Genomic DNA, 57,671 nt, shown 5'->3' with positions numbered 1-57,671 from the left:
GGCTGCCTTCGCGCTCGAAGAACTCGGCCATGTTCTACCCGTGGATCCGCGTGGCGGACCCCGTGGGCGTGGGCCGCAACCCCACGCGGCTGGTGCCGCCGTCCGGCCACGTGGCGGGCCTCTTCGCGCGCACGGACACCACGCGCGGCGTGTGGAAGGCGCCCGCCGGCATCGAGGCGTCGCTCGCGGACGCGCTGGGCCTCCAGTACCCCGTCATCGACGCGGAGCAGGACCTGCTCAACCCGGTGAGCCTCAACTGCCTGCGCCAGTTCCCCGGCGTGGGGCTGGTGTCGTGGGGCTCGCGCACGCTGTCGCCGGACCCGGAGTGGCGCTACATCCCGGTGCGCCGCACCGCGCTCTTCCTCAAGGAGTCCCTGCGGCGCGGCCTGATGTGGGCGGTGTTCGAGCCCAATGATGAAGAGCTCTGGGGCCGCATCCGCGTCGCCATCGAGTCCTTCATGCTGGGGCTGTTCCGGCAGGGCGCCTTCCAGGGCAGCACGCCGGAGGAGGCCTTCAGCGTCGTCTGCGACCGGAGCACCAACCCGCAGGAGAACGTGGACGCGGGCATCGTCACCGCGCAGGTGGCCTTCGCGCCGCTGAAGCCCGCGGAGTTCGTGGTCATCGAAATCAGCCAGAAGAGCCTGCTGGCGGCCTGATGCCCACGCCCGTCCCCGCCAACGCCCGCAACCCGCTGCGGACCTTCCAGTTCCGGCTCCGGATGAGCACGTCCGCGGCCGGGGACTACGTGGCGGGGGTGCGCTCCGTGTCCGGCCTGTCCGTCAGCGTGGGCGCGTACGAGACCTGGGAGGGCGGCAACAACCTGCACCGCTACGCCCAGCCCCACAAGGTGAGCTGGGAGCCGCTCGTGCTGGAGCAGGGGCTGGCGCTGGACGACACGCTGGAGCGCTGGGCGCGCGCGGTGCTGGAGTTCGCGCGCACCGGAAAGGCGCCCGGCGAGCCGGTGAAGCGCGACCTCTTCATCGACGTGTGGGACCCCCATGCGCACCCCACGGCCGTCCCCCCGCCCGGAGGCATGGAGGCGCGCGTCCGCGGCTTCCACGTGCACAACGCGTGGGTGAGCAAGTTCCACGCCCTGCCCAAGCTGGACGCCATGGCGGGCGAGGTGGCGCTCCTGAGCCTGGAGCTCACCCACGAGGGCTGGGAGCCGGTGCCCCGGCCCGTGCTGTCCACGCCCGCGACGAGCCTCCCGACGCCCTGACGTCCCCATTCGAGGAGTGAAGCCATGCCCCGATTCGTCGAATCCACGAAGCGCGACCCGTACCGCAACTTCAACTTCCGCGTGCTCTTCAACAACATCGAGGTGGCCGCGTGCCGGAAGATCTCCGGCATCACCGGCACCGTGGAGGTGGTGAAGTTCCGCTCCGGCAACAGCCCGTCCTCCGTGGACGAGCTGTCCCCGGGCCGCGTGCACTACGAGCCCCTCACGCTGGAGGCGGGCCTCACCCAGGACACGACGTTCCGGGACTGGGCCACGCAGCTCATCCGCCATGAGGCCACGCCCGGCTTCCGCGCGGCGGAGCCGGACTTCCGGCGCACCGTGGAGATCCTCGTCTTCGACCTGGACTTCAACCGCGCGGTGAAGAAGTTCGTGCTGCGCAACGCGTGGGTCTCGAAGTTCGCCGCGATGTCGGAGCTGGCCGCGGAGGCGAACGAGATCCTCATCGAGACCCTGGAGGTCCAGCACGAGGGCTTCACGCTGGAGCCGGTGGTCTGACGTGCTCCTCGAACCTCCCATCCCGGTGCTGCTGCCGCACGGCCTCTTCGACGAGGACGGCCGCTGTCACCGCCAGGGCGAGCTGCGCCCGCTCACCGGCCGCGAGGAGTGGGCGCTGGCCCGGGCCGGCGAGCATCCCGGCCCGCGCGCGGTGAGCGGGTGGCTGGCGGCGTGCCTGGGGCGGCTGGGGGACTTCCCGCGCGTGGACGCGGAGCTGGCGGCCTGCCTCACGCGGGGAGACCGGCACCACCTGGCGCTGCACCTGCGGGCCCGGCTGTACGGCGACCGCGTGACGCTGGTGGCGCGCTGCCCGGTGCCCGGATGCGGGGCGCTGGCGGACGTGGACGTGCGGCTCTCCGCGCTCTCACCGGAGCGGGTGGACGCGGCGCCGGAGGTGCTCGCCGTGGCGCTGCCGGAGGGGCGGGCGGAGGTGCGCGAGCCCACGGGCGAGGACGACGCGCTGCTCGCGGAAGCCCAGGGCACCCGCGCGGAGCGGTCCGCGCTCCTGTGGTCGCGGCTGGTGGAGGTGGAGGGGCAGGCGCTGACGCCCTCCGCGTGGCTGGCGCTGCCCGCGCGCTCCCGGCACGCGGTGGCGCTGGCGCTGGCGGACGGCACGTCCGCGCCGGACCTGGGCCTGCTGGCGCGCTGTCCGAGGTGCGCCGCGTGGTTGGAGCTGGAGCTGGATCCGTTCGCGCTGCTGGCGCGCGAGCTGCGGGGTGGGGCGGCGCGGCTGGAGACGGAGGTGCACGTCCTGGCCTTCCACTACCACTGGTCGGAGGCGGACATCCTGGCCCTGCCGCGGGCCCGGCGGTGGCGCTACCTGGAGCTGCTTCGCAACGAGCTGGAAGGCCGTCCGCTGGTGGATGGCTGGAGCTGACGAGAGGACGGGACACGCCATGGCCCCACCCCCGGTGCAAGGACAGGTCGGACTCACCCGCCGCGAGCTGGAGCGGGAGCTCGCGTGGATGCTGCGCAGCGTGCCGGACAACCCCAAGGAGTTCGTGAAGCTGTTCACCCAGACGGTGGTGGCGCTGATGGACAAGAACAATGAAGCCATTGCCCGGAGCCTCGCCCAGCGCGAGCCGCCCGGCGCCCGGGGCAACGGATGACGCGCAACCTGGACCCGACGCTCATCGCGTTCGACCAGCAGCTCCAGAAGGGCATGCTGGTGACGCTGCCGACGTCGTCGGATGACAAGAAGACGGACCCGGGCGTGCGCGCGTTGCGCTTCCAGTACAACCCGGAGACGGTGACGCGCACGCGCGCGGGCCAGTGGGAGACGAAGCCCGGCAAGACGCCCGAGCAGACCAAGGTCCTCACCGACGGTCAGCGCGGCGGCGGCCTGCACGCCAAGAGCGAGACGATTGCCCTGAAGCTCGTCTTCGACGTGACGGAGGCGCTGCTGCGGGACACCCAGGGGGAGGGCACCCAGGGCGTGCTGCCGGAGCTGGCCATGCTGGAGGACATGGCGCTGGGCAAGGACCAGACGGGCGAGGAGGAGAAGAAGCCCGCGACGAAGCTCGTCTCGCTCAACCCCACGGAGCTGCTCCTGATGCTGGGGCCGCGCACCTTCCCGGTGGTCATCACCGGGATGACCATCGTGGAGCAGCGCTTCGACCCGGCGTTGTTCCCGCTGCGCGCGGAGGTGGACCTGCGCATGCGCATCCTGGAGGTAGGGGAGAACGCGGCGAACAACAAGGTGGCCCAGGCGTTCGCGAACCTGCGCGACCAGCGCCTGCGGATGGAGGACCTGGCGGCGGTGAAGGGCGCGGACGCGAGCACCCTCATCGCGCAGGCCCTGGCGCCGCAGGTGAAGCTCAACGGGGCGAGCTGACGAGACGGCCATGAGCGACCCCTCCTCGCGACACAAGGACCTGCCGACGTACGCGGTGCCGCTGGGCCCGGAGGGCGCCACGGTGTCGCTGTACGTGCCCCGCGTGGCGCCGCGCGTGCCCACGTCCCTGTTGCACAAGGTGGTGGCGGGGGACCGGCTGGACCTGCTCGCGCAGCGCTACTTCAGCGACCCGTTCCAGGCGTGGCGCATCGTGGACGCCAACCCCACCTTCGAGCCCGAGGCACTCCTGGAGCCGGGCACGGTGCTCTTCATCCCGGAGAAGCCCTGATGGCGGAGCAGCGCGCGGCGTTCCTCCAGCTATGGATTGACGGGCAGCCCATGACGGACGCCCGAGGCCGGGTGTCACGCCTGGAGGTGGACGAGCGCACCGACGACGCGTCGTCCTTCCACCTGTCCCTGGACATGGCGCCCACGGACTCGGGGGACTGGGACGCGCTGGCGGACGGGCGGTTCGCGCTGCTCAAGCGCGTCACCATCAGCTTCGGCCTGGGCGCTCCGGACAGCGAGGCGCCGGACGTGCAGGAGGTGGTGTTCGACGGGTACATCACCGCGGTGGAGCCGTACTTCGGCCCCTCGCGCGTGCCGGACTCGTCGCTGGAGGTGTACGGGCTGGACGCGTCGTGCCTGATGCACCTGGAGGAGCGCACGCGCTCGTTCAGCGGGCTGTCCGACGCGGGCATCGTGCGGCAGTTGTACGGGGAATATGGCTTCGCGCTGGACGTGCAGGAGACCGCGCCCGTGCGCGACCCGGCGCGGGCGGTGGTGCTCCAGCGCGGCACGGACGCGGCGCTCATCCGGTGGCTCGCGCGGCGCAACGGCTATGAGGCCTTCGTGGAGCGCAGGCAGGGGCCGGTGGGCGCGGGCGCCAACGCCGCGCCGGAGTGCGTGGGCCACTTCCACCTGCCCCGGCCAAACGGCCCGAGGCAGCCGGACCTGTCGCTGCTTCCGCGCTCCACGCCGTCCGTCGTCGAGCTCAAGGCGCGCTGGGAGAGCCACCGCCCCACGGAGCTGCACGGTGAGCACATCGACGAGCGCACGCGGCGGATCCGCTCCGCCACGGTGACGGCGCCCCGCTTCCCGCGCATGGGGCCCATGAGCCGCGCGGACATCCTCAAGGCGCGCATAGCGGCGGTGCTGCCGAAGCGGCCCCAGACGAAGGCGGTGGGCCTGCAGTACGTGGACGTACCGCACGACGTGCCGGAGGTGGAGAACCTGGCGTGGTCGGACTACCGCGAGGCGGACTGGCTGGCGGAGGCGAACGGCACGGTGCAGGGCCTGCGCTACGAGCGCATTCTCCGGGCCCGGCGTCCGGTGGGGTTGGTGGGAGCGGGCAAGCTGATGGACGGCACCTGGTACGTGCGCGGCGCGCGGCACCGCTGGGTGTGGGCGGAGGCGCTGGCCCGCTACGAGGTGGACGTGGACCTGGCGCGCGACGCGCTCAACGGGGTGGCGTGATGGGACGCGGCCTCCACTTCCCCTTCCAGTTGGGCGACCTGGGCACGCCGCGCACGGTGGGGCCCGCGCAGGTCATCCGCCAGCAACTGGAGCAGTTGCTCTTCACGCTGCCCGGGGAGCGGGTGAACCGGCCGCGCTTCGGGTGCGGCGTGCAGCGGCTGGTGTTCGGTGCCGCGAGCCCGGAGGCCGCCGCCACGGCCGAGTACATCATCCGCCTCAACGTGCAGGAGTTCATGCGCGACCAGGTGCGCCTGGACGCGGTGAAGGTGAGCGCCGAGGACGCGACGCTCTACGTGGACATCCTCTACACGCTGCTGGCCACGGGTGAGGAGTACGCGGAGTTGTTCCGGCGGGAGCTGGAGGCGCCGCCGTGAGCGCGCGGGTCCTGACATTGCCGCTGGAGGCGTCGCTCGCGCAGGCCCAGGCCGCGTTGCAGGGCACGCCGCCAGGCGAGGTGGAGTGGGTGCTGCCCGTGGGCGAGGGCGTGCTCACCACGGACCTCGTCATCGGCACGCCCGCGCACGCGCTGCGGCTCACCGGCGGGCCGGGCGTGACGTTGAAGCTCGACGGCGGGACGCTCGAGGTCACGGGGCTCGTCACCGGACTGTCGGGCGTGACGGTGGTGGCGGTGGACGCCGGGCTGGTCCTCCTGGGCGCGCGGGTGGAGGTGTCGGACGTCACGGTGAGCGCCACGGCGTCGGGGGACTGCGCGGCGCTGAGCGTGGAGACGCCGGACGGCGCGGTGGTCATCGACTCGCTCACGGTGACGCAGGCGAAGGGCGACGCGGCGACAGGGCTCCGGCTGCTGGCGACGGAGGCCCGGGTGACGGGCCTGTCCGTGGACGCCGTGAGCGCCACGGTCGGGGAGGCCTTCGGCGTGCGCGCGGTCTGCCAACGCTCGCAGTGGGCGGACGTGTCGGTGCGGGAGGTCGTGGCCGTGGGGGAGGGCGTGGGGCTGGAGCTGGCGGGCTTCACCCGCGCGGACCTGTCCGGGCTCACGGTGTCGAAGGTGTCCGGCGGCAGCGCGACCGGGGCCCGGGTGCTGGTGGCGCGGATGGGTGAGGGCCTGTCCGCGGTGGACGTGTCCGTGAGCGACGTGACGGCCCTGGGGACGGAGTGGAGCCTGGGGGTCGTGGTGGCTTCGACGGGCGCGCTGCGGGTGCGTGGCTTCACCGTGCAGCGGGTGCGGGGGGCTTCCCCCATGGGCCTGCTCGCGCTGGGCGGGCAGAGCATGGAGCTGAGCCTCGGCCAGGTGGAGGACGTCACCGGCGGCACGCGCGCCACGGGCATGCGGGTGCTGGGCGGGCCCTCATTGGAGCCGGTGGCGGTTCGCGACGTGGAGGTGAGCCGAGTGTCGGCCGCGCCCGTGCCGGCGTCCGCGCAGCCCGCCGCGGCGTGGTCGGACTGGCTCACCGCCGCGCTGGAGGCCCTGTCGGCTTCGGTCGTGGGGCCGCTGACGCTGCCTGGGTTTCCCACCGACGCGGACGTCGTGGGCCTGCACGTGGCCGCGCCGCTGGGCGGCCTGGAGCCGGTGCTGGACCTGGGCACGCCGGGGGAGATCGCCGTCGAGGACTGCTCCCTCCTCGTCATCACCGGCACCGCGTTGCAACTGGAGGGAGGGCTGCGCACCGCGCTGGTGCGGCGCACCGAGGCCTGGACGTCGGTGCACGCGGGGTGGCTCCAGGCGGAGCAACTGCTGCTCGCGCAGCTCACCTGGCACCGGCATGCGCACGGTCCGCGGCTGGGGCCCGGGGAGGTTCGCGCGTACGACTCGCTCTTCACGGCCATCGTGGGCGCGCCCCTTCTGCTGGACCCGGACGCGGAGCTGTCCGCGGCGCTCGCGCTGTTCGCGCAGGGCGCGGCCCCGCCGTTCCTGGAGGTGGGGCCGCTGCCGTACCGGACGCCGGGGACTCCGGACGTTCCTCCGGTGTTGCTCACCGGCGGCCTGCCGCCTCCGGAGACGGTGGACCTGCGGCTGGTGCCGGATGCGGCCATCTCGCGCGCGGCCGTGCCGGTCCCGGGGGAGGGGCCTCGCGACCCGGCGCCGTTCGTGGGCGCGTGGGCCCCGGACGTGGTGCCGGGCTGTGACGTGAGGGATCCGCAGCCGCGCCCCTGGCTCGCGGCCCCGGAGCGGCCGGCGCCTGGGGCCCTGGTGGACTACCAGGCTCGCGATGCGCAGTCGCTGCTGGCGGTGATGCTGGAGCGGGCCCGCACGGTGATGGCGCCGTGGGAGGACCGGGGGCCCGCGGACTTCACGACCATGTTGCTGGAGGCCGTGGCCGCGCAACTGGACTCGCTGGCGTACCAGCAGGAGCGCGCCGTGGTGGAGGGCTTCCTGGAGGACGCGCGGCTGCGCCGCTCCGTGGAGGACCACGCGCGGGGCCTGGACTGCGTGCCGGACCCGGGGCTCTCCGCCACGGTGATGCTGCGGTTCCGGTTGGATCCGGACGCGCTCGCGGCGCTGGTGAAGGCGCGGCTGGAGGAGCTGGACCTGCCGGCGCTTCCGCCCGGCACCACCGCGCTGGAGTTCCTCACGGGCGGCGGCGTGCTGGAGCTCCCCGCCGAGACGCTGGTGGCGAATGTCTCCACGGACGAGCACTCGCTGGTGTTCGTCACCGAGTCGCCCCTGTCGTACTTCCCCCGGCTGGAGGCCGTGACGCTCGCGGAGTCCGTGCAGCCGGGGGACACGGGCGCCACGCTCGCGGGCCTGTACCCGGAGCTGGAGCCCGGCCGGTGGCTGATCCTCTACCAGGGACGCGGCGAGGGCGGGCACGTCGTGCGAGTGACGTCCGTGGCGCTCGCCACCGATACGACCTTCGTCGGGTGGGATCCCCGCAGGTTCGCGCCGGAGGCGTTCCTGGCACCGGGAGACCCCGCGCCCGGGCCTCGCGCGACGGTGCTGGGCAACGTGGTGCCCGCGCATCACGGGCTGCCGGTGACGCCGCTTCCGGAGGGCTTCGAGGCGGACTCGGCGGAGCCCTTCGCGCGCGGCCTCGCGCAGCGGCGCGCGTTGCTGTCCCCGGTCGTGGACGGCAGCGAGGCGCGGGAGTTCGCCCTGCCGTTCCACCCGGTCAGCGTCCAGGCCTCCGGGTATCCGCTGCCGGGGGAGACGCCGCGGCGCGGGACGCCCCAGCTCCAGGTGAGCGTGGAGGATGACCCCTGGACGCTGGTGGACGACCTGTCGGTCCACGGGCCGGGGGACGAGGTGTTCGTGCTGCGCGCGACCCCCACGGGGGGCGCCAGCCTGCGCTGGGGCGATGGCGTCAACGGCGCCGCGCTGCCGCCTCGGGAGACGACGCTGGGACTGTCGCTGCGCGTCGGGCTGGGGACGGTGGCCAACGTGGGGGAGGGCGTGCTCACGCGGTTGCTCCAGGTGCCGTTGGATCCCCAGCGCTCCGCGTCCGCGGGCGAGCTGCTGGCCCAGTCGATGGACGACGTGCGCGCGTTGGTGCGCGTGGACAATCCCCTGCCGGCGGTGGAGGGGCGTGACGCGGAGTCGCTCGACTCCATCCGCTATCGCGCACCGGCGGGCGTGTCGCAGCCGCTGTCCGCCGTCACGGTCGATGACTACGTGCGGATGCTCCAGCAACTGCCGGAGGTGGCGGGGGCCTCGGCCCGTGTCGTGGACAGGGACCTGCGCACGGTCATCCGCGTGACGGTGTTGCTGCGCGACGAGGACACGCTCGACCGCGACGAGCTGCTTCGCCGGTGGGCCGGAGTGCGGCGGCGCCTGGAGGAGATCCGCCTGCTGGGCGTGGACGTGGAGGCGCTGCCGCCCCGATGGGTGCCGCTCGACCTGGACCTGGAGGTGGACGCCGCGCCGCATGCGCAGGCCGACCAGGTGCGCGACGCGGTGGTGGGGGCCATCGCCGGGGACGGCGGCCTGTTGGATCCGGACCGCTCCGGCCTGAACGGCGACGTGCAGCTCGCGGACCTGTACCAGGCGGTGCTGCGCGTGCCGGGAGTGACGGCGGCGCGGGTGAGGCGCTTCCGCCGGCTGGAGCCCCACTCGCAGGAGCGGCTGGAGGCGGGCGTCATCCCCATTGGACCGGACGAGGTGGCCACCGCCCGGGGTGGGTACTGGCCGGGTTCGGAAGGGGTCCTCACCGTGCGGGTCTGCGGAGGGGTGCGATGAGCCGCGTTCCCTCCACGCATCAGGCGCTGACGCATGAGCAGCTCCGCACCCGGCTGGGCGAGTCGGCGCGCATCGTCTTCACCCGGCTGGACGAGGCGCCCACGTGGAATCCGCTCGCGTACGCGGCGCCATCCTCGGTGGACCTGGGGCGGGGGCTGCTGGACAGCGTGGCGCTCGCGCTGCACGTGCTGTGGACGTATCAGCAGGCGTGGGCGGAGGAGGGTTTCCTCGCCACCGCGCGGCTGGAGGACTCCGTCTCCAAGCTGCTGGGGCACATCGGCTATCGGCCCAGCCCGGGCACCGCGGCGGTGGGGCTCCAGCACTTCCGCTGCAAGGCGAACGTGCGCGGCACGCTGCCGGCGGGAACGGCGGTGAACTCGGCGGCGGAGGGGGAGGAGACCGCCGCCGTGTTCGAGACGCTCGCGCCGCTGCGCCTGTCGCCGGAGCTCAACGAGCTGCGCGCGTTCCTGCCTCCCCTGCCTGGCGCGGGGACGGGAACAGGCGGAGGAGCGGGGACGGGCGCGGGGACCGGTGCGCCTTCCGGAGAGCCGGGTGAGCCCGGGGCTCCGGCACCCACGGGCGGCATCTTCGGGCCGGGCTCGGTGGTCGCGGGCCTCCAGGAGCGCATCGAGGTGCAGCGCCACGGCCCGCTGGAGGAGCGGCGGGTGGCTCGCGCGAAGCAGGACGCTCGCAAGCTGGCGTCGTTGATGAAGACGCTCGACCTGGGCGCGGATGCCGCGTGCAAGAGCACGCTGGACGCGCTCTGCGAACAGTTGTGCGAGGCCCAGAAGGTCGTGGCGCAGGCGGTGCCTCCGCCCGGCCGTCCCGTGGGCGCGTTGTCCGAGTCGCAGGAGATCCTCGCGCGCCAGCTCCGCAACCTGCGGAAGCGGCAGGCGGACGCACTGGCCGCGCTGGAGGAGGCGCTGGCCCCGTGCGCGGACGAGGACCCGGCCGTGCACGCCGTCCGGTTGGACAAGCTGGTCACGTTCCTGGATGCCTTTGTGAACAGCCTCATCCAGGAGGCGCGGGATCAGCTCGTCATCCTCAAGGGCAGCGAGGCGCTGAACCGGGCGGACCTGGCCTTTGGCGCGGAGGCGGGCGTGGCCCGGCCGCTGGGCGTCGCGGCCTCCGGGACGGACACGCTCTACCTGCCGCCGCTGACGGATGCCTCCGGGCTCACCTCGCAGCCACCGCCGGTGCGGCCGGGAGACTGGTTCGTGCTGGCCGAGGACGTGGAGCGCGTGGGGCCCGGCGGAGCGAAGGGCACGGAGCGGCTCTACCGCGAAGCGCTGCGCGTGCTGCGCGTCCGCACGGAGGTCCCGCCCGGCCAGCGCACGCCGATGACGCAGGTGACGTTCCAGCCGCCGCTGTCGCGAGCGTACGCGTTGGACCGCGTGGTGCTGCTGGGCAACAGCACGCTCGTCAGCGAGGGCTCGACGGTGGAGGAGGTCGCCGTGCCCGCGCTGGATCTGCGCACGGTGCCGCTGCTTCACGGGCCGGTGACGTGGCTGCGCGACCCAAGCCGAGCGGGAGGCCGCCGGCCGGAGGTGTCCCTGACGGTGGGGGGACGCGCATGGCACCCGGTGGATTCGTTGTTGGACGCCGCCCCGGATGAGCTGGCCTTCGGGGTGGAGCCGCTGCCGGCCGGGGCCGCGAGGCTGCGCTTCGGGGACGGGGAGCACGGCTCGGCATTGCCCCTGGGCGCGGAGGTGCGGGTCCGCTACCGCGTGGGCCGGGGGACGGGAGGAAACCGGGCCGCGCTGCGGCTGCTGGCGATGGCGAGCCCGCACGCGTGCGTGGAGAAGACGTTCAACCCGCTGCCGCTGGCCGGGGGGACGGATCCGGAGGCACCGGCGCTGGCGCGCGTGCGAGGGCCCGCCACGGTGGGCGCGATGGACCGCGCCGTGTCGCTCTCGGACGTGCTGGCGCTGACGTTGGTGTTCGACGGCGTGCACCGCGCGAACGTGTTCCGGGAGGGCGTGCGCCGCCGTTCGTTGAAGGTGGTGGTGTCGGGGCCGGAAGGGGCCGCCCTGGGCCCAAGCGATCTGGAAGCGCTCCACGCGCACCTGGCGGCACGGGTGGCGCCGAAGGTGGAGCTGCGGCTGACCAACCGGCAGCGCGTGGAGGTGCGGCTGGGGGTGTTGCTGCGCGTGGTGAAGGGCGCGGATCCGGTCGCGGTGCTTCAAGAGACGCGCCTGCGGCTGGGCGTGGACCGGGACCCGGAGCGCGACCTCGGCTTGTTGGATCCGGACCGTGTGGAGCTGGGACAGGACCTCCAGTTGTCGGGCGTGTACGGCGCGCTGGCGGGAATCACGGGCCTGCGGTCCGTGGTGGTGCAGCGGCTGCATCGCGAAGGCACGCCGCCGGCCCTCTTCGAGCGCATCGTCACCGCGCCCGGCGAGCTGCTCGCATGGGCCCCGCCGTCCGGAGAGAGCGACGGCGTCGCGCTCACCTACGAGGAGGCGCGGGACCCATGAGCCGGCCTTCCCAGCGACTGAACCTGCTCCTCCCCGGCCTCTATCTGGCGCGGGACTCCACGCTCGCGGACCAGCCGCTCCTCAAGCTGCTCGCCGTGCTGGGCATGGAGCTGGACGCGTTCGCGCGCGCGGTGGACCAGCTCTGGGATGATCACTTCGTGGAGCGCGCGGGCCCGCAGGCGCTGCCGTTGCTCGCGGAGCTGATGGGGGCACGGCTGCTCACCGACGACCCTCGGGTGCAGCGCGGCGTGGTGGCGCGCGCGGTGGCGTGGCGCCGGCGCAAGGGCACGCTCGCGTCGCTGGAGGAGGTGCTCTCCGTCACCAGCCTGTGGGACGCGGAGGTGGATGAGGCCTTCCGTTCCCTGTTGGAGACCCAGGACCTCAATGACCTGCTGCCCTGGCGCGGTCGCAGCGCGGTGCTGTGGGATCCCATCGGCCTGGCGGATCCGCTCACCCGTCGCTCCCCTGGCATCGAGCGTCCCCGCGACGGAGCCCCAGAGCGCGGCCCCTTCGTTGGCGTCGCGCCGGGAGAGACGCTGGACCAGGCCTTGCGCCGGTTGGGGAGCGCGGACGCGGGCCGTGTCGCCGCGACGCCGCGCACGCTGGACCTGCTGGGCTGGGCGCGTCCGGACGTCGCCCTCATCCGCACCGCGCGCCTGACCCCCGTGGAGCTGGAGGAGGTCACCCCGGCCACCGTGCTCACGCTGCCCAACGGCTACCAGGGCTTCCGCGTGGATCCCCTGGACCGGGATGGTCCCCTGGTGTGGCTCAAGCCCCTGGAGCGCGCGGACCTCACCGGAGGCCTCACCGCACGCCATGAGCCCGCGCCTCCGTCGCTCGCCACGGGACGCACGGCGGCGATGCTGCTCACCCCCACCGCGCTGGCCGAGGACGCCGACGCCGCCGAACGCGCGGGTGCCCTCACCGTCTCCGTCGACGGCATCCCCCTGGTGGGACCGGAGGCCCTGCCGCTCCTGCGTGGCCCCCTGCCCACCGCGCCCGTGGGGCCCGCCCCCACGCTGCGGTTCGCGGATCGGGGCAGGCCTTCGCCCGGGGACACCTGGCGGCTGACGCTGCTCGCCGCGCGTGAGCACTCGGACACGGTGCTCCTGTCCACCGAGCTGGTGCCGGATGCGCTGAACACCGTCACCGTCACGCCGGAAGCGAACCAGCTCCTGGACGGCACCACGGCGGCGCTGCTCGTCGAACGCGTGAGCGGTGAGCCGCGCCTGCGCGACGTGGATGGCACGTGGCGCACCCTCGCCGCGGGCCTTCGCCAGGGGCCCCCTCGCAGCAACGCCGTCCGCGTGGACCTGGGCGGTGCGCCGTGGGTCGTTCGCATCGAGCAACACCTCGCGGACGGCAGCCTGCGCCTTGCCCGCTTCGACGCGAGCGCTGACGGCGCGCCCTGGCAGGTGGCGGAGCCGGGCGGCGCGCTGCCTCCGGATGGTCCAGGCATGTCCCTGGCCGCCGCTGACGACTCGCTGTTGCTGGTGGCCCCGGACGGTGCAGGGAAGCTGGGCGTGTGGTCGGTGACGGGCCTGGACACCGCGACTCCGGCGGGGACGCGGTTGGACACCGCGAGCCCACGCCAGCCCTCGGCGCGCCTGGCCCCCAGCCTGTGCGTGCGTGGCGGCCGGCTCTTCGTCTTCGGCGGGGACCTGGGCGGCGCGCCCACCGGAGACCTCTGGTCGCTGCCGGTCACGGGCGGACCGTGGCGGCCCCATGCGGTGCGCAACCGCCAGGAGCGCAAGGCCGCGACGCTGCTGAGCACGGCGCAAGGGTTGATGCTGCTGGGCGGCGAGGCCGTGACGGGAGAGCTGGCGGTGCCGGTGCTGTCCTGTGACCCGGCCTCCGCGAGCCCGGTCTGGCGCCCCCAGGCCCCACTGCCCATCACCGTGAGCCTGCCCGGCACGCTCGTGGCCACCACCACCGCGGACGGCGTGGAGGCGCTCGTCTGGGCGGACACGACGCGTCCTCGAAGGATGACGCTGAAGACAGGCGAGGGGGCCTGGGTCGCGGGCCCGCTGGAGCCCTCGGGCTCGAACCCTCCGGTTCCGGGCGAGGCGCTGTATGTCGACGGCCGCGTGCTGCTCGTGGAGCCGGCGCCATTGCCCGCGTCGGAGGTCGTCTTCTCACTGGGGGGGCGCGGCTACCTGGCCTTCCTGCCAGAGCTGGCGCTGCTCCCGGATGAGCTCCTGCGCTTCAACGTCGCCAACGACGGCGCCACGTTCATCGAGCCTCGCGAGGGCCAACCGCTCCCGCTCGATTCCCGGCCGGGGGGCGCGTACCACTCGCGGGATGCCTCGGTCGCGGGCGGCGCGCGGCGCTACTCGGTGCCCGGCCGGCTGCGGCGCCACCCGTTCCAACTGCGCCAGCGAAGCCTGGGCCCGTGGACGACGCTCGCGCCGAGCCTCGCCTCCGGCGTCGTCGCGGTGGATCCGCGCCTGGGCCGCGTCGTGCTCCAGGACGACGCGCCCGTGGGCCGCGTCACCGTCTCCGCGAGGGTAGGGCGGGGCGCCTCACTGGGAGCGGGGCTGCTTCCGCCGGACCGCCGTCCGCCCGCCGCGTGGGCGGAGCCGGACTTCCCGTTCATCGATCCGCCGGATCGTCCGGGCGACCGCTCCGGCACCGGCCTCCCCGTCACCGCGTGGATCTCCCCGGAGCGCGCGGGCGGAGTGCTGGCGGCAGGAGGCCAGACGCGGCCCATCGTCGGGACCCTCGCGCAGGGAGTCGGCTCCGGCGCGCCTCCGGTGCTGGGCCTCATCGGTTCGCCGCGCCTGGCACCGGAGCGCCTGTCACTGGGACTGGACAGCGGGCTGTCCCTCTTCGCCGCGGACACGGGCGCGGCGCCCTGCATCGGCGCGGACGAGCACGGCCTCTCCCTGGCGCTCTACCCGGGCTTCGGAGGCAGCGCGGCCACGCGCGTGTGGCTCGCGGGCCTGTGGCTCGCGGGACGGCTGGAGCTGGTGCTCGCTCAGGGGCAGGCGGACCTGCGCTGGTGCAACCTGGGCACGCCCGGACAGGTGGGCCTGTGGCTGCCGGGCGGTGGACACCAGGACATCAGCGCGCGGCGTTCCCTGCCTCCCGCCGACGTGGAGCTGCGCCTCTACGGCTGCATGGTGGGCGTCATCGAGCTGCCGCCCTGGGTGCACCTCATCGCCGCGGGCTGCACCTTCGACGCCGGAGACCGTGACGCCGTCGCCATCCGCGCGGCGGGCGCGAGCGTGCGGCTGCGGCACTGCACGGTGCTGGGCGCCACGGAGGCGGGCGTGCTGGAGGCGTCCTCCTGCGCCTTCGCGGGCGAGGTGCGCACGGACCGGCCGGACCTGGGCTGGCTGCGCTACAGCCTCCACGCAGGCGGCGGACAGCCTCCGGTGTCGCACCAGTCGCGGGTGCACACCGTGTCCTTCCAGTCGAACCGCCAGACGGACCCGGGCTACCTCGTCCTGGGCGACAACAACGGCCCCGAAGCGCTCCACGCCTCCGAGCGCGGCGGAGTCCCCGGCGCCCACGACGAGCGCTCCGACCACGAGCGTGAACTCTCCGCGCGCGCCGACGACAGCATGCCCATCGGCATCACGCCCTTCCACGCCGACCGCAGCCAGGACGACCTCATTCGGATGAGCCGACCATGACCGTGAAAGCGTACACCTCCAGGTCCCGCTTCGACGAAGCCCGGCGATTCTCCGGCGTCTACCAGCAGATGGGGCGCATGAGCCTCGACGCCGACTGGAACGAGGAGGTGCGGCTGCGCACCGTGGACGCGCGCCGCCGCTCCGCCGACGTCGCCGAGGGCTCGCCCGACGACGGCTTCCGCATCGTCGACACGTACCTCGTGGACCCCATCCGCAACGTGCTCGGCTGGACGGGCCAGGGCCTGCCCGCGGACGACGAGCGCACCATCCCGCGCGAGCTGCGCCTGGACCGCTACGACCCGGAGACGCTGCCCTTCGTGGTGCGCAGCCGGGGCCACATCGCGCTGCGCCGCACGCTGCCCGCGCCCATCAATCTCACGGCCGTGCCGCGCTCGGACAACACCTCCTTCACCGCCTCCGCGCTCGTCATCGGCCTGCGCTTCGAACGGCCCCCCACCGACGATGAGTTCATCGAACTGCGGGTGGTCGTCACGGACACGGACGGCAACGAGGCGGTCCTCTCCGCCGGCCTGGGGCAGCGGCCCACGGGCTGGAACGACGTGCGCTTCCCCGTCGCCGCGTTCGCGAGCGTGGACCCGACGAAGCTGAGCTCCTGGGGCGTGCTGGGCCTGCCGCCCGTGGCCCGCACGTGGGTGACCGCGCTGCGCGTGGAGGACGCGGCGCTGGGCGCCGATATCATTATAAGGGGCGGTGACGGGACGCTGCCGGGCGCCGGCCGCATGCTGCTCGACGGCGTGCGCGTCTTCCTGGAGCAGGACCTGCGCTACTCCGCGCAGCCGGATCTACCGCAGGCGCCGCCGCTGGCCGCGCTGCCCCCGGACGGCTCGCTGCACCACTTCTTCTTCCTCGACTGCTGGGAGCAGACCACCACCCAGGCTGACGACGCGTTCCTGGAGGAGCCCGCGCTGGACGGCCAGGACACCACCGTGCGCCTGCGGCTCGTCACCCAGGTGCGCGCGCTCCAGGGGCTGACGGACACCGGCGCGGAGCTCCTGCCCACGCCCACCAGCGGCGCACGGCTCACCACCAACATCCCGAAGGGCGCGCTGCCGGACCGCCTCCCGCCGGAGCCGCTGGACCCCTGCCGGGACCGCTGCCTGTCCACGGAGAACGCCTCCACGGGCGAGGGCTACACGGGCTCCGACAACCTCCACTTCCGCGTGGAGTTCTTCCAGGGCGGCGCGCAGCCCGTGGTGCTGTGGTCGCGAGACAACGGCTCCACGGTGCTCCCGCTCACCGCGCCCGCGGCGGCGGATGCGATGACGCTCCAGGTCTCCCCCGCGAGCGCCGCGAAGCTGCGCGCGGGCGACCTCGTCGTCATCGAGGACCGCGTCACCCGGCTCCAGCCGGAAGGCCCGTCGCTGCCGGTGCTGCGGCGGCTGCGAGGCGTCCAGGCGGACACGGGCAAGCTGGAGCTGGCGGACGCGAGCGCCGTGCTCACCACGGACCCCGTGCCGCTCCCCGTGGGAGGCACGCTGGGCCGGGCCTTCGACCCGGAGCAGGGCGCGGTGGTGCGCCGGTGGGACGGCGGCGACCTGCTGGTGCCGAACGTGCGCTACCGCTTCGACGACGGCATCACGCTGGCCTTCGCCAACACGGAGGGCCGCGCGACCGAGTACTGGTCCTTCACCGTGCGGGTCCGCGCGGCGGACGGCGCGGCCCGGGGGGAGGTCGAGCAGCTCACGGACGCCCCCGTGCACGGGCCGGTGCACCACTGCGTGCCGCTGGCGCGCGTGACGGGCGGCGCGACGCGGACCTTCGAGGACCTGCGCCCGCGCTACCTGCCGCTCGCCCAGGTGCGGGACCGGCTGGTGGAGCTCTCCGAGCGCGTCGTCGGCCCCGGCGTCTTCACGGTGGTGGTGGGCGACGGCGTGCGCAGCTTCGGCGACGTCGACCAGGACCTGCTCGAAGGCATCTCCGGCGACGAGGCGCTCCAGGCCGCGGTGGACAGCCTGGGCGGGCAGGGCGGCTCCATCTTCGTGCGGGCCGGCCGCTACAAGCTGGAGCACCCGGTGCTGCTGCGCAACCTGTCCTCCGTGCACCTGCTGGGCGACGGCGAGGCCACCGAGCTGCGCACCCAGGGCTCCGGCGGCGCCTTCTTCGTGGACCGCTGCGGCCTGGAGGGCGACGTGCGCATCGAGGACCTCACGCTGGTGGAGGCCCCCTTCGAGGACGCGGTGCTGGGCGGACGCCTCCAGCCCGTGCCGAGGGCCGTGAAGGCGAGCGTGGCCATGACGAACGGCCAGCGCTTCGTTCCGCTGGTGGAGGTGGACGACGACCGGGTGCTGGAGGAGGACGACGTGAAGCACCCGTCCGCCGAAGCCGACTTCGTGGACGTGGTCTCCGAGCGCATCAAGGCCATCGTCCCGGGCCAGGGCCGCGCGGCGGGCTCCGTGGTGGCCACGCTGGTGCAACTGCGCAAGCTGCAACGCCAGCATCCCGGCCAGCCCCTGGAGGACGTGCCGGAGGCGAAGCCGCTGCTCGACGCGCTGGCGGCGCTGCCGCACGGCGTGGTGACGCTGGCGGACTCCAGCGGCGTGACGCTGCGCCGCTGCCTCATCCAGGCGAACCAGGCCGGCTCGGAGGCGACAGGCGTGCTGGTGACGGGCACCTGCGCGCGCATCGTCATCGACGAGAACCGCGTCGGCGCGGCGACAGGCATCGCGGTGGCGCCGTATGCGCCGTATCTCGCGGAGCGCTTCCTCGCGTCCTTCCCGCGCGCGGGGCTCTTCGTGGACGCGCTGGCCATCACGAACAACCGGCTCCAGCCGCTGGGGGACGCGACCACGGGCATCCACGTGGCGGACGGGCGCCTGACGGGCGTGGAGGTGCGCGGCAACCGCCTCCAGGGCTTCCTCGTGGGCATCCTGGTGCAGGACCTGGCGGAAGGGGCGCTGGCGGGGCCGGTGGGCCGCCTGGTGGTGGCGGAGAACCAGGTCCTCGACTCCGGGGCCGTGGGCATCCAGGTCGCGGGCGACGGCGTGGACGTCGTGGGCAATGAGGTCCGCAACGCCGCTTCGGACGGCCTGTTCCAGGTGGGCATCCAACTGGCGGGCCGGGCGCTGCGCGTGCGCGAGTCGTGGATCTCCCTGCCCGCCGTGCCCGCCGCGTCCGTGCTGGGCGTGGTGGCCGGCATCGTCGTGGGCGACGGCCTGGATGACGGCGCGTCCAACGGCCGCCCCGCCTCGGACGTGGAGGTGGTGGACAACCGCATCGAGGGAGACGGCGAGTCCACGCCGGGCTTCGGCATCCTGCTGGGAGGTCCGCAGCCGGTGTTCGACGTGCGCATCCGGGGCAACGTGGTGCGGGCGCTGGGGGACTCGGCCGTGCGCACCTGGGGCACGGGCGGCGCGGTGGGACGCCTGCGCGTGGAGGACAACCGCTTCGAACAGGTGGCGCTCGCGGACGTGCCGGCGCAGGAGGACAACACGCTGGCGCTGTCGCGCCTGGATCCGGGACTGGAGGCCGTGCTGGGCGCGGACGCGAAGGCCCGGCCCCGGCCGCTCGTGGAGGCGCTGCTCGCCAACGCCACGCCGCGCGTGCGCGCCCCCCTGGACGCCGCGCTGCGCTGGCTGGAGCGGCTGACGCTCCGGGGCGCGGTGGTGCTCTCCGGCGTGGACGAGGCGCAGGTGCGCGGCAACCGGCTCCTCCAGGTGGGCAGGACGGAGGCCTACGCCGCCCCGGGACTTCCGGACGCGGAGGTGCGCGCGGCGGGCATCGCGGTGGTGTCCGGCTCCGGCATCACCGTGGAGGGCAACGAGGTGGACGGCGTGCACGCGCCGGTGACGCTGACGCAACCGGAGCCGGTGCCAGGGCCGGTGAAGCTGCCGCCCATCACGCAGGTGCTCCAGCAGCTCGGTGTCACCCGCGCCACCGTCCGCCCGGAGCGCGCGGACGTGCACGGCGCCGTGGTGGGCATGTACGCCACCCTCTTGCAGTACACGGGCGCGAACGTGGACGGGCGCCAGAAGATCGGCCGGGGCCTGTACGGCCCGCTCGACACCCTGGTGGTGGAGCTGCGGGACCTGGGGACCGTGCCGGACAACATCCTGGACGCGCTGGTCAACGACGTGGCGGATCTGCGCGCCGCCCAGGGCTTCAATGATCACACCCAGACCGCGCACGCGGTGCGCTCGTCGCTGGCGCGCGCCTGCAGCTTCACCGCGCCGGACCCCGTGTCCCAGGAGGCGTGGGACATGGTGGCGCAGTTCGACCTGGCCACCGTGTCCGGCAAGGACGCCGTGGCGAACACGGCGGACCGCATCAAGGGCGCCTTCGACTCGCTGGTGCAGGGCCTGCCCCCCGAGACGAAGGACGGCCTCCTGAGGGCCCTGGGCCGGGTGCAGGGCGGGCCGGGGGACCTGACCGCCCTGGTGACGCTGGCGGGCGCGTTGAGCCAGGTGGCCCAACTGCGCGAGGCGCAGGCGCAGCGCGCGCGGCAGCCCGTCATCGGCCAGGCGGTGGGGCCCAAGAAGACCATCATCGGCACCTTCGCGCAGGCCGCGCTGCAACAGCTCCCGCTCCAGCCGGGCACCCGGGGCGCGAAGGCCAACACGGACGTGCTCGTGCAACTGCGCCTGTCCAAGGAGGCCCTGACGGATCAGCTCCAGGAGCTCAACCCGGCGCTGGCCTCGCAGGTGGACGCGGACTACCGCGACGTGGAGCGCACCGGGGGCCAGTTGCAGCCGGTGGTGGACCGCATGCGCGCCACGCTCAAGCAGGTGCTGGACTTCACCACCGGCGTCCTGCCCCCCTCGGACGTCGCGCCGGAGGACGGCGCGCGCGTCGCGGCGCAGGGGCGCACCGCCACCATCGGCCTGTACGCCACGAACCTGGACCGGCAGGCGGCGGGCCTCGTCACCGAGTCCGACGACACGGTGGAGAAGCAGTTGCGCGCCTTCGGCACCGCGGTGGGGCAACTGGGCGAGCTGGTGAGCGGCGACGCGGAGCTGTCCTCGCTCTCGTTGCAGGCGCACCAGGCGGTGCTCGACGCCATCGCCCAGCCGCAGAAGCGCATGGAGCAGGTGGCCATCGCCCGGAGCCTCCTGGACCGCATCCGCGTGCAGACGCTGGACGTGCTCCCGGTGCTGCCCATGCCCCCTTCGCCCGTGCCGGTGAAGGCGGAGCCGCTGGAGCGCTGGGTGTCCGCCCTGGGCGCGCTGGTGCTGGCGGTGCGGGGCATGGCGCAGGGGCCGGTGCTCAGCGGCTCGCTGCAGGTCTATCTCTCCCAGTACGACCGGGTGCTGGACATCGCGGGCGTCCAGGGGCAGCTCCGCGCGCTGGCGCTCCAGCGCGTGAACGACGCCATCACCACGCTCATCAGCGGCAACGGCGGCGTGCTCGCGCTCCAGGCCCTGCACCTGCTGGTGGACGAGCCCGCCACCACCGCCGCGGAGGCCGTCTCCAGGTCCAGCGCGGTGACGGCCGAGCTGGACGCCGCCGCGGTCCTGCTGCGCGCCGTGGAGCAGGCCCTGGACCCGGCCGAGGACGACGCGTCGCGGGTCGCGCGGCTCCAGGAGTACCTGCGCCAGCGCGCCGACAAGGTCTCCGCGTCGCTCGTCGCCATCGTCACCGGCATGCCGGAGCTGGAGGGCATCCTGGACGTGCTGCGCAAGTCGCTGGAGCAGTTGGCGCGCGGCGAGGCCCCGGACCCCGGCGACCTGGTGGACCCCGTCTTCGACACCTTCCCGTCGCCCGCGGACGGCCTCTTCGTGTCCGGCGTGCAGGGCCGCGTGCGGCTGGCGGCCAACACCGTGCGCGACACCGTCACCGGCATCACTGCCCTGGGCGCGGCGGGGCACCTGCTGACGGAGGCGCCCACGGATCCGGGCTCGCTCTTGGACGTGGAGGGCAACCGGCTGGAGGGGTGCGCGGTGGCGGGGCTGCGGCTCTTGCCGGACCTGTCCGTGACGGTGGTGTCCGGCAACCACCTCTTCGCCTGCGCGGGCCTGCCCACCGGGGGCGAGCCCGGCCTGGGCCAGGCGGTGGCCTGCTTCGTGGGCTCGGGCGAGCTGGTGGTGAAGGGCAACGTCTTCCTGGAGAGCGGCAACTCGCTCCCGCAGGCGCTGCTCCACGAGGTGGCCATCGACTGGCGAGGGGAGACGGTGGTGCGCGGCAACACCGTGCGCCACTCGGGCGGCGGCGGAGGCGGCGCGGGCGTCCTCGTCGTCACCGACACGCTGCCCCCGGACCTGGTGGCGAAGCTGTCCCGCGTGCCCTTCCTCGCCACGGATCCGGTGCCCAAGCCGGGCACGACCGGACGCCCGCCCCCCGGCAGGCCCCTGACGTCCTCCCTCGGCGCGCTGGCCTCGGTGCCCCGCGTGGAGGACCTGGTGCAACTGGGCTCGCTCAGGCAGCGGTTCGCCACGGGGCCGGTGCTCAACCGCGCGCTCACGGTGACGGCCGCGGACTTCACGCCCAGCCTGAGCGCGAGCGCGGCGGCCTCGCGCTACCTCTCGGCGGCGACGGCCCAGGTGCGGCCCGCGCTGGTGGACTTCCTCGTCAAGCCCCTCCCCATCCTCCCGAGCCCCGTGGTGAAGCCGACGCGGGGCGTGCAGGTGGAGGGCAACGACATCACCGCGCGCGGCCCGGCGCTGCTCCTCCTGGGCAACGGCGGCGCGGTCATCTCCACCGCCGTGTCCGGCAACGAGCTGCGCAGCGAGGGCGGCGTGGGCGCGGTGTACCTGCGCCGCGCGGACTCCACCGTCTTCAGCGGCAACCGGTGCCAGTGCCTGGACGCGGTGAACGTCGTCGTCCTGCGCGTGGAGCGCGCCCCGGTGACCTTCACCGGCAACGTGGTGCTGGGCGCGGAGACGGTGACGCCGCCCCGGCCGGTGGTGCGCCCCCAGTGGACGCTGCCCGCGGACAAGCTGACGCTCCAGATTCCCGTGGGCGGCGGCTCCACCCTGGGCGTGCCCCTGGACCAGGAGCTGCTCCTGGGCGGCCTCCAGCGCCGCCGCGACGTGGCGAGCGACGCCTTCTCCACGCTGCTCGCGGAGCTCATCACCCAGACGCCGCCCCCGCCCCAGGCCCGGGCGGAGGTCCCCGCCACGGGGGCCGTCCTGGACAGCACCACCCTGCGGGACGTCCGCTCGAAGCTGCCCGCGACCATGGACGTGGGCCTGGCGGCCCGCACGCTCTACGGCATCGCGGTGACGAAGGACGACTCGCCCACGAGCGCGCTGCGGGACCTGGTGGACCGCATCACGTTGCACACGGACAAGCCCGAGGCCGTGCAGGGCCAGGTGCGCTCCGTGCTGCTCGCGGCGGAGGGTGACCCGAAGAAGGCCCTCCAACTGGTGGACAAGAGCGTGCTCGGCATCGACTCGGCGGCGTCCACGGTGAAGGAGAGCATCCTCAACGTCTCCGTGCTGCACGAGGTGCTGGCGGACTCGTTCTACTCGGGGGACGTCACCGGCCCCAGGCCGGTGCAGGACGCGGGCATCCAGCCCCTCCCGCCGGAGCCGCCGCCGGAGCCATATGCCCACTCCGTCATCATCCTGGGCGGCTCGCGCGTGGCGGCCGTCGGCAACGCGACCACCTCCGGCGTGCACGTCCAGGAGGCCGACGCCGTGGTGGAGCTCAACCCGTAGCGCTGACGAGGACACCCCATGCCCGACCCCTTCGCCCTCAGCGGCCGCGTCGCCCTCCAGCGCACCGCGCTGCCCGAAGTCACCCTCTCCGCCACGCCGGACGCGAGCGACGCGAAGGCCGCGGCGCTGGAGAACCTGGCGGGCGCGCGCGCGAAGCTGGACCTGGACACCTCGGTGCTCCAGGCGCTGGACGTGCGCATCTCCCGCCTGCCGCCGGTGCCCGCGGTGCCCGTAACGCTCCAGGACCTGGTGCGCGCCGCGCGCCGCAGGCTCGCTTCCGAACGCCAGCGCGACGTGGGCGTCTGGGTGGACACGCGCGCGAAGCTGGCCGCGCGGCTGGTGCAGAACCTGGAGGAGTGATGCGCAAGCTGCTCGAAGCCAGCATGGGGCAGCGCTGCTACCTCTTCACCACGCTGGGCCAGGTGTACGTGGGCCTGGTGGTGGAGCTCATCGACGACGTCGTCCACCTCACCGGGCCGGATGGCGCCACACCCGTCTACATCAACCTGTCGGACGTCTCCGGCGTGCGCCAGTACGACGAGGACGACGACCTTGGGAGCGCGCGATGATTGAACAACTGCTGCAGCAGCTCATCGAACGCACGGAGAGCCGCTACTTCGGCAAGTACCGGGGCTATGTGACGAACGTCTCGGATCCGCTCAACCTGGGGCGCATCCAGTGCGTGGTGCCGCGCCTGATGGGGGACGTGGCCACCGGCTGGGCCATGCCGTGCACGCCGTACGCGGGGCCGGACCAGGGCCTCTTCGTGGTGCCGGACGTGGGCGCGGGCGTCTGGGTGGAGTTCGAGGGCGGAGACCTGTCCCAGCCCATCTGGAGCGGCATGTGGTGGGGGCAGCCCGCGCTCGCGGACCTGGGCCAGCCGGACTCCACCGCGCGCGTGGCCCCGGACGTCAGTGAGGTTCCCAAGCACGACTACCCGCCCCAGTCCGCGGTGCCGGGCGTGCGGATGCTCAAGTCCGCCACGGGCCACTACATCGTCCTGGACGACCGGCCGGAGTCCGCGCGCGTGGAGATCCACGACCGGCAGGGCAACCGCGTCATCCTGTCCGCGGAGGGCCTGGACCGGCTCATCAGCAACGAGCGCACGGTGAACGAGGGCAACCGCTCCGCGGAGGTGGACGGCGACGACCTGCTGGAGGTCGCGGGCAGGCAGGACGAGACGGTGGACGGCGGCCACACCCGCGACGTGGGTGGGGACGTGTCGCTGCACGTGACGGGGTCGCTGACGGAGAAGGTGGACGTGGCGGGGTACTCGCGCACGGTGGACGGCGCCGGCCTGAAGGAGGTCGTGGGCGGCCCGCGCGAGGACCGCGTCCGGGGCAGCCACACGCGGACCGTCTCCGGCGCGTCGCAGGAGACGGCGGTGGGGGGCTACGGCGTCACCTCCGGCGGCAACGTGAACCTCGCCGCGGGCAAGGCGGTGAAGGTGGCCGCGGCGATGCCGGACATGCCGGGCCCGTCGCTCAACGCCGTCTCCATCGACGCGCTGATGGGCAACGTGTCCATCAACACGATGCTGGGCGTGTGCCAGGTGGGCGGCCTCTCCGCCGTGTCGCCCATGGTGCTGGGGGACGGGCTGGCCATCCACTTCACGATGCTGGCGCAGATCCTCAAGGCGGTGAACCCGCTGACGGTGGCCGCGTACGGGCCGCTCCTGGATGTCTGGGCGGCGATGACGCCGATGCTGGACTGGTCCTACTTCGGCTTCGTCAAGCGCTTGCCGGTGGGGTGACGCGATGAAGGAGCCCGGCTGGAAGCCGCTGGAGGCGTCGGTCCTGCGCGAGCGGCTGGAGGAGGTGAAGGCCCTGCTGCTCCAGGCGGCGGCGGTGGGCGTGGCCCAGGACGCCGAGCGGCTGGAGAAGCTGCTGGAGCTGGAACAACGCACCCGGGAGGACGCGCGTGGCCGAGTTCAACGACGCCGCTATCGCTGAGCTCCACGGCGCGCTGGAGGCCTGCTGCGATGAGCTGGCGAAGGCGCTGGAGGAGGCGGAGGGCACGGACGCCACCGGCACGGGCGCCACCGGCACGGACGCCGGGGCGGGGCCCGCGTGGCGGCCGCTGGTGATCGGCGTGCCGCCGGGGCTGGAGCAACTGGTGGGCATCGTCAAGCCGCCGCTGCAGATCATCATCGCGGTGCTCCAGTTCGTGCAGGCGCTGCTCCAGGCGCTGGCGGCCATCCTCCTGGGGCTGCCGGATCCGTTCCGGGCGCTCATCCTGGCGGCCTACGAGCTGCTCAAGGACATCATCAACGACCTGCTCAACGCGGGCGCGTACCTCTACGCGGACGCGCCGGGCATCGGGCCCACGGAGACGAACCTGGCGGAGACGGGCTTCATCCCGAACGTCCCCAGGGACTTCAAGGCGGGCTTCGCGCTGGAGCGCCCGCCGGTGACGCCGGACGGCTTCGCGCGCTGGGCGGGGCGGTTCGCCGCATCCTTCGATGACCCGGGGGACGACTCGCGCCCGACGGTGACGGACGGCGCGCCGGTGCAGGCGGTGTTCATCGTGATGGCGGCGCCGTCGCTGGATGCGCTCCGGCAGGCGCTGTACCTGCTGGGCAAGCTGCTCAACATCAGCGCGTTCAAGAAGGCGTTCGAGAAGTACCCCAAGGGCGCGTTGGATCCGCGCCGCAGCCGGGCGCGAGGCCGGCCGGTGAAGCCGGACTGGAAGTCCGCGCGCATGCGCGACCTGTTCCCGGACATGGAGAAGCTGCTCATCCTCCCGGAGGCGCTCCGGGCGCTGCTGCTGTCGGTGGACAACCTGGCGACGCTCCTGCGGAGCCTCGCGGCGGCGATGCAGGACAAGGTGCAGGTGTTGATGAAGCTGGCGCAGGCGGTGCAGGCCATCATCGACCTGCTGGACGCGCTCAAGTCCGCGGGCATGTACGCGCTGCCGGTGTCCACGACGGGCGGCGTGGCGGGGTTGAAGCAGGCCTTCCTCACGGCGGCGAACCGGCCCCCGGGCGGCTACGTGGGCGGCATCTGCCTGCTGGCGGCGGGGCCCAACCTGGCGAAGGCCGCGATGCTCTGGGAGCTGCTGGGCCTGTCCGCCGCGATGGACCTGGCGTCGGGTGAGCTCACGCTCCAGGACGTGAAGAAGGCGCTGGAGGACAGCCAGGCCGCGCAGGTGCTGGAGGCGAGCGCGGACGAGGTGAAGGACGCCTGGGGCAACCTGAAGACGACAGCCCAGAAGCAGGCGGACAAGTTCGTCAACGCGGTGGAGAAGGCGCCCGAGCGGTTCGTGAAGGCCGTGGGGCGCACGCCGGAGGAGCTGAAGGCCGCCGCCGAGCGGAGCCGCTCCACGCTGGTGGAGGTGCTGGATCAGTCGAAGGAGCACGTGGAGGAACAGAAGGAGATCCTGGAGGGGATGCTGTCCACGAAGCACGCCCAGCGCCGGGGAGGGCGCTCGCTGGCGCTCGGCTTCGGAGGGCCCGGCGCGTCCGAGCGTCCGCCGGGTCCACAGCCGCCCGCGGCTGACACGTCCACGCCGCCACCGGACGCGCCGAAGAAGGGAGGCGGCCCGTGAGCGCGGTGACACGCCTGAGCATGGAGCTGGACGGGTGGCAGGCGGCCTGGAAGCAACTGGAGGCGTTCCTGGACCGCATGGACGGCGTGGCGGATCAGGACGCGCCGCACGTCCAGACGGTGTGCGCGCTCCTGCCCGTGTTCAACGTCATCGAGAGGGCCCGCCGTCGCGCGGTGGGCATCGCGCTCGCGCCGGCCCTGGCGGCAGCGCCCCGGGGCGAAGGACTGCCGGCGGTGTCCGTCGGTTCGCTCGTGGGGAGTGTGAGCCGGCTGCCGGGCGTGGAGGAGCTGGAGTTCGCGGTGGGCACCATCGGTGCGGACGGAGACGGAAAGCTCACGGGTGCGGCGTCGCTCGCGGGAACGGTGACGCTGTTCGCGTTCCGCGACGAGAAGCACGGCGGCGAGGTGGCGGTGCGCGTGCCCACGTATGACTTCGGCCCCCTGTCGGCGAGCGGCACCGTGGAGGACGCCATCGACGCGGGGCTCTTCACCACGGACCAGCGGAAGGGCGCGGCGGAGAGCGGCGTCGCGGAGCTGGGGACCTGGACGGGCCTGCGCGCCACGAGGCGGGGGCTGCTGAAGACGACCTCGGAGACGGTGTCCCTGAGCAGCGTGCTGGAGGGCCTGTCCGTCGCGTCGGCCTCCAGCGCGTTCGACCCGGTGGCGTCAGGGGCCGCGGCACGCCAGGGCGAGTGTCTGGCGGACCGGGCTGTCCTGCTCCAGGCGAAGGCCACGCTGGAGGAGCAGGGCGCGGCGGAAGGGCTGACGGGTGCGCTTCAGCGCGCGGCGGATTCACTGCGGGCGTCGGCGACGGACTACGGCACGGTGGTCACGGCGCTCCAGCCGCCACGCACCGTGACTGCGTCCGTGTCGGGGCTGGCGTCGTTGAAGGCCACGCTGCGGAGGGCGGACTCACCCGGCATCCCCGGCCAACTGTCCACCGAGCTGACGACGTTGGACAGCGAGGCGGGGAAGGGAATGGACGAAGCGGTGGCGTCGCGGCTGGCGTATCCGGACGGCTCACTGCGGATGCTCCGGACGCTGGAGTGGTCGCTGCGCTTCCACTGGGTGTTCCGCCAGAAGTGGTTCGACGCACGCAACCGGGCCGCGCTGGCGCCGCTGCTGCGGCAGGTGCTGAAGCCGTTCTGCGACAGCCTGACGCGGGTGCTCGCGGGACAGCCCACGGGACTCCCGCTGGTGGGGCCGGTGGCGCTGGTGAAGGACACGCCCACGCAGGCGACGGCGTTGTCGGTGACGCCCACGGTGGACCTGGGACAGGTGCAGGCGGGGCACGTGGCGAATGTCGGCGGGGACCGGCCCACGCTGGCCCTGGTGCTGGGCTGGGAGGTGAAGGGGGCGGAGAAGCGCCTGCGCATCGCGCCGCTGAACGTGTCCATCGCGACGGGCGCGAAGCTGCCAGGAGTCGCCGGGATGGTGAGGAGTGGATCGCCCGTGAGCGGAAGCGCGGTCTCCATCTCCACGCAGGAGTTGATGGACGGGCACGCGGCGGCGGGGCCGCAGGCGGACGGCGTGGTGCAGGAGGCCATCGCGCTGGGCGCGAAGCTGAACCTGCTCCTGGGGCAGGGCGGTGGCGCGCTGGGGCTGGTGCCTCCATCGGTGGCCGCGCCATATCCGGGGCAGACGTTCAAGTTGCTGCCGCCGGTGGAGGTCGGAGCGACGCGGCTGTTCCTGGACGGCATCCCGCTGGCGGGCACCTCTGGCTCGAACAAGCCGGTGCAGGTGGCAAGGCCCGGCGAGCTGTTGCTGGTACGCGGAGCGGACGGCGAAGGCACGTGGTGGCAGGGCGTGGCCACCGTGGACTCGGTGGACGTGCGCACCGGCGCGGCGGCCCGAGCGGACGACGCGGTGACGCCGCCGCCCACGCCGCTGTGCTGCGGGGACGACGAGGAGGTCGTGGTCATCACGCTGCGCGACCTGCGGATGCCCCAGGCGCTGGTGCGCGACGTGACGCTGCGGCGCGACTTCAAGGGCTTCGGAGGTCCGAGCCTCGCGACGGGAGTCATGCTCCCCATCGAGCTGGACCCAGGCACGGCGAACATCACGGTGCAGGACGGCGGCGTGACGAAGACGGTGCTGAGGGATCCGGAGCTGAGGGCCGCGACCACGGTCCTCAAGTCCTGGCTGGGAGTGCCGACATGAGCGAAGCAAGAGACGACCTCTTCGCGGTGGCCGCGCTGCTGGCGGAGCTGGACCGGGTGCTCCATCCCCTGGAGCGGGGAGAGCGCGGAGACTTCAAGGTGGATCCGCCGCTGCCACCCTCCCTGCCAACGCCGGGTGCGCAGAAGCGGGGAGGGGAGGCAGGCCGCGCGGTGAAGACCGTGTTGCCCCCGCCGGCCCCCAGGTCCATGGCGCTCATGGAGCCTGACGAAGTGACGCCACCCGTGCCCGGGTCTCCCTCGCGGGTCGAGGCCCCGGCTGTAACGGTCTCCGTCGCACCCCTCCGCCGTCGCGTTCCCCGGCCTGGAGGCCCGCCGGCACGGCCTCGAGAGGCGCAGCCAACGCTCGAATCCGTGACCCGGAGCGATGACGGGCAACGGCCTCCTTCGCCCGCGCTCCCCGTTGTCCTCGGTCCCCCAGCGCCGCTGTCGGAGGTCGTGAAGGCGCGGCCACCCCGTACTCGCCCCCAGGTCCGGGATGTCCCTTCCGAGTCACGACAAGGCGAGCGGCCTGAAGGCCAGAAGACCCTTGAGGTCCCTCCTGCTGTCGAAACACGCGCGAAGGTGCCAGCTCCGCGAAGGAACCGGGTGCGAAGACCTGTCGTGGAGAGGAACGCCGAACCCCTACGGCCCAGCGCACGGGTTCCGGAGTCCCCAACACGCCGCCATCGCGTCGCACGCGTCATCGCGCAAGCACCCCGGGCCCTGCCCGAAGAGTCCTTGGCCACGCCCGCACCGGTATCGCCACGGAGGAGACGGTCACCCCGAGCCCTGGACCGGCCGCGAGCACCGGACACACGGACGGCCCCGCCGTTCCAGGAGGAGCCCGGACCCCGTCGTCACGGCAGCCCTGGGGCACGCGCTCCGCGTCCTGAGCAATCGGAGGAACGGGGAGCGTCCATCCTCCCCTCATCACGGAGGACGGAGCACGGGGCCTCCAGGCCGGTGCACATTGAAGTGAAGACGTTGCTTCCTCCGCCGCGCGTCCAGGCACCGCCACGCCCCGAAGCACCGGATGAAGCACCCGCGTGGGAGGAAGCACTGGAGGACGAAATGGAACCCAGCGCACGGGCCTTCTTCGTGAACGGCCGTCGTCTCACGGCCAGGGACGCGGAAGCGCTTCGGCAAGCAGAGCAGCGACTGCGGCGCAGGATGAAAGGCCGCTCGCTGTGGAGGAGGCGAGGATGAGCGCACTCCCTCCAAGACAGCGATTGGGGCACCTGGTGCGCTCGCTCGCGAAATACCTCCCGGCCCAGCTCGACGGCCTGTTGGAGCACGCCCGGTTCAAGGATGGCGCGGAGGCGCTCCAACGACTGGCGGACCCGGCGCACGTGGACAAGGCCCTGGCGCGCATGTCGCCGGAGGAAGCCGGCTGGCTCGCGGACCTGCTCACCGAGCGCTGGTCCTGGATCGCCGGCGTCCAACTGGATCCCGAAGTGGCCATCGTCGTGCCAGAGGAACTCTGGGTCGGCGCGGAGGCCCTCCGCGTTCCGGTGTGGCTCGCGGCGGTGGGGCTGGATGAAGGATTCGAAGCCGTCTGGGAAGGCGCGGTCCTCCCGAGCCCCCCCGCGTCCACGGCCACGCTCCTGGCGAGGCCTCCACAAGGCAAGGCCCCCGAAGTCGCCCGGCTCCGCGCCCAGGTCCGCGCGAGTGTGAAGGGCCAGCGCTGCGTGCTCATCGCGCAGGCGCAGGTCGCGCTGAGGAGACCGGCGGTGGTGGTGAGCGACGATCGGCGCAGGCTGCTGGCCCAGGACCACTCGGGACGCCCGGCGGTGGGCTGCCGCCTGGAGATCGGCCCGGACGTTCACGTGACCGGCGCGGGGGGACTGGTGGAGCTGGAAGTCCCAGCCCCACCCGGTGTGCCACTCAAGCTGGAAGGCATCCCCGCCGGACGCATTCCCGGAGGCAATCCATGAAGACGATGACGCCCCAGACGCGGAAGACACCCGACCGCAAGCCCGCCATGAACAAGGCCATCGCGCCGTCGCAGCAGCCCAGGACGGACACCGCCAGGGCCCAACTGGGAGCCACGGCCAAGGGGCCCACGATGAAGGCCGCGGCCGGTGGCAGCTTCAAGGCGAAGAGCGCCCCCCGAGTCGCGGCGAATCCCAGCATCCGGATTCCGAAGAAGTAGCTCAGGGGACGGACATCATCCGGATGCCATGCTCGCGCACCAGCGTGGCCCGTGCCGCCTCGGAGACAGCCGTATCGCGCAGATCGATCTCACGAAGGAGGGGAAGCCGGTGGAGCGTGGGCATGCTTGCGTCCGTGACCTTCGTGCGCAGCAGGTACAACGTGAGCAGGGAGCGCGGGAGGTGCGCGAGCGCCTCGTCCCCGATGCGGGTGCCGGCGAGGCTCAACCAGGAGAGCTTCTCGAAGCCCGCGAGCATCCGCGCCCCGTCGTCGCTCATCCAGGTGCCTCCCAGGTCGAGCTTGACGAGGTGGGGGAGCGTCTGGAGCGGTTCCAGCCCCGAGCCGCTGATGGGGGTCCCCGAGACCTGGAGTGACTCCAGCTCCCGCAGCTCGGAGAGCTGGCCAAGCCCCAGGTCCGTGAGGAGCGTGCGGATGGCGCGGAGCGACTGGAGCTGGGAGAAGGTTCGAAGGGTGGCCACCCATCCGTCGTCGAAGCCCGTCCGGCTCAGATCCAGGTGCCGCAGGGCCATGCGCGAGCCGAGCTGCTTCAATGCCTCGGGGCCGATGCGCGTGGCGCTGAGGTCGAGCCGGGAGAGGCGCCCCAGGGGCTCCAGCGAGGCGAGCGACGCGTCCTCCAGCGCGAGGCCCGAGAGCCCGAGGCTCTCGAGCGACTGGTGGCCGGCCAGCGCGGAGAGGCCGCTCCCGGTGACGGCCGTGCGCGACAGCTCCAGGTCGCGCAACTGGTGGAGGCCCTGAAGGTGCCGCAGCGCCGCGTTCCCGATCCGGGTGTCGTCGAGATGGAGCACCTCCAGCCGAGTGAGCCCGGCAAGGTGACGAACCCCCGGCCCGCGGATGCGTGTCTTGCTGAGCACCAGCACCCGGAGCGCTGGCAAGCGCGCCACGTGGAGGAGCCCCGCATCCGTCACCCCGGTGCTTCCCAGGTGGAGCGCCTCCAGCATGCGCAGCCCTCCGAGGTGCGCCAGGCCTGCGTCCGAGACGGCTGTCCGCGCCAGGCCCAGCGAGCGCAGGGCCGGCATCCTCCTCAGGGCGTCGAGGCCTGCGTTCGTGACGTGGGTGCCGCTCATCACGAGCGTGTGCAAGCGGTCCCCAGGCAGGGACGCCAGGACCGTGTCATCGACCGTGGTGTCCGAGAGATCCAGCCACTCCAGCTCCGTCTGTGCCGCGAGCAGGCCGAGCCCCTTCGGACTCACCGCCGTGCCGCTGAGCGAGAGCCGGCGCAGCGTCGTCAGTGAAGCGAGGAGTGAAAGCCCCTGGTCCGACACCGCGGTGGCATCCAGCCGCAGGACGCTCAGGTGCGGCATTCCCTGGAGCGCGGCGAGCCCCGCGTCGGTGACCCGTGTGCCGTCGAGGTGCAGGGCCTGCAACCGCGCTGCGTTCTTCAAGGCGGTCAGGTGCTCATCGCCGAGCGCGGTATCGGAGAGATGCAGCGATACGACGGAGGAGCCCTCGACGAGGAGCGCGAGCAGGGTTGGGGCGGGGAGGCCTTTCTCCCCGAAGCAGAGACCGGGGACACGGTATTCGCGCAGCACGGCGGCCAGCGCCTGGGCCTGGTCCGCGGTCCTCACGGGCTCCAGAGGTTCGGCGCACCAGTCTCCGTCAGGAATTGGCTGGGACGCGGCCTCTCCCGCCGGCAGCAGCCCCCATGGGGACGACGTCCCGTCAGGCAGGAGCCGGTACACCTGGAAGGAGGGACGTGGCGGGGCCACGACCGTGGGAGCCGGAGGCGCGGTGGCACGGGGTAGGGGGGAGGGCGCGGAGGCGCAGCCCACCGCGAGCAGCAATCCCGCCAGTCGCAGCCAACTCCAACCGCCATCCATCATCCCAATCACTCCTTACCCGCTTCAGGGGTGCTCAAGGAGAGGACACCACCCACCGCACGGCCCCCACCGACTGCGCCCCCTCGCGACGAGAAGCACACACCGGCTGCTCCCGTCCCCCGCACAGCAATCCCTCTCGCGCCCACTGCGGAAGCGAAGTCACGAGCTTCTCCACGCCCCAGGGCGAAGCGCGAGTAGCACCGTCGTCCCGCATCGAATTGCCCCAGGGAAACAGCCGCCCGTCCGGCCCGCGAGCCGCCATCTCCCACTCCGCGCTGGAGGGCAGCCGCAGCGCCACGCCTTCTATGCGCGACAGCGCCGAGCACAGCTCCTCCGCCTCCACGAGGGTGCACGGCAGCGGCTCCTCCGCGTCCGGCCCGGCCGCACCCACCGGCCCCTGCGAAGCCGCCAACGCCCAGGCCGCCGCGGCCCGGCTCACGGGCACCCGCGCGACGAAGAACCCCGGCGACTTCACCCGCCGCAGCGTCGGCCCCGTCCCCAGCCAGTGCTCCACCGGAGGCACCCAGCGCGCCTCCAGCCCGGAGCGGCGCAGCCGGTACGTGCCGTCCCGTTCCACCAACGCTTCGGGCAGCCCCACCGGACGCGGCCCTGGATCCACCGGCGTCGTGAGCGCATGCAGCAGCAGCGTGGGATCGTCCCGCACCTCCGCGGGACCCGACAACGCGCGCAGCAGCGGCGCCATCCGCTCGCGCTTCGGTGAGCCCTCTGGAGGCAGCGGCCCGCCCGAAAGCACCTGGGCCACCAGGTCCCGCAGGTTCGAATAGAACAGCCGGTCCCTCGGGTCCGCGCCCTCCCGCTCCGACGTGGGCATCCGCGCCGAGCGCAGCGCCGGCAGCACCTCTCTCGCCTGGAGCCGGGCCGCCGCCATCACCGCCGTCACCCGCACCTCCGCGTCCGCGTCCACCAGCGCGGAGCGCAGCACCGCGTCGATGTCCGGGTTCGACGCCGCCTGATCATGGATGAGCCAGCGCAACACCTGCCGCCGCTGCTCCTCCCCCGGCAGGTGCGCGAACAGCACGGAGCGGTCCGGGTGCGCCTCCTTCTCCGCCTCCAGCCGCGCGAACGCCTCCGTCGTTCCGTCCGGCACCAGCGCCGCCAGCACGCGCTCCGCGGTCCGCGACACCCGGGACTCCGGATGGAACCGCAGCGCCGCCACCCGCTCCAAGGACGAGCGCTCCCGCAGCGTCTCCGTGGCCAGCAGCCCCAGCAACACCTCCCGCGTCTCCGACGACGCCAGCAGCGCCGCGAGCGACGGGGCCTCCAACACCGGCACCGCCGTGCGCACGGCCGCCCATTCCCGCACCGCCTCGGGTCCGGAGAACTCGAGCACCCGCAGCCGGAGCACGGGATTGAACGTGTAATGGAGCGCCGAGCCCGTCGCGCGCTTCACATACACCGCGGACTCCGGCTCGCCGGGGATGAGCGGAGGCGTCTGGCTTTCGGACTGGAGGAACCAGCCCAACGCCGACAGCACCCGGTCCATCGCCTCGAAGGAGACCTCCGGCCGCGCGACGAGGGCAGGGGAGTGCATCAGGCTGGCTTCACTCGCGCATGCAGTGACTCACCCACCCGCGCCACCGGCCGCCCCTCCAGGCCCGCGAAGTACGCGCGCGCCGCCCAGAAGAGGTCCTTCCACTCCAGCGTGCCCGCCGCCGTCTTCATGGGGAAGGCCTCCACGAATTCCTCCCAGGCCGGGCGCACGTCCTGGGCCGGGGCCTTCCGCAGCCGGGCCGTCGCCAGGTAGCGCACGAAGCCCTGGACGTTGAACCCGAAGGTCCGCCCCGGCGCGAAGTCCTCCGTCAGCGCCCCGCCGCCCACGAACCGCGCCGCCAGCTCCGGCGGCCCCAGCGCCAGCGCCACCAGTCCACACCGGTATGCCAGGTCCTCGTGCAGCGCCCGGCGCACCTTCATCAGCGCCTCCAGCCACGCCTCCACGGGGGCGCCCGCGAGCAATCCCTCCAGCACGCCCGCGCACTCCTGCGCGTTCACGAACGACAGGACGTTGATGACCTGCGCGGGCCGCAGGGAGTCGAACTCCCTCGCGACCTGCTGGAGCGCGGGCCCGGCCAGCCGCGACAGGGGCTCCGCCAGCGCCCGGCCCTCCGAGGGCTCGCACAGCACCAGCGCCATGCCGAGCGTGTTGCTCAGGGGCCCCGCCTCCCGCGCGGGGACGTTCACGTGCTTCAACGCGGAGGGCGTCAGGAGCGTCAGGGTCTCCTTCGCGTTCGCGCACTCACGGCCACCGGAGAAGAGCGCGCTCCAGGTGGTGGGGGTGTCGTCCGGTTGCTCCGCCATGCGTCCTCCTTCGCCCGTCATCGCTGCTTCTGCCGCTTCTCGAAGATCGCGAGGTGGCGCTCCCGCCGCTTGCGGTACACATCCTTGACGTGCTCCGCGGCCTGCCGCAACCGCTCGGGGAGCTCTCCGTTCTCCATCCGCGACTGGAGCTTGGGAAGGAAGCGCTGCACGGCCTGCACGCGCGGGCTCTTGCGCCGCGCCAGCCGCTGCGCGTTGTCCTCGGCCCACGCCGCGAAGTCCACGCCCTCCGCCAGCTCCACCAGCGTGTCGACGTCCTTCTCCGTCAGCGTGAACTCCTCCAGGTAGTCCTCCGGCTTCCCGTAGGCCTTGACCTCATCCGGAAAGCCCGCGGCGAGCAGCGCCAGCCCCTTGGCCTCGCCCTCGCCCAGCGCGCCAATGGTCTTGAGGGGCGTGTCGCAGAACGGGCACGCGTCCGGGTCCGGCACCAGTTCCGTGTCGCGCTTCGTGACCACCAGCTTCGAGTGCACGGTGAACTTCGAACCGCACACGTAGCAGGTGACTGTCCTGGACGGAGGACCACGCATGGCTTCTCTTCCTCATGGGGGCGGCCATCGCCCGGGGAGCAAGTCGATGAGACGGCGGCCAAAGGTCTCCGCGTCCACCTCGATGGGCTGTGAATAGTAGCGCGGGGCCGCGATGTGGTACGTGCCGCCGGAGCCGGGAAGGTTGCCCGCCCACAGTGCCGCGAGCGGATGCGCGCGGCGCTGGAGCGACAACTGATACGCCTGATAGGCCTGATAGTAGTGCCGGCTCTCGTGGACGATGGTGCCCACCGCCTCGCCCACCGTCAGCCCCTTCGCGATGACCAGCAGGCCCCGCTTCCGGTACGGCTTCAGCCGCCCGCCCCTCAGGCGCCGGAAGTTCCAGCTCATGTAGCCATAGTCCCCGCGCAGGCGCTTGAAGAGGACGTCCGGCCGCCGTGACTTCGGGATGCCCAGCGCCTCCATGGTGGCCTCCGCCGCCTCGCGCAGCGCCAGCTCCTTTTCCAGGGGAGGCAGCGCGTTGAAGCGCTTGGGCTCGAGTTCGGGAATCTGGACGAGCCGGTCGCGGATGTCGCGCAACTGCGCGCGCTCGAAGGGCTGGAACTTCCGCGTCCTCCACTGGAGGGACTCGGTGATGTCGAAGCCTCCCCAGCCCAGCACCTGGCCGCCCGCCAGACGTGTGCGGACCCGGTGGGTCTCATCCAGGCCCGTCACCGCGTCCACCACGTCCTCCGCGGAGGCCGTCTTGACGGGTGGGGGAGGCATGAACTTCTCGTCGATGCGGACGATGGTGCCCGCGACGTCGTCGGGGTTCAGCCCGCGCACCAGGGGCGGGCGTGGGCCCGGTTCGAGGCCGTACTTCGCGAACAGCCCGGCGCCGGGTTCGGCGCCGTTCACGGCCTCCTCCACCCGCTTGAGCGCCTGATCCGCGACGTCGAGGTTCTTCGACTTGAGGGCCGCCTTCAGGTCCGCCTGGAGCTGTTTGACGAGCGGCAGGTCCTCCGCGCCCGCCGGCAGGTGCTGGGTGAGCAGATCCAGCTCGCGCCAGGCGCTGGCCACCCGCTCGACGCGCGCGGACAGGGTGCTGGGCGGCATCTTCGTCATGGGGCCGATGCGCAGCTCGATCCTCACCCGCCACTCATCCAGGGCGGTCTTGATCGCCGCGACGTGCCTGGGGCCCAGCTTGTGGGCGCGCGTCCAGTTGGGATCGTCCAGCGCCTCGCGCAGCAGCTCGAAGTTGCGCGGCAGGCTCCCGCCGGTGGAGGTGAACTTGCGGAAGCGCGGCTCCTCCCTGCCCCCCTTGACCTCGATGATGTGGATGTCCGCCCGGGTGGGAGTGACGCCGTCGTCGAACTGGAACAGCAGCTCGTCGAAGCCGCTGTCCTGTTCTCCCTTGGGCTTGAAGGTGACGCGCTGGAACTCCTTGCCCGGCCCCAGCCGGTCGCCCAGGTTCTCCTCGGTCATCCGCAGGGAGGCGACCTTCTCCAGCTCGTTTCCCTCCCTCCGGATGAAGTCGCCGCGCGTCTCCCAGCGGTTGCCCGAGCGGGCGGAGAGGATCTCCTCGAAGAGGTGCTTCTCGCCGTTCGCCTGGGTCTTCTCGACCAGGCGGTAGTAGCGCCGCTCGTACACGCGGCGCTTCTTGTCGAACTTCAGCTCCTCCCAGGCCGGTCCCACCTGGGCCAGCGACTCCCCCGGCTTGAGCTTCTGGGTGGTGCGCTTGAGCAACTCCCCGGTCAGGGGCGTGCGCTCCGCCAGGCCCAGCCTCGGATCATCCAGGTCGGGACGCCGGAGGGAGTACGGGCCCACGTCCGGGTTCGGGTGGACGTGGGACGTCTGGGGCCAGACGCCCTCGGCCAGGGCCCCCGTGGGCGCCGCGGGTTCTCCGGTGGGCCTGGGCGCCTCCACCGTTGGCGGCTGGGTCGCGGGGAACATCTCCAACTGAGCGGGCGCCGGAACCTCTGGCTCCGGCGGCCTTCCCTCCGGAGCCAGCGGAGGCCCAGGCGGCTCCTTCTTGCTGAACAGCCGCGGCGGTTCGTTCAGGTACTGCGGCTTCGAGCGCACGCCCTGGCCGAACTCCGCCATCTCCACCGGAGTGAAGGCCTCCACCTCCTTCATCCGCTGGCGCAGGCTCTCCAGCGTCTTCTCGCCCTGCCGGATGCGGCGGGTCGCCTCCGCGGGCTCCAGGGTCACGCCGCGCTTGCCCTCCAGCGACGTGAGCAGCGACTCCTGCGCCGCGATCTCCAGGCGCAGCTTCTTGCGGTAGAGCTCGAACTGCTTCTCGATGGGCAACTGCTCCCAGTGCCGCAGCGCCGTTTCGTCCAGGGCCTTGACCAGGTCTTGCGTGGCCTTGTCGTGGCGCTGGAGCAGGTGCAGGCCCTCCTCGCCCAGCTCGGACAGGTCCGCGCCGGCCTTGACGACGATGGTGGGCCTGCCACGCCGGAACATCGTGACGGCCTGCGCGGACTTGCTGCCGGTGAGCGACTCGAAGTCGCCCTCGGAGAGCAGCTCGATGGGCGTGTTCGCGAAGGCCTTTCGCTGCGCGGGCGGGATGTGCTCCAGCAGCTCCTTGCGCATCGCGCGCTGGAGCTGCCTCCGGTCGAAGTCGCCCGACATCTGCTTGAGCAGGCCGTCGTCGAACTCGCGCAGGAACTCCTTCATGTTCCCGGCGGGGTTCTCCGCCTTCCACTTCCGGAAGAGGGTCAACCGCTCCTGCGGCGTGCCTCGGAAGTGGAGCAGGTCGCCGGTGCGCGGCGGTACGTGGGGCTTGGAGATGCCGCCCAGCGCGCCCAGGCCCCCGGCCAGCACCGCGCCCGGCGCCGCCTGCATCGCGGTGCCCGCCAGGACGTTGAGCAGGGCATTGCCGCCCTTGTAGTTCTCGTCGTTGAGGACGTTGCCCAGGAACGCGGAGGGCACGGACTGCGCCAGGCCTTCCGCGCCCTGGGCCAGGCCGTGCGCCGTCATCCGCGCCAGCACGCCGCCTTCCTCGGCCATGCGCGCCAGGAACCCCAGCTTGAGCAGCTTCGTGCCCATGCCGGCGGTGGCCACGGCGGCGAGCGCGTCCACGGCGCCCACGCCCGCGTCGGTGACGGCCTCCTCCCAGCCGTAGGCGCTGCCCTTCATGGCGGCCTTGGTCAGCATCGTCACGGCGGCCGTCGCCACCGCCGTGCCCACCAGCACCGGCGTGCTGGCCATGAACGCGCCGAACGCGGCCCAGAACCCCACGCCCGCGGGCGGGAAGAAGATGCTGACGACGACGCCGATGACGACCACCACCGCCATCACCACCGCGGAGAGGATGGTCACCAGCCGGTCGGTGATGAAGTCCACCTGCTCGCGGTGCATCTGCACCGCCTCGTCGGCGTACTCGCCCTGGCGCTGCACGCGCTCGGACTTCTTCTCCCAGTCGTCCTGCCACTTGCGCAGCCCGTCGGCGGTGTAGTCCTTGTCCCCGGGCTTGGGGCGCATCCGCTCGTGCAGCTCCAGCGCGCTCACCTCGGCGTCCAGCGCGGACGCCTGGTCCAGCACCAACTGGTACTCCGAGGACGCCATGCCGTTGGTGGAGCGCGCCTCGAAGTGCACCCGGCGCCAGGCCCGGTCCGCCTTCTCGCGGGGCGTGACGGGCTCGCCGTAGTCCACCATGTCGAGGATGTCGAAGGCCTCGCGTCCGCTCAGCTCCTCGTCGATGCGCGCGCGGAAGCGCTCGAAGGGCGTGCGCGTGTCGCCAGGGTCGGCGGGGTGGTCCTTGGCCCACTCCTCGGCGATGGCTTCAATCTCCGCCTTCGTCTTCCCGGCGAAGACCTCCTTGAGCGCGTCCTCGTCCGTGCCCGCGCCCTGCACGGCGTACTGAACGATCTCCGCGTCGGTGAGGTAGCCCTTCTTCAGCATCGCCGCGACGGCGTCCCGGTCCGCGCCGGACGTGTCCATCAGGACGGCCTGCTCGAAGCTCGCTTGAAGGGACGTGCCCTCCACGTAGGCGCTGTCGTACTCGGCCGCCAGCGCCTTCATGTTCGCCTGCGCGTCGGCCTGGGCCTGGGCCTTCGCCTTGCCGTCCACCTCCTTGCGTTCCTTCGCGATGCGGGCCTGGACCTTCTCCGGGCTCCACTTCTCCAGGAACTCCAGCTCGCTGATGCGGCCCTTGCGGCGGTCCTCCTCGGTGAGCGGGCCCTCGCTGGCGGGCTTGACCTTCGCCTCGTCCAGGGTGCGCTCGATGTCCATCCGCTCCTGGATGTCCAGGTAGCCGTCGCGGCGCGCGTCGGCGATCTGCCGCTTGCCCTGCGCGGACATGGCGGCGCGGATGACCTTGTCGTCCGCGTAGAAGATGCTGGTGTGCTCGATGCGGATGCGCGCGGCATCCACCTGGAGCCCCTTGTCGTCGCGCAGGCCCTCGATGAGCTTGAGGTCCGCGCCCTGCATCTCGTCGTGGAACGCGGCGCTGAGCGCGCTCTCCCCGGCGGTGCGCTCGGTCCAATCCGCGCCGTATTGCTTCTCATACGCCACGTCGATGGCCTGGTTGCGCTTGAGCAGCTCCGCGCGGAACGTCTTCGTGTCCCAGCCGTACTGCTGCGCGTCCGCCTCCGTCTCCTTGCGGATGCGGTCGTAGACGCCCTCCATGGCCTTGCGGTCGGTGCCCAGGCCGAAGAACCACCCGCCGCGCATGGCGCGGTCCATCTCGATGGCGCGCGCGTCCTCGGTGCGGCCCTCCACCAGGGCGTGCATCTCATCCGCGTCGTGCGTGGTGCGCGCGCCGCTGCGCAGCTCGTCGTCCATCTGGGCGACGAGGTCCTTGTCGTACTTCTGCTTGTAGGCCTTCTTGATGGCCTCGATCTGCTCCGGCGTCTTGCCGCGAAGCAGGTTGAAGATGGCGGCCTCGTCGGTGCCCCAGCCCAGCCCGAAGAAGGTGCCCTCCATGGCGTCGTTCAGCTCGACGGCGGCGGCCTTGGCGGCGTTGCCGGAGAGCAGCGCCTCCGCCTTGTCCCAGTCATGCGTGGTGGTGCTGAAGAAGTCGTCCAGCTCGCTCTTGAGCCGCTCGCGCAGGTCCTCGTCGTGCTCCTGCTTGTAGAGGAGTTCGATGTAGTGGCCCTGGAGCGGGTTGAGGTTGGCGAGCGCGTCGAAGATCTTCTTCTCGTCCGTGCCCCACTGGTCCACGCCCTCCCAGACCTTGAGGGTGATGTTGCGAGCGCGGTTGCTGAAGAGGGGCTCCTGCTGGTCGACGACGGTCTTGAGCCGCTCCAGGTCGGTGGACGCGAGCAGCTCCTTCTCCAGGGCCTCCAGGAGCGGCTTGCGCCGCTGGCCGATGATGCGCACGGCCAGGCCCTCCGCGAGCGCCTGCACCGGATCCTTGCCGTCCTTGCCGTAGTAGGAGAGCAGGATGGCCTTCTGCTCTTCGCTGAGGGCGTTGTTGCCCTTGATGGCCTCCGCGTCCAGCTCCTCGCCCTGGCGCAGGCGCACCTCCGCGAGGAACAGCATGTTCTGATCCAGCGACGTCTTGTTCTCCGCCGCCCGAGCGGCCTCCCACGCGCGGCTCTCGTCGTGGGCGGTGCCCAGCCAGTCGATGATCCACCCGAGCAGCCGGTCCCAGAAGCCGCGCTCGTAGCCGATCTGCTTCGCGTGCCAGTCGCGGATGACCTCCCGGGCCTCCCTGCCGGCGTCGCGCAGCTCCTGCTGGTAGCGCTCCACGCTCTTGTCGATGTCGCGCTTCGCCTTCGCGACGACGGCGCCAAGCTCCTTGCGGCGGTCGTCCAGCCACTTCTTGGTGGGGCGGTACGCCTCCGTGGCGGCCTTGAGCTTCACCGGATCATCGCCGGCGTCCTTCTTGAGCTCCCACTCGTCCTGGAGGGCGGCGAGCTCGTAGGCGTGCATCTGGTCGCTCGCGGCCCTGGCGAAGGCCTCCTTGAAGCGCTTGCCGTTCTGGTCGTACCGGACGACCCAACTGCTCACCTTGGTGTCGACGGCGGCGATGAGCGCGTCGCGCTTGCGCCGGGCCTCGGTCAGGTCGACGCCGCCCTTGATGGCGGCGGCCTTGGCCTCGGACTGCGCGTCGAGCGAGGCGCGCATCCGCGACAGGGAATCGGCGAAGGATTTGCCGCTCTCCTCCAGGCTCTGCTTCGCCTCCTCATGGGCCTTGCTGAGCGAGCCGGTGGTGGCGGCGTGCGAGTCCACCAACTGCTTGCGGCGGGCCTCCACCTTCGCGTCCAGGTCCTGCTTCTTGATCTGCGCGGCGTCCGCGACGCGCTGGAGCTCCGCGGCGAAGAGGGGGCGCTCGGCGGTGACGAGCGCGATGCCCCAGGATGCATCCAGGCCGCCCGGGACATAGGCCTCGCGGGCCTTCTGGACGGACGCGTCGGCGTACTTGTCCGGAGCGGCGAGCAGCCGCGCCAGCACGTCGCCAATGTCCACGCGAGCGAAGTCGGGGACCTGGATGGGCGCGGGGGCGGCCTGTTCAATGACGGTGATGCCCTTCGCCGGTTCCTTGGGCTGGACCTTCGCCTTCTTCTGTTTGTCCGCGGCGGCGGTGATCTTCTTCTGGAGGAGCGTCCAGCCCTTGAGCTTCTCCGGGTCCGTGGGCTTGGGGCCGCCGGGTTGGTAGACGATGTCGCCGAGCGGGCCCTTGATGAGCATGTGCCCGCCGTCGTCGCGCATGAGCTGCGCGCCAATCTCCGGCACGTGGCCCAGCGGGCTCTTCTGCAGGTCGGGGAGCCTGGCGTTCGTGACCTCCAGCTTCCGGCCGCACTTCGAATCCACCAGCGAGGAGGCCTTGCCGGTGGGGTCGTCCGGGATGGCCGGAAGGTCCTTCGGTTGCTTCGCCGGGGTGATGGCCTTCTTGCCCTCGTCCTCCAGTTGCTTGAGGCGCGCGGCGCGGACCGCGTTGGGGTCCACGGCGGCCTGGGTGATCTTGAACGTGTAGCGGGGCGCCGGAGGCAGCCGCGGCTCCGGGACCCGCGCCGTGCTGCCGGCGACGCGGCCCTTCCATGCGGTGACTGGATCCGCGTCCGTGGCCACCGCCGGAGCGGAGGGGATGGGCCCCGCCGCGACAGGGGCTGCCGGAGCAGGAGGCGGAGCGGGAAGGCGGGCAGGGGGCTCCGCCGCCGCGACGGCGCCCGTTGGATCCGGAGCGGCTTCGAGCCCCTGCTGGATGCCCTGGACGCCCTGCGCATGGGCCCAGGCCAGCGGCTTCTGCGAGTCCATCACGGCCGGAGGCGCGGGCACCGTGGGGCGCGCTTCGGGGAGGCCCGTGTCGACCGTGGCGTCCGTCTGGATGGGAGGAGGCTTCCGGGGGCCCGCGCCAGGGGGCGCCTGACGGACGACGATGCGGACCTCGACCTGGCTCGACAGGGCGGACATCCGCGTGTCGATGCGCGCGGCGTCGTCCATGCCGCCGGGAGCGGTCCCCTCGGGGATGGACGCAGGCGCGGGAGCTTGCTCCGGCGTTGCCATCTCACCGCCCGCGCTGGGCGCATCGACGGTGGCCGTCGCAAGGTCATCGGGCGCGGGGGAGGTGCTGCCCCCGAGTCCCGCCGCCTCCGACTCCTCCGTGCCCGTGGGCGGGGCGAGGTCGGAAGCACGGGCCTCGGCGAGCCGCGCGGCGGTGTCTCCGAGCTGTTCAGCGGAGCCCGGAGGCAGGACGGCCATGCGCGCCGCATCACGCCGCCGGGCGTCCTCCTCCTGCTGCGCGAGGGTCGCGGGCTGGGACGCGCCCGCCGCCTGCGCGAGCCCGGTGTTCGACGGGGGCGCGAGCCCGTGGATGCCCAGCTCCGCCTCGACGGCACCGGGCGTGGAGAGCAGCGCGACCTCTGGCGGGTGGACCGGGCAGGGCTCGAAGAGGTGCGAGCGCGGACCGCCCAGCGTCCGCCACGCCGGGTCGCTCCAGCGGCGCTCCAGGTCACGCGCGGCATCGCGAAGCACGGGCCCATGGAGGGCAGGGGCCGCGCCCTTCAGTGACGCGAGCCGTGCCGCCAGCTCCCGTGCGGGAGTGGACGAGGACGGGCCCCGGGGGACGACCCCCGGAGCACGGGGAAGGGCCGCGGAGGACGAGGGAGTGCGCCCGGAGCCCTTCCGGAGCATGGCCTTGGCGGAGGCCTTCGGGCCCTGGTCACGGATGCGCACGGTCCCCCCCGCACCATCAGCGCGAGGGACGCTAGGTCATCTCCACATCCAGGACCAGGGAGGCCCGGATGGGATGTCCATGACTGCTCCAGAAGCGGTGGAGCAGGTCGAAGTCATAACTCTCCTGGACGCGAGGTGTGAGCTTGCGGCCATCCAGCTCGTGCGGGAGTCCGCGCGTGAGCAGCCCATGCAACACGCCGAGCAGCTCGTGTTCCTCCTCCGCGCGGTGGGACCACGCGGAGACGATGAGCCCCAGCCGCAGCGCGCCGTTCTGGCTGACCGCCAGCCGGTAGAGCGCGAGCGACACGGCGGGCCGCTTCCCCGCGAGCGCCTCCCGGGTGGGAGAGCCGTGGAGGATGTGGACCTCCTTGAGGAAGTGTTGTCTGAGCTGCGAATCCAGTGCCTCCTGGAACACTTCCGCCACGCGCCGGAGGCGTGTCCCCGCATCCGAGGGCGCCTCCGCCTCCGGACGCCGGGAGAGCCGGCCCAGCTCGTACAGCTCCAGGGCGACGGCGCGCTCCAGGTGCTCCTGGGCCAGCGGAGCACCGGCCTGTTCCGCGAGGAAGATGGCCTTGAGCGCGGCGTTGCGGATGTCCCCGCCCGCCAGCCGGTGCCGCTGCGCCAGGCCCGCCAGGTCGAGCGTCCCCGCGCGAGGCACGCCCTCCGGAAGCATCAGCTCCCAGATGCGGCGGCGCTCCTCGACCTCGGGGAAGGGGAACTCGATGCGCGCGTGGAAGCGGCGCAGGAAGGCTTCGTCGATGGCGGTCTGCAGGTTGGTGGCGAGGATGATCAGCCCGTCGTGACGTTCGATGCGCTGCAGGAGGAAGCCGACCTCCAGGTTGGCGAAGCGGTCATTGGCGTTGCTGACCTCCGTGCGCGCGGAGAACAGCGAGTCCGCCTCGTCGAAGAACAGCACGGCGCCGGAGCGCTCGCCGTGGGACAGCACCTCGTCGATGTTCTTCTCCGTCTCGCCCACGTACTTGCTGACGAGCCGGGACAGGTCGATGACATACAGGGGCCGGCCCACCGCATGGGCGATGACCTCCGCGGCCAGGGTCTTCCCGGTGCCGGAGCGTCCGGAGAACAAAGCCACCGGGCCCGAGTGCAGCCGGAAGCGGCGGGACAGGCCGCGTTCCTCGGCGACGCGGTCGCGCTGGGCCACGTAGAACAGCAGGCGCTCCAGGGCCGCGCGGGTGGTGTCCCGCACCACGAGGTCCGCGAACGTCCGGGACGTCTCCAGCCGGTAGCCATGGCGCAGGGGCACCTGGACGAGCCGCGAGGCGGCGGCACGAAGCGCCTCCACGTCCCCGCCCGGAGCCGAGTCGAACACGCGGCGGACGTCCTGCTGCCCGCCCCGAAAGCCAGACGCCAGCCGCCCCGCGTCCGTCTCCGTCAATGACAGTCCCCGCGCCGTGGCCTCCTCCATCCAAAGCGCCCGTCGCTGGACGAAGCCCAGGGTGGGGGCTTCGTGATGTGGCACGGCGACAGGCTGCGCGGAGTCCGCGAGCACCAGGGCCCGCCCGCCAAACCGCTGGCACAATCCGGACAGCGTCTCCGTGACGGAGAGCGCCAGCCCCCGCTCCCCTCCGGACAGGTCCACGGCCAGCAGCGCGCCGCGCACGGAGGCCAGCCGCCACAGGGCGCGGGCCATGGGAGCCGGCTCCGGAGCTCCCACCCACCGGGCGACGAGCAGCGGCACACCGGCCTCGGCGGCGAGCCCCAGCGCCACGCCCAGCCGCTCTGCTTCGCCATGCACGACGGCGAACGTCCCGGGCGAAGAGGAAGGCAGCGCCTCCGGCCCGTGCCATTCCAGCGAGAGCTCGCCCAGGACGGAGGGCCGGGGCAACTCCAGCAGGGCCTCACGGACCTCCGGCGCCAGGTCCACGGGCCGGAGCATGGGAGGAAAAGCGCCGGCTCCTGTCTGCACGAATCCACCGCCCACCAGGAGGCCGGTGTCGGTCAGCGACGCCAGCAAGCGCCGCGCGCGAGCCGGCGTGCGTCCCAGGACGGTGAGCAGCAACCGCTCCACGTTCCACCCCTGCGCGGTCTCGTCCTGGAGCACGGCGAACAGGCGCGAATACCGGGGCTCCAGCCAGGTCGCGAGCAGGAGCAGCAGCGCCTCCTCCTCCACGGAGTCCAGGCGAAGCGAAGCCCGCAGCCGGGCGAAGGGAAGGGGAGGCGAAGCGCCCAACAGCGGCGTCTCCGGAAGCGCCGTGCTGAAGGCGAGCTCGGAGGTGGAGGGGCGCACGGTGGTGCGCACCGCGTCCCAGCCCGCATCCTGTTCCCCCCGGAGCTTCGACGCGCGGGCCTCCTCCAGGTCACACACCTGGATGAGCAGCGCGTCCAGACGCCTCAGCGTCTCCCCCCACAACGGATCCATGGGCGCCTCCGGCCGGCCAGCATACGGGGGGCGGGTGGACCCGGCCATGGACGGGCCCGGAGGGCAGGTGCCACTGCGTTGGCATTCCGCCAATGCATTGGAGGAAGTGCTGACCCGGTGGCGGGGCGGGTGGTAGAGACCGGCCCATGACTCAGAGCGGTACTGAAGGGGTGTCGGCCCTGGACTTCCGGGAGGCGATGTCCCGGTGGGCGAGCGGGGTGGCGGTGGTCTCCGTCCGTGACGCGGACGGGATCGCGGCGACGACGGTCAGCTCCTTCAGCTCCCTCTCCCTGACGCCTCCGCTCATCGTCCTGGCGCTGCAGCAGTCCTCCCGCACCCTCAAGCGGGTGGAGGCCGCCCACCGCTTCAGTGTGAGCGTGCTGTCCACCACCCAACGTGACGTGGCGGTCCGCTGCGCGAAGGGGGAGGCCGAAGGCCGGGTGTTCGACGAAGGAGCCTTCGTCCAGGACAGCCTGGTGGGTCTGGCGTGCGCTCTGTTGGATGTGCACCGTTACGGCGATCACCTGTTGCTGGTGGGCCGTGTGGAGCGCATCCAGCGGGGAGTCGACGCAGCACCGTTGCTCTACTGGAACCGGGCGTATCGCGCGCTGACAGCGCACCCGGAGCCAGGGCCCGCCCCGAAGTAGCGAACCCGTAGCCGAACCTCACTCAACCCGGAAAGGACGCACCCCAATGCCCTTCACGCTGCCCGAGCTCCCGTACAAGAAGGACGCGCTGGCCCCGCACATGAGCCAGGAGACGCTGGAGTACCACCACGACAAGCACCACGCGACCTACGTCAACAAGCTCAACGAGCTGACCGCCGGCAAGCCCGAGGCCACCCGCTCGCTGGAGGAGGTCATCCTCGGCAGCGACGGCGCCGTGTTCAACAACGCGGCCCAGGTGTGGAACCACACCTTCTTCTGGAACTGCATGAAGCCGGCCGGCGGTGGCAAGCCGACGGGGGAGATCGCGGCCGCCATCGACCGCGACTTCGGCTCCTACGACGAGTTCAAGCGGCAGTTCTCCGACGCCGCCGCCACGCAGTTCGGCTCCGGCTGGGCCTGGCTGGTGAAGGACGGCAACAAGCTGTCCATCATGAAGACGTCCAACGCGGACCTGCCGATGAAGCACGGCAAGAAGGCCCTGCTCACCATCGACGTCTGGGAGCACGCCTATTACATCGACTACCGCAACGCGCGCCCCAAGTTCATCGAGACCTTCCTCAACAGCCTCGTGAACTGGGACTTCGTGAACGAGAACCTGAAGAACGCCTGATGTGAAGTGAAGTGACGGGAACCGCGCGGCCCGGTCCGGAGCGGCGCGGTTCCCGGATGCATTCAGCGCCCAGCGGACCGCGCCCCCGCCAATCCCTCCACCAGGAACAGCCGGGAGAGCGCCTCGTTGTAGGTGTATGCGTAGGACGTTCCGTCCTCGGAGATCGCCAGCGTCATCACGGAGATGAGGCCCGGCATGATGCCCCCCGCCGGGAGTGACAGGTGCGGCGTGCTCGCGCCGGTCTTCACGTCGACCCGGGAGACGCGCACCGGGAGCGAGACGCTGCGCAGGTAGAGCGCCGCTCCGCTCGAGTCCCAGCCCACCACCCACTGATCCGTGAACCGCCCGGGGACCGTGCCCAGCGGCTCGCCCGTCGCGGAGAACACGCGAAGGCTCCCCGTGTCATCCACCGCCGCCAGCCGTGCTCCATCCGGGGAGATGGCCGTGGTGAAGCCCGAGCCCTCCGGGGTGATGGGCCGGGGCGCTCCGGCGCCGGGCTCGAACACCCAGAGCCGGGCGGGACGTCCCTCTTCGTGCGCGCGCAGGAGCAACCGCCTTCCATCCGGGAACCAGCGCGCGGTGAGCACCGTGGTGACGGGCGCGAGCGACAGCGGCCGGGGCTCTCCCGCGCCCGTGGGCAGCAGCAGGAACTCCATCCGCTCGCCGTAGCGCACCGTCAGCACCTGCTTGCCGTCCGGCGACAGGGCCATGGGGATGCCGTCGCCCAGACGGACCGGAGGGGCGCCATCCGTGGTGCGCAGATAGGCGCCGTAGGTGGGGCCCTCCACCTCCGAGCCCTCGGCGAAGAGGAGGGTGCGGCCGTCGCGGGACATGTCCGTCATGAACGACGAGTCCGACCACGTCAGGTCCCGCTCCGCGCCCGCGTGCCCGAAGGACAGCCCCGTGCGGATCACCGGGTGGTCCACCAGGACGGAGCCCTCCCGGGAGATGTCATGCAGCACCATCCGCCCGGCGATCCGGTCCACCGGCCGCGTCGTGCCGCGCAGGTCGACCGCGAACAACTCGGAGTCCGCGCCCGTCCGGGAGGCGGTGAACCACACCTCGCTTCCATCCGGAGCCCACGCCAGCCCCCGGATGCTCGCCCAGTCCGAGGAGAGCTCGCGCGGTGGACCGTCCTTCTCCAGCACCCAGACGCCGCCCCGGTCGTCCTTGGGGTGCGCGTGGAACAGGAAGGCGATCCGCGCCCCGTCGGGGGACACGCGTGCGTGGCTGATCCACCCCTGGGACTCGAAGCGCACCGTGCCGGGGGGCTGCTCCAGCCGGAAGGTCTCGCCCACGCGGCGCACCACCGCGAGCGGTCCGTCCGAGCGTCCCCAGTCCGCCTCCAGCACGCCATCGAGCACGGCCCGGGGCGCGCCGCCCGCGAGCGGCATCAGCCCCAGCGTCCCGCTGCCATGGTCGGCGTCGAAGAAGCGGGGCTCGAGCAGCACCGCCAGCTCCCCCTTCGACGACGCGGCGAGCACATCCGCGCGCTGTCCCAGCGGTTGTGACAGCGGGCGCTCCGTGCGCGCGCTGTACAGCTCCGCGGGGCCTCCCTCCCACGCAGCGCCATAGAGCAGCGTGTGCCCGTCCGCGGAGAACCGGGCGCTGAGCACGTGGCCCCGGCGGAACGTCACGGGGCGGTACGTCGGGCGTGACGCCTGCGCGGCCGGCACCGCCGGAGCGACCGGCCGGCTCCCGAACGTCAGGAGGCCACCGGCGACGAGCAGCAGCAGCACGGCCGCCGCGGCCGCCAGCAGGGCAGGGCGCGGGAGCACCCGGCGCCGCACGGCCAGGGGCGCACCGCGAGCCGCGAGGGACTCCAGGGCGAAGGCCAGGTCCTGCGCGGACTGGAACCGGTCCTCCGGGGCCTTCGCCAGACAGCGCGCAATCACCGTCCCCAGCTCTCCCGGCAGGACAGGAGGCGCGTCGCGGAGCGCGGCGCTCATCCGCTCCACCGGACTGTCACCGCCAAAGGGCGCATGGCCGCTCACGGACTCGTGGAGCACCGCGCCGAGCGAGAACACATCCGCGCGAGCATCCACGCCCTGACCGCGGATCTGCTCCGGCGCCATGTACCCGGCGGTGCCCACCACCGCGCCGCTCTGGGTGAGCGAGGCGGCCTCGACGCGCTCGGTGAGCCGCGCCAGCCCGAAGTCGAGGATCCGCGCGCTGCCGTTCGAGCACAGGAAGATGTTCGCGGGCTTGAGGTCGCGGTGGATGACGCCCCGCGCGTGCGCGGCCGCGAGCCCCTGCGACAACTGGATGCCCAGCCGCAGCACCTGCTCCGGTGGCAGCGGCCCCCGCATCAGCCGCGTCCGCAGGGTGGCCCCCTCCAGCCACTCGGTGACGAGGTACGGCACGTCCTCGTGGGTCCCCACGTCGAACAGGGTGAGCAGGTGGGGATGGGACAACGCTCCCGCCGCGCGGGCCTCCTGGCGGAAGCGGGCCAGGCGCTCCGGATCCTGCGCGAACCGCGACGGGAGCACCTTCAGCGCCACGTCCCGCCCCAGCCGTCCATCGCGAGCCCGGTACACGTCACCCATCGCGCCGCTGCCCGCGTGGTCGACGATGACGTACGGCCCCACCTGCTCCCCAGGCGCGAACGCCCGGGGAGGAGGCGCCACCTCCACGAACCGGCCCTCCGCGTGCCACGTCGCCGCGACGGCCGCGAGCAGCGACCCGCAGGCGTCGCAGCGGGACAGGTGCGCCTCGGCGAGGGCGCGCTGCCCGGACGGCAGGCGGCCCTCCACGAAGGCGAGAATCGTTTCCTCGGACGGACATCCCGACATGGTGGGACGCGACTCTACGGGCGTTCGCGCTCAGGGCAGAAGCGGGGGCACCGCCACCCGGTACGCGCGGAAGGGCAGGGCGGGGGTCCCCGGCGTGCCGAAGAAGAACCCCATCTGCGACTCCAGCACCCACGCGCCGTCCTTCGTGATCGCGGCGGCGGTCGGCTCCACGAAGCCGTTGGCGAGCACCTCCTTCGCGCCAGCCCCTTCACCGAGCGTCACCAGCGAAGCCCGACCCGGCGTGTTCTCCACGACGAACAGCCGGCCCGAATCCACCCACTCGACCCCGTCCGGCGTCTCCAGGGCCGGCGTCACCGGGATGGTCACGGGCGCCGCCGCGCTCCCATCCGGCTGGATGTCGATGGAGAACAGCGCGCCCGTGTCGCTCTTCACGACGTAGAGCCGGTTCGCCCCGTCGTAGGCGATGCCGTTGAGGGTGATGAGGCCCGGCTCGGAGGGCTCGTACGCGGCATCCGAGGACCACGTGTCGAGCGCCGTCCCACCCACCGGCAGCCGGAAGACCGCGTTCCCGAACGAGTCCGTCACGTACACGTTGCCTGAGGCATCGACGGCGACGTCGTTGCAGAAGCTGACCTGGCTGGGCATGGCATGGCTGGACTTGAGGGCACCCGTGGAGAGCGCATACCCGTTCAGGTACGACGCCTGCGCGGGCAGCAGCAGGTCGTCGTAGGTGCAGGCCCAGAGCGTGTCGTGGGCCTCGTCCACCTCGAGCCCGTAGACGCCGAACGAGGCCCGGCCCGGGACGAAGACCTCGGCCCCCAGTGAGCCCGGCTTGACGCGAGCGATGGCGCCGGTGCCCAGGCTGCCCGCGTAGAGCGTGCCGTCCTTCGACGCCGCGATGCCCTCCGGGAAGAAGGCCTCGCCGGGCCACTGGACCTCGGTGGGGATGGCGGGGGCATCGTCGGGGAACGGCTCGCAGGCGGAGACGGTGGCGGCGAGGGTGACGACGGACAGCCAGGAAGAGACGCGCATGGGGCTTTCCTCGGTGAGGCCCGGAAGGGGCCTTTCGACGCCCTGACACCGGCCGGGAAATCCCTTGCAGCGAAAGTTCAGCCCCCCGGACCGAGCAGCCGCGTCAGGCTGAGGTCCACCTGACTGACGACGAGCGCCGCGATGCTGTCCACCGAGGACGCGCCCACTCCCAGGCGCTCGCAGAGCCGCCGCGTCGTGGTCTCCGCCACCTGCTCCCGAGCCCGGCTGAGCCACCGCGACACGGTGGACATATGGACGCGGTAGAGCGCCGCGATGGCGTCCAGGGACAGCGCCTCCACGTGGTACAGGCGCATCAGCGTGCGGTCCCGGTCGGACAGCTCGCCCAGCGCCGCGCGCACGGCCTCCGTGAAGGCCTCGCGGTAGCGCGAGCGCAGGTGTTCGAGCTCCGGCCCCAACTGTTCACCGAACGCGGACTCGACGGAGTCCTGAGCTGCGGAGTCGGCCCGGGCCTCGGAGCGCTTGAGGTTGAGCGCGATGCGCATCGCCGCCACCCGCACCCAGCCGCCCAGCGCGCCGCCCCCGGTGAACTCCGCGATCTTCGGCTCACCGCCCGCGGCGGCCGTGAACAGCTTCTCCCGGAGCGCCTGCCGCACCTCCGCCACGAACGCGGGCGAGCGGTCCACGCCGGACACGAACGCGCCGACGTCGCGCAGGTAACCGTCCTCGAAGAACTGGAGCGCGGCGCGGTCGTGCCGCAGGCACCCGAAGGCCAGGTACAGCTCCGAGAAGGCGGGCGAGGTCCCTTCGAGCGCCTCCAGGAGCGCGGCCGGAGCCGTCAGTCGTTGCGCGACGAACGCCACGAAGGCGAGCGGCTCCAGCTCCACCCCGGGCCAGCGAGACCGGGCGCGGTCAATCGAAGCGCGGAGCAGCTCCTCCAGGCGCGAGGGCTCCGGAAGCGAAGCAGGCGCGCGGCCAGGAGCCGCGAGAAGGGCGGAGGCCAAAGGAGTAGGGGACACACACGGGACGCTACCACCCCCACCGGGCGGACGAAGGCCACCGTCCGACAGAGCCCACGTTGCTGATGACCCCCGGAGCCCCACCGGCGAGAATGCCGGAGCGCTTCACTTCCCAGAGGACAAGCCATGCGCGTCATCAACTTCAATCCCGGCCCGGCCGGTCTCCCCACGGCAGCGCTGGAGCGGGCCCGGGACGAGCTGCTCGACTTCCAGGGCACGGGGATGTCGATCATCGAGCACAGCCACCGGGGCAAGGCGTTCGAAGCCGTGCACAACGAAGGCATCGCCCTGGTGAAGGAGCTGCTGTCCGTCCCGGACACGCATGAGGTCCTCTTCCTCCAGGGAGGCGCCTCGCAGCAGTTCGCGCAGGTGCCGATGAACTTCCTCCCGCAGGGGGGCTCCGCGGACTACGTGGTGACGGGAGGCTGGAGCGAGAAGGCGGTGGACGAGGCGCGCTACTACGGCACGCCGCGCATCGCCGCGAACACGGTGGACAAGGACAAGCGCTTCACGCGAGTCCCCACCCAGGCCGAGCTCCAGTTGGATCCGAAGGCCGCCTACGTCCACATGACGAGCAACAACACGCTCTTCGGGACGCAGTGGCACACGTTCCCGGAAGTGGGGCAGGTGCCGCTGGTGGCGGACATGAGCTCCGACATCCTGTGGAAGCCCATCGACGTGAGCCGCTTCGCGCTCATCTACGCGGGGGCCCAGAAGAACATCGGGCCGTCAGGCATCGTCCTGGTGCTGGTGAACAAGGAGTTCATGGCGAAGGGCCGCAAGGACATCCCGAAGATCTTCCGTTACACGACCTACGCGGAGAACAACTCGCTCTACAACACGCCGCCCACCTTCTCCATCTACCTCTGCCGCAACGTGCTCGCGTGGATCAAGGGCGTGGGAGGCCTGAAGCAGATCGAGGCGTGGAACCGTGAGAAGGGCGAGCTGCTGTACGCGGCGCTCGAGCGCAACGCGGGCTTCTACCGCGCCCCGGTGGAGAAGGCGTCGCGCTCGTACATGAACGTGGTGTTCCGCCTGCCGGACGAGAAGCTGGAAGAGGCCTTCGTGGCCGAAGGCGCCAAGGCCGGCATGGTGGGCATGAAGGGCCACCGGATCACAGGCGGCATCCGCGTGTCCCTGTACAACGCGGTGACCGTGGACCACGTGAAGACGCTGGTGTCCTTCATGGACGACTTCGCCAGGCGCAAGGGGTAGGCCCCCGCGGTTCGCGCACCGGCCCGGGTGCTCGCAAAGACACGCAAGCCTGGGTTGACACAGAGTGTGAGCCCGTCGACGCTTCCCGTAAAGGGAGGCTTACGTGGAAAAGACGGGACTGACGGCGGAGTTCTGGGACGGCTTCGCTCGGGACTACTGGAAGAAGCGCTCCGTGGTCTTCAAGGGCGTGGTGCCGAAGGACCTCCTGACGGGCATGGACGTCCTGGAGACCTTCGGCGGCTACGTCGCCCACAGCCTCGGACAGGGGCCCGGGGCCGCGCCGTCCAAGCAGCGCGGCGGCCACGTCCGCCTCTTCGTCGAGGGCCGGCAGATTGGCCCCACGGAGCAGCTCAAGTTCCTGCCGCGAGGCGACGGGCTGTCGGGCTACATCCAGGAACTCAACGCGACTTTCGGCGGCGCGCGCGTCGGCATCATCCTCAACGACGTGGAGCTCTACAACGCGCGGCTGGGCGTCCTGCTGCGGGAGCTGCTTTCGCCGCTCATCTCCCGCGTGGGCATTCCCGCGCGCAACGTCGAGTCCACCATCTTCGCCGGTGACTACGACGTGACGCCGTTCGGCATCCACAAGGACGACTCGGCCGACGTGCTGACCCTGGTCATCGAAGGGCGCAAGCGGATGCTGGTGTGGCCGGAGGCGTACTTCGACGAACACCCGGAACGCCTGCAGCAGCTCCAGGCCGGCAACGAGGCCATCCCCCTGTTCGAGAAGGACGCCACGGAGCTCATCGCCGAGCCCGGCGACGTCATGTACTGGCCCGGCTCCGCCTACCACGTCGCCACCGGCACGGGCGGCGTCGTCGCCACGTGCGCCATCGGCTTCTGGCACAAGGCCAACCTCTCCGAGATGATCAGCGAGCTGGTGAAGGACGTGCTCACCTCGAAGCTGGGCGGCCGCAACACCATCATCGACAACTGGCGGCCGGACGCCGTGCCCTCCGAGCTGGAGGCGTCCACCCACGCCCTGCGTGAGCTGCTGACCGGCGGTGAGTTCCAGGCCGCGCTCACCCGGGCCTGGACCGAGCGCGTGGACCGGCTCGGGTTCATGGCCTACCGGGAGTAGCCCCGGGCGGGCCCCGGCTCGTGGCGGACCGCCCGTTCCGTCACGAGCCGTGCGGGCGCAGGGCCTGCGTCTCTTCCGGCAGCAACTGGCCGTACTCCAGCCGCAGCAGCCGGTCCGCGAGGTGGAAGTAGCGGTCGTCGTGCGTGATGACGAGCACGGCCTTCCCCCGGCGCTTCAGGTCCGGCAGCAGTTGCTCGTAGAAGAGCGCCTTGAAGACGGGGTCCTGGTCCGCGGCCCACTCGTCGAAGAGGTAGATGGGCCGGTCCTCCAGATAGGCGGTCAGCAACGCCAACCGCTTGCGCTGTCCCTGCGACAGGCTGGTGGTGGACAGCGCGCCCCCTTCGATGCGGACCTTGTGGGTCAACTGCAGACGTTCCAGGTAGTGCCGGGCGGCTTCCGTCAAATCCTCGCGCTCCAGGCCGAGCATCCGGTCGAAGAGGCAGAAGTCCACGAAGACGCTGGAGAAGAGCTGACGGTAGCGTTCCCAGTCCTGCTCGCCGGTGAGGGGCCTGCCGTCCAGGACGACGGCTCCGGATTCGGGCGTGTAGAGGCCGATGAGCAGCTTGGCCAGCGTCGTCTTCCCGCTGCCGTTGCCGCCCACCAGGAACACCAGCTCCCCCGGACGCAGGGTCAGGTCGATGGGGCCCAGCAGGAAGCGGCCGTCCTCGTGGTCCCGGCGGTAGGCGTGGGTGATGGCGCGCAGCTCCAGTTGCTCGAAGGCGCGGGGGGCCTCCAGGGGGCCCTGGAGCTCCGGCGGCTCCTGTCCCAGCCCCAGCGCCTCCAGCTTCCCCAGCGCGACGGTGGCCTGGCCCACGCCGTGGAAGCTGTTGAGCACCGAGTCCAGCGGCTGCTGCATGTAGAGGATGGTGAGGCTGAATCCCGTCAGCGTCGCGGAGTCGATGCCTCCGAACGTGGGCATCACGAACAGCAGCAACCCGATGATGGCGAAGAACAGCAGCATGCCCCAGCTTGAGTTGGCCGCGTCGATGGCGCCGCTCAGCGCGTCCACCCGGCGCAGCGAGGCGGACGTGCCCACCAGGTCCTCGCGCAGGAAGGCCTGACGGCGCTCGCGGTGCATCTTCAGCTCCTTGGTGCCCTCCGACAGCGTGTCGAAGTGCTTCAGCAGGCGGTCGTACAGCTCGCGCGCCGTCCGCATCAGCCCCAGGGAACGCCGCGCGGGCAGCATGTACGTGGCGATGCCCACCGCCATGAAGCCCAGGGTGGTGAGCAGCAGGGGCCGGGACAACCAGGCCATGTAGCCCAGGCACCCGAGCAGGATGGCCAGGTGGATGAGGAGCTGGGGCAGCAGCATCAGCCCGGCGCCCACGAAGGAGATGTCGCCGGTGAGCGCCGCCAGCAGCCGGTGGCTGCCCAGCTCCTCCAGCCGCCGCAGGGGCGTGGCGAGCATCCGCGTTCCCAGCTCCGTGCGCATCTGGAAGACGAGCCCGTGGTGCATCCAGTTGAGCACCGCGTGCGAGGCGAACCGCGACAGCAGCGCCGCCGCGCACAGGGCGGCGAAGTAGCCCCCCATGCCCTGGGCCTTGCCCACCAGCGCGGCGCCCGTCATGGCGAGCAGGCCCGCGCTGCTCGCGCCCGAGGCCAGCCCCGTCACCACGGCCAGCACCAGCGCCAGCCTCGAACTCCTCAGCAGCATCCGCAGCAGGTTCAAGCGACACCCCAGCCCGTCAACGTTCCCGCGAGCGCGCCGGAGGACCCCACCAGCGAGTCCACCCGCGCCTCCGGCTCCGCCACCACCCGCTCCAGGAGCCCCACGAAGGCCTGCCCCAGCGCCTCCACCGTCTCGCGGCGGAACAGCCCGGCACGATATTCGAAACTTCCACTGAACCCTTCCGGGCCCTGGAGCACGGCCAGCGACACGTCACTCACGGTCTCTTCCAGCTCCAGCGGCACGGGGCTCAGGGTGAGCCCGCGCGCTGCTCGTGGGGCTTCTCCGCCCTGGGCGAAGGAGAACCCCGCGGGCAGCGCCCGGGTGCCGCTCGCGCCCAACAGCCGCATCAGCTCGTCGTGGGGCAGCCCCGCGTGCTCGAACGCCTCCAGGTAGGCGGCGCGCGCCCGGCGCAGCACCTCGCGGAAGCCGGGGTTGCCCGCGAGCGGCGTGCGCACCACGAGCAGGTTGGCGAACATGCCCGGCATCCGCTCCAGCTCCGGACGCGGCCGGTGCGCGTGGGCGAAGGCCACCAGGGCCTCTTCCCTGCCGGAGGCCCGCGCCAGCAGGACCTGGAAGGAGGCCATCAGGAGGATGAACGGCGTGACGCCCTCGCGGCGGCCCAGGGCGACGAGCTGTCCGGAGACCTCCGGCGACAGGGTGAAGGGCACGCTCCCGGCGGCGTGTCCGCCGTGACCGGCCTCGAGCGACGGCTCCAGCGGCAGCGCCGGGAGCGGCAGGGGCGCTTCCAGCTTCCGGCCCCACCAGCTCCGCAGGCCTTCGAGCACCTCGCCGCGAAGCCAGGCATGTTGCCAGCGCGTGAAGTCCCGGTACTGCAAGAGGGGCTCGGCCAGCGGTGACTCCCGCCCGTCCTGGAAGGCGCCGTGGAGCGCCGCCAGCTCCGCCATCAGCACCTGTCCGGACACGAGGTCGGTGAGCGCGTGGTGGAGGTTGATCAGCAGCAGGTGCCGCTCTTGCGCGAGCCGCAGCAGGAGCGCGCGCATCAGGGGGCCCTGCTCCAGGTCGTAGGGACGCCAGGCCGCTTCGTGGAGCCGTGACAGGGCGGTCTGCTCGCGCTGGGCCTCGGGGAGGGGCTCCAGGTCGAGGCAGGCCAGCGGGAAGTCGCCGGGGGCCGCGATGCGCTGGACGGGCACCCCGTCCACGAGCGGGAAGGTGGTGCGGAGGATTTCATGCCGGCGCACCAGCTCCGTCAGCGCACGGGCGAGCACCGCTTCGTCGAGCGGTCCGTCGACGCGGAAGGCCATGGGCACGGAGTTGAGCGGGCTCGCCGGGCCTCCGCGCTCCGGTGACCAGTACGTCCGCTGGGAGAGGGAGAGCGGCAGCTCCTCCACGGGCTCGCCGGGCTCCACCGGAGGCAGCGAGGCCTGGCGGTCCTCCCCGGCCGTGCCGAGCCGCAGCGCCAGCGCGGCGACAGTGGGGGCCTGGAACAGGTCGTTGAGCGTCAGCTCGCGCTCGAACGTGGCGCGGATCCGCGTGATGAGCTGTGCGGCCAGCAGCGAGTGCCCGCCCAGCTCGAAGAAGTCGTCCTGAACGCCCACGCGCTCGTGGCCGAGCATGTCGGCCCACAGCCCCGCGAGCAGCTCCTCCAGGGGCGTCCGGGGCGCGACGTAGCGGTCCATGAGCCCCGGTTGCTCCGGAGCGGGCAGCGCCTTGCGGTCGACCTTGCCTGCGGCCGTGAGGGGCAGCGCGTCCAGGAGGACGAAGGCGGAGGGGACCATGAAGGAGGGGAGGCGCTGCTCGAGGAA

At 72.3% G+C, this 57,671-nt stretch carries 36 protein-coding genes (1 of these 36 running past the window's edge); 25 read left to right on the top strand and 11 right to left on the bottom strand.

The features are described from left to right. The 21 genes from K8556_RS39885 to K8556_RS27760 all read left to right on the top strand — a co-directional run. On the top strand, positions 1 to 656 hold the final stretch of the coding sequence (locus tag K8556_RS39885) for a phage tail sheath subtilisin-like domain-containing protein (RefSeq protein ID WP_223743139.1). Its footprint begins 1,666 nt before the window's first position; only the last 656 of its 2,322 coding nucleotides appear in the window; the start codon falls outside the window, past its left edge; its stop codon occupies positions 654 to 656. Continuing rightward, positions 656 to 1,219 (top strand): phage tail protein, encoded by a 564-nt coding sequence (locus K8556_RS27855; RefSeq protein ID WP_223743138.1) that lies wholly within the window; start codon positions 656 to 658, stop codon positions 1,217 to 1,219. Before K8556_RS39885 ends, K8556_RS27855 begins: the two co-directional genes overlap by 1 nt. Before the next feature lie 24 nt (positions 1,220 to 1,243). Continuing rightward, a complete protein-coding gene (locus tag K8556_RS27850; protein ID WP_223743137.1) occupies positions 1,244 to 1,735 on the top strand; it encodes a phage tail protein in 492 nt (163 codons plus the stop codon). A 1-nt stretch (position 1,736) separates the two neighbouring features. Beyond that, on the top strand, positions 1,737 to 2,612 hold the full coding sequence (locus K8556_RS27845) for a hypothetical protein (RefSeq protein ID WP_223743136.1): 876 nt from the start codon (positions 1,737 to 1,739) through the stop codon (positions 2,610 to 2,612). Between the two features lie 19 nt (positions 2,613 to 2,631). Further along, positions 2,632 to 2,844, top strand: coding sequence for a hypothetical protein (locus K8556_RS27840; RefSeq protein ID WP_120574499.1), 213 nt, complete (start codon positions 2,632 to 2,634; stop codon positions 2,842 to 2,844). Beyond that, positions 2,841 to 3,569 carry a hypothetical protein gene (locus tag K8556_RS27835; RefSeq protein WP_223743135.1) on the top strand — a complete coding sequence of 243 codons (729 nt, stop codon included), beginning with the start codon at positions 2,841 to 2,843 and terminating at the stop codon, positions 3,567 to 3,569. The genes K8556_RS27840 and K8556_RS27835 overlap by 4 nt, the downstream gene beginning before the upstream one ends. 10 nt (positions 3,570 to 3,579) lie before the next feature. Then, positions 3,580 to 3,858, top strand: a complete 279-nt coding sequence (locus K8556_RS27830; RefSeq protein ID WP_121715552.1) for a tail protein X — start codon at positions 3,580 to 3,582, stop codon at positions 3,856 to 3,858. Further along, positions 3,858 to 5,045 carry a phage late control D family protein gene (locus K8556_RS27825; RefSeq protein WP_223743209.1) on the top strand — a complete coding sequence of 396 codons (1,188 nt, stop codon included), beginning with the start codon at positions 3,858 to 3,860 and terminating at the stop codon, positions 5,043 to 5,045. Before K8556_RS27830 ends, K8556_RS27825 begins: the two co-directional genes overlap by 1 nt. Continuing rightward, positions 5,045 to 5,419: a GPW/gp25 family protein gene (locus tag K8556_RS27820; protein ID WP_223743134.1), complete on the top strand. Its 375-nt coding sequence runs from the start codon at positions 5,045 to 5,047 to the stop codon at positions 5,417 to 5,419. Before K8556_RS27825 ends, K8556_RS27820 begins: the two co-directional genes overlap by 1 nt. Further along, positions 5,416 to 9,180 carry a baseplate J/gp47 family protein gene (locus K8556_RS39880; protein ID WP_223743133.1) on the top strand — a complete coding sequence of 1,255 codons (3,765 nt, stop codon included), beginning with the start codon at positions 5,416 to 5,418 and terminating at the stop codon, positions 9,178 to 9,180. Before K8556_RS27820 ends, K8556_RS39880 begins: the two co-directional genes overlap by 4 nt. Continuing rightward, positions 9,177 to 11,657, top strand: a complete 2,481-nt coding sequence (locus tag K8556_RS39550) for a hypothetical protein (protein ID WP_304504012.1) — start codon at positions 9,177 to 9,179, stop codon at positions 11,655 to 11,657. Before K8556_RS39880 ends, K8556_RS39550 begins: the two co-directional genes overlap by 4 nt. Next, positions 11,654 to 15,295 (top strand): phage tail protein, encoded by a 3,642-nt coding sequence (locus K8556_RS27805; RefSeq protein ID WP_223743132.1) that lies wholly within the window; start codon positions 11,654 to 11,656, stop codon positions 15,293 to 15,295. The genes K8556_RS39550 and K8556_RS27805 overlap by 4 nt, the downstream gene beginning before the upstream one ends. Next, a complete protein-coding gene (locus K8556_RS27800) occupies positions 15,292 to 22,908 on the top strand; it encodes a hypothetical protein (RefSeq protein WP_223743208.1) in 7,617 nt (2,538 codons plus the stop codon). The genes K8556_RS27805 and K8556_RS27800 overlap by 4 nt, the downstream gene beginning before the upstream one ends. An 18-nt stretch (positions 22,909 to 22,926) precedes the next feature. Then, entirely contained in the window at positions 22,927 to 23,268 is a 342-nt protein-coding gene (locus tag K8556_RS27795; protein ID WP_223743131.1) for a hypothetical protein, read from the top strand. Next, a complete protein-coding gene (locus K8556_RS27790) occupies positions 23,268 to 23,477 on the top strand; it encodes a hypothetical protein (protein WP_120565664.1) in 210 nt (69 codons plus the stop codon). Before K8556_RS27795 ends, K8556_RS27790 begins: the two co-directional genes overlap by 1 nt. Continuing rightward, positions 23,474 to 24,661: a phage baseplate assembly protein V gene (locus K8556_RS27785; protein ID WP_223743130.1), complete on the top strand. Its 1,188-nt coding sequence runs from the start codon at positions 23,474 to 23,476 to the stop codon at positions 24,659 to 24,661. Before K8556_RS27790 ends, K8556_RS27785 begins: the two co-directional genes overlap by 4 nt. Positions 24,662 to 24,665: 4 nt before the next feature. Then, positions 24,666 to 24,860, top strand: coding sequence for a hypothetical protein (locus K8556_RS27780; RefSeq protein ID WP_223743129.1), 195 nt, complete (start codon positions 24,666 to 24,668; stop codon positions 24,858 to 24,860). Then, complete coding sequence (locus K8556_RS27775) at positions 24,829 to 26,454, top strand: hypothetical protein (protein WP_223743128.1); 1,626 nt, start codon at positions 24,829 to 24,831, stop codon at positions 26,452 to 26,454. Before K8556_RS27780 ends, K8556_RS27775 begins: the two co-directional genes overlap by 32 nt. Continuing rightward, positions 26,451 to 28,613 (top strand): hypothetical protein, encoded by a 2,163-nt coding sequence (locus tag K8556_RS27770; protein ID WP_223743127.1) that lies wholly within the window; start codon positions 26,451 to 26,453, stop codon positions 28,611 to 28,613. Before K8556_RS27775 ends, K8556_RS27770 begins: the two co-directional genes overlap by 4 nt. 1,201 nt (positions 28,614 to 29,814) lie before the next feature. Then, positions 29,815 to 30,546 (top strand): hypothetical protein, encoded by a 732-nt coding sequence (locus K8556_RS27765; protein WP_223743126.1) that lies wholly within the window; start codon positions 29,815 to 29,817, stop codon positions 30,544 to 30,546. After that, on the top strand, positions 30,543 to 30,764 hold the full coding sequence (locus K8556_RS27760; protein ID WP_223743125.1) for a hypothetical protein: 222 nt from the start codon (positions 30,543 to 30,545) through the stop codon (positions 30,762 to 30,764). The genes K8556_RS27765 and K8556_RS27760 overlap by 4 nt, the downstream gene beginning before the upstream one ends. A 1-nt stretch (position 30,765) precedes the next feature. Here K8556_RS27760 and K8556_RS27755 read toward each other — a convergent pair whose 3' ends face one another. From K8556_RS27755 to K8556_RS27725, 6 genes are all read right to left on the bottom strand, one after another. Then, the gene (locus K8556_RS27755; RefSeq protein WP_223743124.1) at positions 30,766 to 32,349 is read right to left on the bottom strand and encodes a hypothetical protein; all 1,584 of its coding nucleotides are present in this window, start codon (positions 32,347 to 32,349) and stop codon (positions 30,766 to 30,768) included. 286 nt (positions 32,350 to 32,635) lie between these two features. Next, the gene (locus K8556_RS39545) at positions 32,636 to 34,153 is read right to left on the bottom strand and encodes an SUMF1/EgtB/PvdO family nonheme iron enzyme (RefSeq protein WP_304504011.1); all 1,518 of its coding nucleotides are present in this window, start codon (positions 34,151 to 34,153) and stop codon (positions 32,636 to 32,638) included. Then, positions 34,153 to 34,917 (bottom strand): hypothetical protein, encoded by a 765-nt coding sequence (locus K8556_RS27740; protein ID WP_223743123.1) that lies wholly within the window; start codon positions 34,915 to 34,917, stop codon positions 34,153 to 34,155. Before K8556_RS27740 ends, K8556_RS39545 begins: the two co-directional genes overlap by 1 nt. A 17-nt stretch (positions 34,918 to 34,934) precedes the next feature. Beyond that, a complete protein-coding gene (locus K8556_RS27735) occupies positions 34,935 to 35,462 on the bottom strand; it encodes a hypothetical protein (RefSeq protein WP_223743122.1) in 528 nt (175 codons plus the stop codon). Between the two features lie 12 nt (positions 35,463 to 35,474). Further along, the gene (locus tag K8556_RS39875; protein ID WP_223743121.1) at positions 35,475 to 43,322 is read right to left on the bottom strand and encodes a hypothetical protein; all 7,848 of its coding nucleotides are present in this window, start codon (positions 43,320 to 43,322) and stop codon (positions 35,475 to 35,477) included. Positions 43,323 to 43,554: 232 nt separating this feature from the next. After that, complete coding sequence (locus K8556_RS27725) at positions 43,555 to 45,903, bottom strand: AAA family ATPase (protein ID WP_223743120.1); 2,349 nt, start codon at positions 45,901 to 45,903, stop codon at positions 43,555 to 43,557. A 146-nt stretch (positions 45,904 to 46,049) separates the two neighbouring features. On the opposite strand from K8556_RS27725, the gene K8556_RS27720 reads away from it, so the two are divergent. Beyond that, positions 46,050 to 46,550 carry a flavin reductase family protein gene (locus K8556_RS27720; RefSeq protein WP_223743119.1) on the top strand — a complete coding sequence of 167 codons (501 nt, stop codon included), beginning with the start codon at positions 46,050 to 46,052 and terminating at the stop codon, positions 46,548 to 46,550. 46 nt (positions 46,551 to 46,596) lie between these two features. After that, entirely contained in the window at positions 46,597 to 47,181 is a 585-nt protein-coding gene (locus K8556_RS27715; protein WP_223743118.1) for a superoxide dismutase, read from the top strand. Positions 47,182 to 47,243: 62 nt separating this feature from the next. Here K8556_RS27715 and K8556_RS27710 read toward each other — a convergent pair whose 3' ends face one another. The 3 genes from K8556_RS27710 to K8556_RS27700 all read right to left on the bottom strand — a co-directional run bounded on the left by K8556_RS27710 (position 47,244) and on the right by K8556_RS27700 (position 51,928). Continuing rightward, a complete protein-coding gene (locus K8556_RS27710; protein WP_223743117.1) occupies positions 47,244 to 49,973 on the bottom strand; it encodes a serine/threonine-protein kinase in 2,730 nt (909 codons plus the stop codon). Positions 49,974 to 50,003: 30 nt separating this feature from the next. Beyond that, positions 50,004 to 50,966: an SMP-30/gluconolactonase/LRE family protein gene (locus K8556_RS27705; protein ID WP_223743116.1), complete on the bottom strand. Its 963-nt coding sequence runs from the start codon at positions 50,964 to 50,966 to the stop codon at positions 50,004 to 50,006. A 77-nt stretch (positions 50,967 to 51,043) separates the two neighbouring features. Continuing rightward, entirely contained in the window at positions 51,044 to 51,928 is an 885-nt protein-coding gene (locus tag K8556_RS27700; protein ID WP_223743115.1) for a sigma-70 family RNA polymerase sigma factor, read from the bottom strand. A gap of 141 nt (positions 51,929 to 52,069) precedes the next feature. Here K8556_RS27700 and serC point away from each other — a divergent pair, with 141 nt between their 5' ends. Further along, positions 52,070 to 53,158, top strand: coding sequence for a 3-phosphoserine/phosphohydroxythreonine transaminase (serC, locus tag K8556_RS27695; protein WP_223743114.1), 1,089 nt, complete (start codon positions 52,070 to 52,072; stop codon positions 53,156 to 53,158). Positions 53,159 to 53,261: 103 nt separating this feature from the next. Continuing rightward, positions 53,262 to 54,239 carry a JmjC domain-containing protein gene (locus K8556_RS27690; protein WP_223743113.1) on the top strand — a complete coding sequence of 326 codons (978 nt, stop codon included), beginning with the start codon at positions 53,262 to 53,264 and terminating at the stop codon, positions 54,237 to 54,239. Between the two features lie 40 nt (positions 54,240 to 54,279). On the opposite strand, the gene K8556_RS27685 is transcribed toward K8556_RS27690, so the two are convergent. Beyond that, positions 54,280 to 55,908: a cyclic peptide export ABC transporter gene (locus K8556_RS27685; RefSeq protein WP_223743112.1), complete on the bottom strand. Its 1,629-nt coding sequence runs from the start codon at positions 55,906 to 55,908 to the stop codon at positions 54,280 to 54,282. Beyond that, a partial coding sequence (locus tag K8556_RS27680; protein WP_223743111.1) for a condensation domain-containing protein occupies positions 55,905 to 57,671 on the bottom strand: 1,767 nt, incomplete at its 5' end. The genes K8556_RS27685 and K8556_RS27680, both read right to left, overlap by 4 nt.

The organism is Corallococcus sp. AS-1-12, from assembly GCF_020036995.1.
Lineage (GTDB): Bacteria > Myxococcota > Myxococcia > Myxococcales > Myxococcaceae > Corallococcus.
The sequence above is the reverse complement of the archived record's forward strand: the minus strand, read 5'-3'. Positions and strand labels throughout refer to the sequence as shown.

Excerpts from the sequence above, each read along its gene's own strand:
- K8556_RS27855 (WP_223743138.1), top strand. The coding sequence starts at position 656 with ATGCCCACGCCCGTCCCCGCCAACGCCCGCAACCCGCTGCGGACCTTC.
- K8556_RS27850 (WP_223743137.1), top strand. The coding sequence starts at position 1,244 with ATGCCCCGATTCGTCGAATCCACGAAGCGCGACCCGTACCGCAACTTC.
- K8556_RS27840 (WP_120574499.1), top strand. The coding sequence starts at position 2,632 with ATGGCCCCACCCCCGGTGCAAGGACAGGTCGGACTCACCCGCCGCGAG.
- K8556_RS27835 (WP_223743135.1), top strand. The coding sequence starts at position 2,841 with ATGACGCGCAACCTGGACCCGACGCTCATCGCGTTCGACCAGCAGCTC.
- K8556_RS27830 (WP_121715552.1), top strand. The coding sequence starts at position 3,580 with ATGAGCGACCCCTCCTCGCGACACAAGGACCTGCCGACGTACGCGGTG.
- K8556_RS27825 (WP_223743209.1), top strand. The coding sequence starts at position 3,858 with ATGGCGGAGCAGCGCGCGGCGTTCCTCCAGCTATGGATTGACGGGCAG.
- K8556_RS27820 (WP_223743134.1), top strand. The coding sequence starts at position 5,045 with ATGGGACGCGGCCTCCACTTCCCCTTCCAGTTGGGCGACCTGGGCACG.
- K8556_RS39550 (WP_304504012.1), top strand. The coding sequence starts at position 9,177 with ATGAGCCGCGTTCCCTCCACGCATCAGGCGCTGACGCATGAGCAGCTC.
- K8556_RS27805 (WP_223743132.1), top strand. The coding sequence starts at position 11,654 with ATGAGCCGGCCTTCCCAGCGACTGAACCTGCTCCTCCCCGGCCTCTAT.
- K8556_RS27800 (WP_223743208.1), top strand. The coding sequence starts at position 15,292 with ATGACCGTGAAAGCGTACACCTCCAGGTCCCGCTTCGACGAAGCCCGG.
- K8556_RS27795 (WP_223743131.1), top strand. The coding sequence starts at position 22,927 with ATGCCCGACCCCTTCGCCCTCAGCGGCCGCGTCGCCCTCCAGCGCACC.
- K8556_RS27790 (WP_120565664.1), top strand. The coding sequence starts at position 23,268 with ATGCGCAAGCTGCTCGAAGCCAGCATGGGGCAGCGCTGCTACCTCTTC.
- K8556_RS27785 (WP_223743130.1), top strand. The coding sequence starts at position 23,474 with ATGATTGAACAACTGCTGCAGCAGCTCATCGAACGCACGGAGAGCCGC.
- K8556_RS27780 (WP_223743129.1), top strand. The coding sequence starts at position 24,666 with ATGAAGGAGCCCGGCTGGAAGCCGCTGGAGGCGTCGGTCCTGCGCGAG.
- K8556_RS27765 (WP_223743126.1), top strand. The coding sequence starts at position 29,815 with ATGAGCGCACTCCCTCCAAGACAGCGATTGGGGCACCTGGTGCGCTCG.
- K8556_RS27760 (WP_223743125.1), top strand. The coding sequence starts at position 30,543 with ATGAAGACGATGACGCCCCAGACGCGGAAGACACCCGACCGCAAGCCC.
- K8556_RS39545 (WP_304504011.1), bottom strand. The coding sequence starts at position 34,153 with ATGCACTCCCCTGCCCTCGTCGCGCGGCCGGAGGTCTCCTTCGAGGCG.
- K8556_RS27740 (WP_223743123.1), bottom strand. The coding sequence starts at position 34,917 with ATGGCGGAGCAACCGGACGACACCCCCACCACCTGGAGCGCGCTCTTC.
- K8556_RS27735 (WP_223743122.1), bottom strand. The coding sequence starts at position 35,462 with ATGCGTGGTCCTCCGTCCAGGACAGTCACCTGCTACGTGTGCGGTTCG.
- K8556_RS27725 (WP_223743120.1), bottom strand. The coding sequence starts at position 45,903 with ATGGATCCGTTGTGGGGGGAGACGCTGAGGCGTCTGGACGCGCTGCTC.
- K8556_RS27720 (WP_223743119.1), top strand. The coding sequence starts at position 46,050 with ATGACTCAGAGCGGTACTGAAGGGGTGTCGGCCCTGGACTTCCGGGAG.
- K8556_RS27715 (WP_223743118.1), top strand. The coding sequence starts at position 46,597 with ATGCCCTTCACGCTGCCCGAGCTCCCGTACAAGAAGGACGCGCTGGCC.
- K8556_RS27710 (WP_223743117.1), bottom strand. The coding sequence starts at position 49,973 with ATGTCGGGATGTCCGTCCGAGGAAACGATTCTCGCCTTCGTGGAGGGC.
- K8556_RS27705 (WP_223743116.1), bottom strand. The coding sequence starts at position 50,966 with ATGCGCGTCTCTTCCTGGCTGTCCGTCGTCACCCTCGCCGCCACCGTC.
- serC (WP_223743114.1), top strand. The coding sequence starts at position 52,070 with ATGCGCGTCATCAACTTCAATCCCGGCCCGGCCGGTCTCCCCACGGCA.